Below are 57,671 nucleotides of genomic sequence, written 5' to 3'. Positions count from 1 at the left end.
ACCCAGCCGGCCAGCCGAGCGTTGACGGCCGCCGTGAGCTCGGCCAGCGGTAGATCTGCACTGTCGAAACCCTTCTTGCGCAACGACTTCCCGAGGCGGTAGACGTCAGTGGCACCGTCCGGTCGGATCCGGGAGTTGGCCAGCGCCAGCTGGTCGAAGTTCGGATGCCCCAACCCGTCGACCGGTACCGGCTTCCGCCAGCGATCGGCCAGAGCGGCGTTCAGGGCCAGGGCCGCGATGTGGCACGCGGTGTGGCCGCGACCGAGGGCATCCCGGTGGGCGGCGTCGACCGCCAGCTGGACCCGCTCGCCGACCTCCGGCCGGACCTGGTCGGCCCCGATGACGTGCACGACGACGAACGCCCAGCCGGGCTCTCCGCGACGGACCGGAATATTAGTTGCAATCAGCAAGTTGTGACCGTCTGTGGCTCCCAGGACGACGTCGACCACCTCGACCGTGACACCGCTGATCGAGACGACGCCGCGGTCGGGTCCCTGGTCGGGCCATCCGTGGTCGACCGGATGGAACGGCGACACATCGGTGACGAATCCGAGCAGTCCACCCGGCCCAAGATCGTCCAGTGGCACCACGGCCAGAACTTCGCCGTCGGCGGTCAGGCCACCGGCCGGGAAGGTCACACGGGTGTCTTCGAGTGGGAGCACTCGCCCATCCAACCGCACCCCGGAAGTCTCGATCACCACGAGTCGGTCGGTCACAGGGGACACACAGTGGCCGGACAGCCGGTCCATTCTTGAGCAGCGCAAAGTAATCCGGGTGAACGCATCGACCCTCCCGCCTCCGGCCCCCACCGCGGCCCGGGACCTCGCGACTCCCCCGGTGGCGAGCGGCTCCGTCGGCGGCCAGGGTCTGAAGTTCGTCCTGATCGGCAGCGCCGGGACCCTGGTCCAGCTCGGCCTCTACGGCTCCGCCGCCGACCTGATCGGTGCGCAGATCGCGTCCGCGCTCGCCTGGTTGATCTCGACGCTGGTGACCAATGCCGCGCACCGGGCGGTGACCTTCGGCGTTCGGGGCCACACCCGCAACCGCGCCGATCAGGTCGTCGCGTTCCTGACGTGTCTGGTCGGCCTGTTGATCACCTCACTGGTGCTGACCCGGATCTCCGACGCGGACGGGCCGTCCGGCATCATGGCCATCCTGGTCGTCAACTCCGTCGTCGGAGCGGCCCGGTTCGGCGGGATGCGGTGGTGGCTCAGCGCAGCGGGCCAGCGCTTCGGCACGCACGTGGCGGCCGCCGTGAACGCGGCCCGCGGCAGCTGGGATCAGCACCGTCGGCTGGGCGGCCAGCCCCACTGATGTGAGGGGCGGCCGATGACCCTTCCGTCACCCCGCGTCACCAATGCCACGGGTTCGGCCGTCCGATTCATCCCGTATCTCTGCCCGACGTGACGATCCGTGAATCGATACGGAACCGCTTGACTCTTGCCCACCGTCCCGCTGGTGCGGTACACCATGCAGCACACGATGGTTTCTTCTCGCAGACATCGTCGGCAGCGCCGCCGAGGGTGCCGACCGCCAGATTCCTGAGTGAACCGGAAGTTGCGAGCAGGACGAACGGTGACGGGTACCCGGGCACAACGCGCAGGGCCCCCGCCGCTACCCCCGGAGTAGTGACACCGGATGTGGGTCCTGGACATCGCGCCTCCGGTTGCGGTGAGCGGCTGCGGTGGCCGGATCGGATGCCTCCTCCCAGGGGGCCTCTGAATCCGAACGTCACGGCAGGTCCAGGTCGTCACCCTGGCATCCGCGGGCTGGGTGCAACGTTGCGTCCCCCGTGGGTCCGGCGCCGCGCAGAGGGCCCCGGCCGACCTTGAGGGTGGCCGGGGCCCTCTGCTGTACGCCGACCAGCGCCCGGTTCTTTCGATCCTCGGCGGAGCCGATCGGCGGCCGGTAGCGTCACACCAACGCGGCCGGAGGGTTCCGGCCGGGCCGGTGCGTCGCCGGCGACGAAGAGAAAGCCCGGGCCAACATGTCGTCCGTCCCTGCCTTCCGGACCCGTACCCTGCTCCGCCGGCTCGCCGGGCTGGCCTGCTCGGCCGTACTGCTCGCCGGGTGCGCGACCGCCATCTCCGGACAGGCGGTGAAGGTCGGCGCCGCATCGGATCTCAACCCCCCGGCATCCGGCCCATCCGGCCCAAAGGCCGGCGTCACCCCCGCCGACATCAACGTCAAGAACGACGGCCACACCCAATCCGACACCCTGGCCAAGGACACCATCGCGGATCTCTACGTCTACTACGGGCAGATCTTCCAGAAGGACTTCGGGAAGACGTTCACCCCGGCCAAGGCCCTGGTCTCCTACGACTCGAAGGTCAAGAACGGTCCGACGGTCTGTGGCCGCTCGCTCTACCAGGACGTGAACGCCTCCTACAACCCCTGCGCCGACACCATCGTCTGGGACCGGGGGGTGTTGCTGCCCGACCTGACCAAGGAGGTCGGAGTGCTGGCTGCGCCCACCGTGCTCTCTCACGAGATGGGGCACCTGGTGCAGGACCGCCTGGAGACCAACACCGACAACGTGCTCCTGCTGGAGGAGCAGGCCGACTGCTATGCCGGCGGCTACTGGCGCTGGGTGGCCGACGGCAACTCCCGGTACTTCGATCTGAACCAGACGGCCGGGATCCGCCAGGTACTGTCGGCCATGATGTCGACCGGGGACCCGGTCGGGACCACGACGTCGACCGAGGGCGCGCACGGCAGCGGCTTCGACCGGTCGTACTCGTTCACCCTCGGCTACACCAACGGCGCGAAGCGGTGCAGCCAGATCACGGCGGCCGAGGTGCAGGCGCGGATCACCGAGACCGGCTTCGGGAAGCTCCCGGTCAAGTTCGGCAATGTGGCCATCACCGACAAGTTCATCGGGCAGGTCGCCACCGTCGTCAACAGCTACTTCGCCCAGACTCTCAAGGGCTACCAGGCGCCGAAGCTGGTGCCGTTCGACGGCGCGACCGGACCGGCCTGCAACGGGACCGCGACGCCGTTCCCGGTCGGCTACTGCCAGTCCACGAACACCATCACGTACAACCTGAAGGAACTCGCCCGGATCGGCACCCCGACCGCCGGTTTCAAGTCGATCAACGGCGACTTCTCGGCCGTGCTGATCCTAGTCAGCCGGTATGGGCTGGCCGCGCAGGCGACCACGGGCGGTACTCCGCTGGGCAATCAGTCCGGCCTTCGGGGACTCTGCTACGCCGGGAGCTGGGCGTCCTGGATGCGCACCGCCCGGGGTCCGGACAAGCTGCAGCTCTCGCCGAACGATCTGAACAAGGCCGTCTACGAGGTGTTGAACTCTCCGCTTCCCGCCTCGGATGCGGCCGGCTCGTCGGCCACGTCCGTGCTGGACCAGGTCCAGGCTCTGTACGTCGGCGTCGTGTTCGGCGCGACCCAGTGCTACGACTTCTATTCCAGTTGAACCCCGAGGGAGACTCCCGGGCCTCCTGACCCCCGACCGGGCCCATGACCGCCCGGACGGGGCCGGCGGTCGAATGAGCGGATGACCCGTCCTCGGCTGTGCCACGCTGGGGGGATGCGGACGCACCGGACGGTGGCGACGGCGATGGGCCTGCTCCTGTCGCTGATGCTCACCGGGTGCACGGGGTCGGCCCCGTCCAGCCCGCCGCGCCCGTCGGCTTCGGTGCCGGTCCTCGGCGCTGCCGCGCTCAGCGCTCAGCACCCAGGCGCCACCCTGTCGTCGACCGCGTCGGTCCCATCCCGGGCGTCAGGTCGCCGAGCCTCGACCTCCGCAGTGGCCCACCGACGCCCGGCCCGGCGGAGTCCGATCGCCCAGCCCATCGGGCCGACCGGCCCGAGCCCGACATCCCGGACGGTGACCGGTGCCGCGACTCGGAGGAGCACCGCCGGATCGGCCGGGCCGACCGGGTTCGTGGGCACCATGACGCCGATCGACCCGGGGCTGGCCCGACGTCTGACCTACACCTGGCACGAGGGCTGCCCGGTGCCACGGTCGGCGCTGAGCTACCTACGGATGACCTACGTCGACTTCGACGGGCGGGACCACCAGGGCGAGATGGTCGTCGCCACCGCAGTGGCGCCCCAGGTGATCACGGCCTTCCGCCAGCTGTACGACGCTCGCTGGCCGATCCGCCGCATGCGGCTGGTCGACGACTTCCGGGGCAGCGACGACGCGTCGATGGCGGCCGACAACACCTCCGGTTTCAACTGCCGTCGAAGTACCGGCGGCACGCGGTTCTCCCAGCACTCCTACGGACGGGCGGTCGACCTCGACCCGCTGGAGAACCCGTACGTCGGCAACGGGCAGGTCCTACCGCCCGCCGGCACGGCGTTCGTCGGCCGCCCCGATGTACCGGGCGTCATCCACGACGGCGACGCCGCGACCACCGCGTTCGGGTCGATCGGCTGGGCCTGGGGCGGGAACTGGTCCGCACCCCAGGATTTCCAGCACTTCTCGGCCAACGGGCACTGACCGCTCCGGCGCCTTTGTACGATCGAGCATGTCGGGCTGAGAGCCAGCTGCCGGCAGGGGTGCGGGAGGCTGCTGTGGGGAACGACCCGGCGATCGAGGCCATCCGTCGCGCACTGATCGCGGTCCCGACCGATGGCCCGCTCCGGTTGCATCTCGCCGAGTTGCTGATCGGCGCCGGTCGGCCGTCGGAGGCCGTGGCCGAACTGGCCACCCTGCTGGCCGCCGAACCCGACCATCCCGGCGCCCGAGAGCTGATGTTCACCGCACTCACTCCGGACCGGCCAGCCGTGCCACCGGTCGTCATCGAGCCCGAGCCGACGCCTCCGGTCGACCCCGGCCCGGTCACCCCGGCCGGCGAGAGCGCACCGGACGGACCGCCGGTCTTCGACTGGCACGCCGCGGAGTCACAGCTCGGCGACATCGCCGCTCCGATGTTCCTCACCTCCGGCGACGTCGAGGACCAGGCCGGGGCGGAACCGGTCGAGGCCTTCGAGACGCAGCGTCCGACCCTGACCCTGGCCGACGTCGGAGGGATGCAGCAGGTCAAGGATCGCCTCGAGGCAGCTTTCCTGGCCCCCCTGCGGAATCCGGAACTGCGTCGCCTGTACGGCAAGAACCTGCGGGGCGGGCTGTTGCTGTACGGACCACCCGGGTGCGGCAAGACCTACCTGGCCAAGGCCCTGGCCGGCGAGCTGGGCGCCGCGTTCATCTCGGCCGGCCTGTCGGAGATCCTCGACATGTGGATGGGCTCGAGCGAGCGCAACGTGCACGAGCTGTTCACCCAGGCCCGGCAGTCCGCGCCCTGCGTGTTGTTCCTCGACGAGATCGACGCGCTCGGTCAGAAGCGGACCCAGACCCGCAACTCGTCGATGCGCAGCGTGGTCAACCAGCTCCTGACCGAACTCGATGGCGTGACCTCCGACAACGAGGGCGTCTACGTGCTGGCCGCGACCAACCAGCCGTGGGACGTCGACCCGGCCCTTCGCCGGCCGGGTCGGCTGGACCGGACGGTGCTCGTGCTGCCTCCGGACGGTCTGGCCCGGGAGTCGATCTTCCGGTCGAATCTGGCCCACCGTCCGGTGGAGGGGGTCGACCTTCGTCGCCTCGCCGCCGGGTCGGACGGGTTGTCCGGGGCCGACATCGCCTACGTCTGCGAATTGGCCACCGAGCGGGCGATGATGCACGGCGTCCGGTCGGGAACGGTTCGGATGATCGGGATGGCCGACCTATTGGATGCGTTGAACCAAGTGCGGCCGTCGACCCACGCCTGGCTGGACACGGCACGAACCGTTGTCCAGTACGGCGAGGACGACGGGACGCACGCCGAGTTGAAGGCATTCCTGAAGAAGAGCAAACGCTGGTGATCAGCGGGTGAGCAAGTCCAGGCTGTCCACGAACTCGGTGTGCGCCTGGAAGCCGAGTACCCGCGCCCGGGCGGTGAACGCAGCTGACTCCGACAGGAGCGTGTGCTGGTGGATCACCCAGATGCGCGCGGCTGGGCCTGCTTTCGCGGCCGCCTGATCCATCACCGCGTCGACCGCTTCGACGGTTCGATCCGTGGCGACCAGGATCTCCGGCTGGTCGGGGAACACCGTGACGAACCGCTGCAGGTTCGACTCGACGTGTTCGGAGGCCGGCTGCCCGCCGCCACCGGGGGCGCTGCTCCAGTAGTAGGCGAAGCCCCAGCTGCTGAGCATCGCCACCACCACGACGTCCCCTGGTCGGCGGTGTTCGGCGATGAATCGGGTCGGCGTCCGCAGGTCCTCGACCGGGATCGAATGCGACCTGATCCCCGACCGGACTCCATCGCCGGTGACGAACAGCACCGCGGCCATCGCCGCCGCGACGACGGCCGCCGACCAGTGCAGGCGCCAGAGAAACGTGCACATCCCACCGGCGCCGATGGCCGCGGTGACGGCGAGGACGACGGTCAGGAAGTGCGACGTCCGTTCGTCGAACAACGGGTACTGCTTCACCGCCGCGAGAAGGATCATCTCGACCAGCAGGGCCGGGACCAGCAGGGCCAGGGCCGGTCGCTGCATCCGCGCCAGGGTGACAACGCCGACGGCCACCAGGAGCAGGGCCACCACCAGTGGCCCCATGCCCAGGTAGGTCGCCATCTGTTCTCCCTGGGACCGCAGGAACGACCAGCACGCGGACCACCCTCGGTCGATCGGCACGTAGTAGGCAGACCAGTACGTCTTCAGCCCGGGCGGGATACCCGGCCGGTAGAGGACGAGGAAGATCAGGCCGAACATCGCCGCCGCTCCCGCAGCGATGATCCCGGCCTGGCGGAACTCGGTCCAGCGGCGCCCGATCAGGGCCGCCAGCAACACACTGCCGAACGCGGCCGCGCCGACGAACACACCGACCGCACTGAACAGGAAACCGGAGACCGAAACGGCCCCCAACGTGAGCAATCGGCGACGACTCGCGTCCTCCTGGACGCGCCCGACGAACCACAGCACGACCAGCGCGAGGAAGGCGTCAGCCGTGTACTGCTTGAGGTCGTCGCGGGCCAGTGCGGACGGCGTCAGCAGTCCGGCCAGGCCGGCCAGGACAGCGGCCAGACGGCTGATGGTGAGCCGGGGCCACGGCAGCGACCGGACGTAGACGTAGGCCGCCACCACCACGGCCGCGCTGAACAACAGCGGGACGAGACGGAGCCGCTCGTCACCGCCGCCAGGGACCAATCGGAGCAGCAACGACCAGCCGACGGGCGTGCTCGCCGAGACGGATGCGATGTCCGCCAGTGGGAGTTTGGTGGAGATGGCTACCCACGCCTCGTCGGTCCAGAAAGGCGTCGTGAACATGTAGCCGACGTCATGGACGGCGAACGTCCCCAGCATCAGCAGCCCGGCCAGCACCACATCGGGCCCCAGGTCGCGACGGAAATGCAAGCGCGGCCAGGTGATAGCTCTGGCTCGAGCGACGGCCCCCGATGCTGTCATCTCAGGCGATGGGCTTACGGATGCGTTCCTTCAGCAGGATCCAGATGGCTTCGACGCCGTCCTTCCAGGTGAGCTTCTTGCCCTCCTCGCGCGAACGGGCCTTGTAGCTGATCGGCACCTCGTAGGGCCGGACGCCCGTGCGCAGCAGCTTGCCGGTGACCTCGGCCTCCATGCCGAACCCGGCCGCCCGCACGTCCAACTTGCGGTAGAGCGCGAGGGGCATCAGCTTGAAGCAGGTCTCGAGGTCGCTGATGTAGCAGTTGAACAGGATGTTGGCCGTCATCGTGACACCCTTGTTCCCGAGGACGTACAGGAACGAGTAGGCGTTGTGGCTGCCGAAGGTCCGCGTGCCATAGACCACGGTCGACTCCCCGGACAGGATCGGGGCCAGCAGGGCCGGGATCTCCTCCGGGGCGTATTCAAGATCGGCGTCACACATGATGACGTAGTCGCCGGTCGCCAGTTCGGCGCCCTTCTTGATGGCCGAGCCCTTGCCGCCGTTGGTGGCCTTCTCGTGGATGACGACGCGCGGCTCGTCCCGCCACTGCGGGTACAGGTCGCGGGTGCCGTCCTTGCTACCGTCGTCGACGATGACCAGCTCGATCTCGACCGGGTAGTCGACATCGAGCACGCGCTTGACCGCAGACTCCAGGGTCTTGGCCTCGTTGTAGACCGGCATCAGAATCGAGAGTTTCACCGGAGCATCATAGACAGGCGATACGGCCCGATCGGGCCCGTCGCCGGGGAGGGGACGGCTCGCGCCGTTCCGGGATACCGTCTGTTCTTCTCCGCCGACCGACCGTCGACTGACCACCAAGGGGCCACACATGTCCGATCAGAGGATCCTCGTCACCGGGGGATCGGGTTTCATCGGTTCGCACCTGGTGCGTCGTCTCCTGAACGAGGGCAACGAGGTTCTCGTGGTGGACAACTTCTACTCGGGCGCCCGGTCGAATCTCGCCGACGTGGCAGGCAATCCCCGGCTGGAAATCGTCCGTCACGACGTGACCTTCCCGTTGTACGTCGAGGTCGACGAGATCTATCACCTGGCCTGCCCGGCCTCGCCGGTGTTCTACCAGCGCGATCCGGTGGCGACCACGAAGACCTCCGTGGTGGGGTCGATCAACATGCTGGGCCTGGCCAAACGCACGAAGGCGAAGGTGCTGCTGGCGTCGACGTCCGAGGTGTACGGCGACCCCGAGGTGCACCCGCAGGAGGAGAGCTATTGGGGCCACGTCAATCCCATCGGCATCCGGTCCTGCTACGACGAGGGCAAGCGTTGCGCCGAAACGCTTTTCTTCGACTACCGACGTCAGCACGACCTGCCGATCAAGGTGGCCCGGATCTTCAACACCTACGGCCCCCGGATGCGCCCGGACGACGGCCGGGTGGTCTCCAACTTCATCGTGTCCGCACTCAAGGGTGCCCCCCTGACCATCTACGGCGACGGCACGCAGACCCGGTCGTTCTGCTACGTCGACGACCTTGTCGATGGGCTCATGCGATTGATGGCCACTCCGCACGAGGTGACCGGTCCGATCAACATCGGAAATCCCCACGAGTTCACCATGGCCGAATTGGCCGAGAAGGTCATCGCCATGGTGGACAACGGCACAGCGGTCGAGTACCACCCCCTCCCGTCGGACGACCCGACGCAGCGCCAGCCCAACATCACGCAGGCTCGCGAGGTACTCGGCTGGAGCCCGAAGGTGGAGTTGGCCGAGGGGCTCGGCCGGACCATCGAGTACTTCCGCCAGCACCTGGCGGCTGCGGTCTGATCTGCCCGGTCGCGCCGCCTGTGATGTGATCGACGCCATGAGACTGCCCGTCATGCCGCCCGTCGCGCCCATGCTCGCCAAGGCTGTCCCGACCATCCCACCCGGGGCGTCGTACGAGCCCAAATGGGACGGGTTCCGTTCGGTGGTGTTCCGCGACGGCGACGAGATCGAGATCGGCAGCCGCAACGAGAAGGCGATGACCCGCTACTTCCCCGAGCTCGCCCGGGCCTTCCTGGCCGAGCTGCCCGAGCGGTGCGTGGTCGACGGCGAGATCGTCATCGCCACCGCCGGCGGGCTCGACTTCGAGGCCCTGCAGCAGCGGATCCACCCGGCCGTGTCCCGGGTGAACATGCTGGCCGAGGCCACTCCGGCCTCGTTCATCGCGTTCGACCTGCTGGCTCTGGGCGACGAGGATCTCACCGGGCGGCCGTTCGCCGAACGGCGCGCCCGCCTGGAGGAGGCGCTGGGCTCGGCCCGTCCTCCGGTGCACGTCACGCCGGCCACCCTGGATGTCGATCTGGCCCGGCAATGGTTCGCCGAGTTCGAGGGCGCCGGGTTGGACGGCGTCGTCGCCAAACCCCTCGCCGGCACCTACCAGCCCGACAAGCGGGTGATGTTCAAGATCAAGCACACCCGGACCGCCGACTGCGTCGTGGCGGGCTATCGCGTGCACAAGTCCGGCCCGGACGCGATCGGCTCCCTGCTGCTCGGGCTGTACAACGACCAGGGCACGCTCGCCTCCGTCGGGGTGATCGGCGCCTTCCCGATGGCCCGTCGCAAGGAGTTGTTCACCGAGCTCCAGCCGCTGGTGACCGACTTCGAAGGGCATCCGTGGAACTGGGCGGCGTCGCCCGAGGCGTCGGCCGGCGGCCGGACACCGCGATCCGGTGAGGGTTCCCGCTGGAACGCGGGCAAGGACCTGTCGTTCACCCCGCTGCGTCCGGAGCGGGTGGTGGAAGTGCGCTACGAGCACATGGAAGGTGACCGGTTCCGTCACATGGGCCAGTTCGTGCGCTGGCGACCGGATCGCACCCCGGAGTCCTGCACCTACGAGCAGCTCGAGGTGCCGATCTCGTTCGACCTGGACGACATAGTTCCCGGCCTGCGCCGCTAGTCGCCGGCGGGTTCAGGCCTCGCGGGGGCGATCGGTGTCCCGGCTCGGCTGCACCCGCTTGGGCTCCCCGGGCATCTTGGGATACTCGGGCGGGTAGGGCAGGTCGCCGAGCCCGCGGTCGCGCTCGTCGCGGGCCGACATCTCGAGCAGCGGTGCGATGTCGTAGCGGATGCTGTCCAGACCGGCGTGCCGATCCCCCACCTCGGCGAACCGCGCGGGCATGGTCAGCACGTCGAAGTCCTCGGGGCGGGCGTCGGGCACTTCGTCCCAGGTGAGCGGGGCCGAGACGGTGGCCCGGGCGTTCGGCCGCACCGAGTAGGCGCTGGCCATGGTGCGATCCCGGGCCATCTGGTTGAAGTCGACGAAGATCCGCTCACCCCGTTCCTCCTTCCACCAGCTGGTGGTCACCTGATCGGGCAGCCGGCGCTCGAGCTCGCGACCCAACGCGATCACCGCCCGGCGGGCCTCGACGAACGTCGCCGTGGGCCGGATCGGCACGTAGACGTGCAGGCCCCGCCCCCCTGAAGTCTTCGGGAAGCCGTCCAGCCCGAGCTCCTGCAGGATCGCGCGCAGCGTCGGAGCAACCTCCGCGGCATGGCGAAAGTCCGTCCCCGGCTGCGGGTCCAGGTCGATCCGGAGTTGATCCGGACGGTCGACGTCGGCCGAGGTGACCGGCCACGGGTGGAACCGCAGGGTGCCGAGATTGGCCGCCCAGGCGACGACGGCCAACTCGGCCGGGCAGACCTCATCGGCCGGCCGGCCGCTGGGGAAGGTGATCGAGACCGACTCCACCCAGTCCGGCGCACCCTGCGGCACACGTTTGGAGTAGAAGGCGTCACCGCGGTTGTCTGCCCTGGTCGACAGCTTGGCACCGTCGAAGTATCCGCTCGGCCACCGTTCGAGGGTGGTCGGGCGGTCCTTCAGCGCGCGCATGATGCCGTCCCCGACCGCAAGGAAGTACTGCACCACATCGAGTTTCGTCAATCCGACGTCGGCGAAGTAGATCTTGCCGGGGTTGCTGATCCGCACCGAGCGGCCGGCAACGTCGAGCTCAACTGCGGGGGTGGTCGCTCGTGCCATGGCAGGAACGTACCGGGCCGGCCCGACAACGGCCCGTTTTCGCACCGGTCAGTCTGGCAGGGTGGGAGCCATGGATGATTCGGACGGGGTTCTGCACCGCGCGGCGCTGCTCAAGGACTCCGGCCGTAGCGCCCAGGCTCTCGCCCTGCTCGCTCCCCACCTGGCGCGGAATCCGGATGACCCGATCGCCCTCCGGCTGGCCGGGTGGGCGCACGTCGACCTGAACGAGTACGACGCCGCCCTGGCTTGCGCCGTCCGCCTCGTCACCGTTGCCCCGGACCAGCCGTACGCGCATCTCCTGATGGCCGTGGTGCAGGGGGGCCGGAAGGACGCCGGGGCATCGGTGCAGGCGATCGACACCGCCATCCGGCTGGCCCCGCAGCGTTCGGAGCCGTACCGGATCGGGGCGGCACTGGACCTTCAGGGCCACCGGGTGTCACCCCGGACGGAGCACCTGGCCCGGCAGGCCGTGTTCCTGGCCCCCAACGACGCGGTGGCCCATCGGGTGCTGGGCAGCACGTTGATCGAGTTGCGACGGTACGACGAGGCCGCAGCCGCGCTCGGACAGGCCGCGGCGCTGAATCCCGCGGATGCGGCCGTCTCCAACGAACTGGCCCGGATCGACATCGCCAAGGGGCGGTCGGCCAGCGCTGCGGCCGGGTTCGCGGCCGCGGTGCGGGCCGACCCGACGGATCGGGTGGCACGGCACAACCTGCAGGCCGCGGCCTGGAATGCCTTCCGGATCGCTCACCTGATGCTGTGGCTCTCGTTCTTGGTGCTGGGCCGCCTCACCCTGCTCGGTGCGACCGATTCCACGGCCACCCTGGCCCACGTCGTCGGGCCGCTCGCGGTGCTGGCCACCCTCGGCGCCTGGGCCTACCAACTTCGCAAGCGACCGAGTGGATTCGCGTTCCTGCTGGTCGCCATCCGTTCGGACCGGATGTTGACCGTCGCCATGGTTTCGCACGCGCTGTCTCTGGTCTGCCTGCTGGCCGCCGCGTTCGCCACGGGATCGGCCGACGAGGCACTCGTGATCGCAGTCAGCGTACTTCTGCTGCTGGCCACGGTGGTCAGCTGGACTCGGGTGTCACAACTGCGGAGGAAGTCCGCTCGGGCCCGGTGACGGCCGCACCCTCACCGATCTCGGCGATAGCCGGTGGCTGGCCGGGACGGGTTGGAGCCCAGCGGACGGCGCGCGCGGCCGCCGTCGGTCGGAGCCGGCCCCGGTTGGCACACGGGACAGTAGAACGCCGTGCGCTCTTTTGTCGGGTCCCCGACCATGGCCACGCGGACGATGGCGCCGCAGCGGCGGCACGGCTTGCCCGAACGTCCGTGCACGAAGGTGTTCTGGCCGGCCCGTGGGATACCGGTGGTGGACGGCACGGCCGTCGTGACCCCGCGCAGCAGCAGCTTGCGCGCGACGTCCAACGCCGCCGGCACATCGACCTCCGCGACCGGCGTCCAGGGCGAGATCCCCTGCAGAAAGAGGGTTTCCGCCATGTACATGGTGCCGATCCCGGCAACGTTCGTCTGATCCAGCAGGGCCGACCCGACGGTCCGATCGGGACGTCGCAACAGTCGGACCACCGCCTCCGCCCGACCACTCGAGGGGAACGCGTCGACCATGATGTCCGGCCCGAGATGCCCGATCAGGCTCGACTCGTCGTCGGTGGGCACCAGATCGAGCAGCCCCAGCCAGGTACCGATGGCCGTCCATTCCAGGTTGGCCAGCACGGCCCGCACCCGCACCCCGCCGGCGGCCGGCCAATGCTGCGGCCCGGCGGGAACGATCGACCACTGCCCCTCCATCCGCAGATGCGACCGCAGCGTCAACGATGTCCGGCCGTCGTCGGCGAAACGGGTCAGGATCTGCTTGCCGTATGCCGTCACCTGTGACACGGTGCGGCCGGCCAGGTCCACGTCGCCCAGCGTGGGCCACCGCAGTTCGGCCCGGACCAGCGTCCGGCCGGCCAGCGCGGCATCGAGCCGCCGAGCCGTCCGCAGCACGGTGTCACCCTCGGGCATGGGGCTCCCCCGGTCCCGTCGGCTCCGGCCCGGTCGGTTCAGACACGGCGGGCTCCGGTCCGCTCGGTTCAGACACGGCGGGCTCCGGTCCGCTCGGTTCAGACACGATCGGCTCAGGCACCGTCGGCTCAGGCACGACGACCACTGGCCGAACGAAGCCGCAACCCCTGAGGAGTCAGGGCAAACCCGTTGGCCAGCAATGCTTCGACCGTCACGCCGGAGCTGACCAACGCATCCACGCCGTCGATGCGGGTCACCGTCAACGAGCCGACGGCCCCGCCGGTGACCTTCTCGGCCAGCGCCCGCGCCGCCTCGTGCAGGTCCCCGGGAACATCGGTGAAGGAGATCAGGGTCCGTCCGCCGCGTTCGGCGTACAGCACCGGTAGGCCGTCGACCAGCACCACCAGCGCACCGGCCCGCCGGGCCGGACGATGCCGATCCTCGACCTGGCGGTCGGCCCCTCGCTCCGGCCAGGGCAACGCCGCCCCGTACGGGTTGGCCGGGTCGGCGGCGGCGAGCACCAACCCGCCGCCCGGGATCCGGTCGGCATCGGTACTGACGAACGCGCGGACGCGGTCCACCGCTCCGGCCGTCGCGAACTGCGCCGCGCCCAAACCTTCGACGAAGTACCCGCGCCGAACCCGTCCGGCCTCCTCGAACACGGACATCACCCGATACACGGCCGCGAACCCGCCCGGCGTGCCCTCGGCCACCACCGCCCCCGGGTGACGATCCCGTAGCGGTCGAGCAACACTTCCGCGGCCGCGTGGGCGCGCACCGTCGGGTCGATCTCCACGTCCGGCACCAGCGACCACCGGCCGGCCACGGCCGGCGGACCGCCCCGCCGCACCGCCGGCCCGACCCGGGTCTGCCGCCCCGCCGACAGCAGGGCCAGACCCGAGGTTCCGCGCTGCCGCAGCCGCGGGACCGGTGGCTTCGCCTTGTGCGTGGTCCGCCCGCCGGTGAGCCGGGCGCGCAACGGGGCCAGGGTGTCGCCGGTGACCAGACCGGCGAACACCAGATCCCACAACACATCGGCCAGGACGTCGTCTGAATGCGCAGCCCCGGTCTCCTGCGTCACGGCGTCGGTCAGGGCCCGGAAGAAGAACGCCCCACCGCGGGACAACACGTCCAGCACCGCCCGGTGCAACAGGCCACCAGGCTCACCGTCGGGCGCTGAGAGACCACCGAGCAGTTGCTCGTCGGGGATCGGCATGGTCAACGGGGCCGAGTCGGCCAGGTGCAGCGATATCCAGCCGTCGTCGCCACCGAGGGCGCCGTGCCCGGTCCAGAGCACCTCGCCGGACGAGGTCAGTTCGTCCAGCATGGCCGGCGCGTACCCCCGGACCCGGGCCGGAAGGACCAGAGTCTCCACCGCCGAGGCCGGCAGAATGGCCCCGGCCAACTGCTCGACCGCCCGGAGCAAGGCGTCGATTCCGCTCGGCGTCCGCCCCCGGGTGGGCTCGGCCGCGTACGTCCCGGTGCGGGAGAATCCGTTGGCCGGCTGGGCCTTCGCGGCGGTCGGGGCGGCGATGCCGTTCCAGGCCGGGAGGAAGCGGCCGAGCGCCTCGGCCGGCACCGGCTCGACCTCGGCCCGCAACGCGGCCAGCGATCGGCGGCGCAGCAGCCGGAGCACCTCGGCGTCGACGAACTCCCGGGTTCCGTCGGCCGCCGGCTCGCCACCGGGCGCCCCTAGCGGCCGGAATTCCCCCTCGGCCACCCGGCCCGACCCGGCCAGTCGACGCAGCGCGTCGGTGACGACCGCCACGCCGAGCCCGAACACCCCGGCCGGCTCGTGCGCAACGAACGGCCCGCGGGTCCGCGCGAATCGACCGAGCAAGCGCCCCAACGGATCGGGGACCGCCTCCAGGAGTGACGGGGCGATCCCCGGCGGCAGAGCGACGCCCAGCGCATCCCGGAGCAGCGGCGCGTCGGCCGGGTCGGCCCAGCGCGGCACGCCGGCCACCCGAACCACCACCGCCCGGCGCGAGGCCTCCAACTGCTCCAACGCGGCTGCCGCGTCAACGTCCTTCGATCTGGCCGCCACCTCGTCCCCGGTCAGAGGACCGAGAATCCTGAGCAGGTCAGCGATCTCGTCCACGGTCCGGGCTCGCCGGTTCTCACTCAGGCGCTGCAGGTCGGCCTCGGTGGTGAGCACCGCCTGCGGATCGAGCAGGTCCCGCAGGGACAGGCCGTCGCCGCCGCCGAGCAGTTCGGCCAGCAGGGCCGGATCGACGGTCAGGGCGGCGGCCCGCCGCTCGGCCAGCGGGGAATCCCCTTCGTACAGGAATTGCGCGACATAACCGAACAGCAACGATCGGGCGAATGGCGACGGCGACAAGGTCGTCACCTCGACGACTTTCACCGAGCGGGCGGCGATGTCGCGCATCAGGGACACCAGCGCCGGCACGTCGAACACGTCCGACAGACATTCACGGACCGCCTCGGCGACGATCGGGAACGTCGGGTACTGCGCGGCCACCTCGAGCAGTTGGCTGGCCCGCTGACGTTGCTGCCAGAGTGGCTGTCGCTTACCGATCTGCCGGCGCGGCAACAACAACGCCCGCGCCGCGCACTCCCGGAACCGGGACGCGAACACCGCGGATCCGCCGATCTCCGAGGTGACCTCCGCCTCCAGGGTCTCGGCGTCCAGGGCGATCATGTCCAGGATGTCCGGGCCGTCACCCTCGTACTCGACGTCCGGCAGCCGCAGCACGATGCCGTCGTCGGCGTGCATGGCCTGCACGTCGACCCCGAACCGTTCCCGCATCCGGGCGGCAACGACCAACGCCCACGGGGCGTGGACGGCGGCGCCGTACGGCGAGTGCACGACCAGCCGCCAGTCGCCCAGCTCGTCCCGGAACCGTTCCACCACAATGGTTCTCTCGTCCGGCACCAACCCGACGGCCTCCCGCTGATCGGCCAGATAGGCGATCAGGTTGGCGGAGGCGAAGGCATCGAGGCCGTCGGACGCCAATCGCGCGGACGCGGCATCGACCGGCGCAGAGCTGATCTCCCGGACGAATTCACCGTGGGCCCGGCCGAGTTCGGCCGGGCGGCCCAGGCTGTCGCCCTTCCAGAACGGCAACCGGCCAGGGACTCCCGGCGCCGGCAGCACCAGGACCTTGTCGTGGGTGATCTCCATGATCCGCCAGCTGCTGGAGCCGAGGGCGAACACGTCTCCGACGCGGGACTCGTAGACCATCTCCTCGTCGAGTTCACCGACCCGCCGCCCTGGTCCTTCACCGGACGCGAGGAAGACCCCGAACATTCCCCGATCCGGGATGGTCCCGCCGGAGGTGACGGCGAGCCGTTGGGCCCCCGGACGGCCGGTCAGCTCGCCGGTGACCCGGTCCCAGGTCAGCCGCGGGCGGAGTTCGGCGAACTGCTCGCTCGGGTAGCGACCGGACAGCATGTCCAGCACGGCCTCCAGTGCCCCGCGGCCCAGCGCGGCGAACGGGGCCGACCGGCGCAGTAGTTCGTGCAGGCCGTCGACGGTGATGCTGTCCATCGCGCAGATCGCCACGATCTGCTGCGCCGCGATGTCGAGCGGATTCGACAGCACCCGCAGCGCTTCGATCGACCCCGACTTCATCCTCGACGCCACCACGGCCGACGAGATCAGGTCCCCTCGGTACTTAGGGAACATCACCCCGTGACTGGGCGCGCCGACCTGGTGACCGGCTCGGCCGATGCGTTGCAGCCCGCTGGCCACCGAAGGCGGCGACTCGACCTGGATCACCAGATCGACCGCCCCCATGTCCACCCCGAGTTCGAGCGAGGAGGTGGCCACCACGGCGGGTAGCACCCCCGTCTTGAGCTGATCCTCGATCAGCGCCCGCTGCTCCCGCGAGACCGATCCGTGGTGAGCGCGGGCCAGGACCGCCGGGGCGCCGGCGGACGCCCCCGACTGGGCCATGACCTGCGCCGGAGGGCCTTGCGGAACGTCCGCGACAACCTGCTCCGACGGGTGACGTTCGGCGTGGATCTCGTTCAGACGCGCCGTCAGACGTTCGGCCAGGCGTCTCGAGTTCGCGAAGACGATGGTCGAGTGGTGGGACTCGATGAGGTCGACCACGGCCTCCTCGACATGCGGCCAGATCGACGATCGCGGCGGCTCGCCGGCCGCGGCACCGGACAGGTCACCGGTCGGTTCGCCGAGGGTGGACATGTCCGGAACGGGCACCACCACGTCCACGATGACCTGCTTCGTCGACACCGGCCGGACGAAGGTGACGGGTCTCCCGCCGGTGAGGAAGCGCCCGACCTCCTCGATGGGGCGGACCGTGGCCGAGAGCCCGATCCGCTGGGCCGGGCGGTCGAGCAGGGCGTCCAGCCGATCGAGCGAGACGGCCAGATGGGCGCCGCGTTTGGTCCCGGCCACGGCGTGCACCTCGTCCAGGATCACGGTGGTGACCCCGGTCAGCATCTCCCGGGCCCGGCTGGTCAGCAGCAGGAACAGCGATTCCGGGGTGGTGATCAGGATGTCCGCGCCATCCTTGGCGAAGGCGCGGCGATCACCCGACGGCGTGTCTCCCGACCGGACGGCAACCGATATCTCGGGCACCGCGACCCCGTTGCGCGCGGCCAGGGACCCGATCCCGATCAACGGCGAGCGCAGGTTGCGTTCCACGTCCACCGCCAGGGCCTTCAAGGGCGACAGGTACAGGACGGTGCACTTGCGCGCCCCGGCCGCGGCCGGCGGCGCTGTGACCAATGTGTCGATGGCCGACAGGAACGCGGCCAGGGTCTTGCCCGACCCGGTCGGCGCCACGACCAGCGTGTTCTCGCCTCGGCCGATGGCGTCCCAGGCGCCGGCCTGGGCCGGCGTCGGCTCCGCGAAGCTGGCCCGGAACCAGTCGCGGACCAGCGGCGAGAAGCGGTCGAGCGACGCGGCGGCCGGGCGCGCGGACGCGCCGTCCGACGCCGCCGACTTCCGCTTGCCGCTCATGGGAGTCATTGTGCCCAGACTCACCGACAGCCGCGCGGAGGCCGGTCCCCGATCGACCGGCCATCGACGAGCCCGTTCGGTCGGGCTGGTGGGGCTCCCGCGTCGGCGCCGTGCGTGCCATAGTGACGCTGGCGTTGGTGCGTGTCGACGGGGGCCCGCGAGATCAGGAGCCTTGACGATGCCGAACGATCCCGGCCTCCCCGATCTGGCCGAGCAGCTCAACCACCTGTTCACCTCGGTGCGAACAGCGCAGGGCCAGCCGCGGTGGAACAACGAGACGGCCTCGCTGGAGATCGCCCGGACCGGACTGACGATGTCGTCGGCCTACCTGAGCCAGCTCCGCAACGGGAAGCGGCTCAACCCGTCGGCGCGTCATCTCGCGGCCCTGGCCGATCTGTTCGGCGTGCCGATGGAGTACTTCTTCGATCCCGGGCGCCGGTCCGTCATCGACGACGACCTCCAGTTGCTCACCGCACTGCGCGACACCGGCGCCCGCCGGCTCGCCCTGCACGCTCAGGGCCTGTCACCGGCCAGCGTCGAGAACGTGCTGGGCATCATCGATCAGTTGCGGCGGCTGGAGAACCTGCCGGCCACGCCGGCCTGACCCCAGCCGGTCCGGCGATCGCCTCCAAGACGGTCATCAGCCGGAGCACACCGGTCGGCGACGGGTACTCGGATTCGGCATCCGGCTCGGTGTAACCGGCACGGCCCGACGGGTGAGCGTGGAACGGCACGGTTAGCAACCCCCGAGGCAGGACGCGAGGACGATCAGCACCAGGTGGTCGATCTCGTGTCGGGCCCTGCCCGCAACGCATCGGTTCATCGCCGTCTCCCTTTCGGCCAACTTCGGTGATGACGAGACGTTCGGCAACCGGGCCGAGTTGCGGCACGAACCCGGACTCTTTTCGCTTCGGGCCGAACCGGAACCGAGAAATTCACTTGTGAGTGAGCACTCACTCAGTTAAGTTGGGCGCCGTGAGAACCCCCGGCACACGAGCCGCGCCCATGCCTCCGGAGCAGCGCCGGGCCGCCATCATCGATGCGGCCCTCCCCCTGCTCCGCACCCATGGCGCCGATGTGACGACCAAGCAGATCGCCGAACGGGCCGGGATCGCCGAAGGCACCCTGTTCCGGGTGTTCCCGGACAAGGAGGCCCTTCTGGTGGCCGCCGTCCAGCAGGTGTTCGATCCGAGACCGGCCCTGCTGGAGATGGACCGGATCGACCTCACCTTGCCGTTGCGCGAACGGATGCGGGCCGCCGTCGAGATCATCGCCCGTCGCCTCGACTCGGTGTGGGAACTGATGTCCGCCCTGCGGATGATGGGCCCACCCGACCAGAACCCGCGGTTCCGGGAGGCCCTGCCGCCCAGTCATCTCAACGACCTGCTGCAGGACGCCCTGTCCCGCCTGCTGGAACCGGACCGCGACCAACTCCGGGTCGAGTCGGCCCAGGCCGCCCGGCTGCTGCGGCTGGTCACCTTCGCCTGCACCCATCCCCGGATCACCGACGACAGTCCACTCAAACCGGACGAGGTGGTCGACCTGCTGTTGGACGGACTCCTGGCCCACCACCCGATCTAGACCCGCGACCGAACCTCACCCCCCAGCCCTTCCACCACCGGGACCGCACATGCTCATCCGATTGCTTCGTCACTACCTGAGCGTCTACCGAATGCCGCTGACCATGGTCGTCATCTTCCAGCTGATCGGCACGATCGCCTCCCTGTACCTGCCGCGACTCAACGCCGACATCATCGACAACGGAGTGGCCAAGGGCGACACCCACTACATCTTCACGGCCGGCAGCTACATGCTGGCGGTGACGGTGCTGCAGATCGTGTGCTCGGTCGCCGCCGTGTATTTCGGCGCACGCGCGGCCATGGGATTCGGTCGCGATGTGCGATCCGGGCTGTTCCACCGCGTCGGCCAGTTCTCCGATCGCGAGGTGAACCAGTTCGGCGCTCCCTCGCTGATCACCCGCACCACCAACGACGTGCAGCAGGTACAGATGCTGGTGCTGATGAGTTGCACGCTGCTCGTGGCCGCACCGATCATGTGCGTCGGCGGCATCATCATGGCGCTGTCCGAGGACGTCGGGCTGTCGTGGCTGCTGCTGGTCGCGGTGCCGGTCCTGGTCCTGGCCATCGGCGCGATCGTCATCCGGATGGTGCCCCAGTTCCGCAAGATGCAGTCCCGTATCGACACGATCAACCGGGTCCTGCGGGAGCAGATCTCCGGGATCCGGGTCGTTCGCGCGTTCGTCCGTGAGCCGCAGGAGAAGGCGCGATTCGCCGACGCCAACACCGCCGTCACGCAGACGGCCATGCGAGCCGGTCGGTTGATGGCCCTGATGTTCCCGACCGTCATGCTCGTCATGAACGTCTCGTCGGTCGGGGTGCTGTGGTTCGGCGGCCATCGCGTCGACTCCGGGCAGATCCAGGTCGGACAGTTGACGGCGTTCCTGAGCTATCTCATCCAGATCCTGATGTCGGTGATGATGGCGACCTTCATGGCGGTCATGGTGCCCCGCGCCGCCGTCTGTGCGGAACGGATCACCGAGGTGCTCGACACGGACAGTTCGGTGGTACCACCGCTTTCGCCGACGATGCCGGCCCAGCGCACCGGGGCGCTGGAATTCGATCACGTGGAGTTCGGCTACCCGGGGGCGACCGAGCCCGTCCTGCGTGACCTGACGTTCCGGGCCGAACCGGGACGGACGACGGCCGTCATCGGGTCGACCGGTGCGGGCAAGACGACGCTGATATCGCTGATCCCACGGCTGTTCGATGTGACCGGCGGCGTGGTGCGGATGGACGGGGTCGACCTCCGCGAGCTGGCTCCGCAAACCCTCTGGGAGCGGATCGGTCTGGTGCCGCAGAAGCCGTACCTGTTCTCCGGCACGGTGGCCAGCAACCTGCGCTACGGAAATCCGGACGCGACCGACGCCGACCTGTGGCACGCACTGGAGATCGCCCAGGCCCGTGACTTTGTGGAGAAGATGCCGGACGGCCTCGACTCGAGGATCGCGCAGGGCGGCACCAACGTCTCCGGCGGGCAGCGGCAGCGCCTGGCCATCGCCCGGGCCCTGGTCCGGAAGCCGTCGATCTATCTGTTCGACGACTCGTTCTCGGCGCTGGACCTGGCCACCGACGCTCGGTTGCGGGCGGCCCTGAAACCCGAGACCACCGACGCCACCGTGATCATCGTGGCCCAGCGCGTGTCGACCATCATCGACGCGGACCAGATCATCGTGCTGGAGGACGGCCGGATCGTCGGGCGGGGCCGCCACGAAGATCTGCTCGAAACGTGCGAGACGTACCGGGAGATTGTCACCTCCCAGATGGAAGCCGAGGTAGCGGCATGAGCGAGCACACGAGCGAGGAACGAGCGAGGCGCGGAGCGAATGTCGCGACGACCATGGAAGCCGAGGTAGCGGCATGACCACGACCCAGGCCGGAAAGGGCCCGCAGTCCGAGGCGGACCGCGAGATCATCCGCAAGGCCGCCCCGCGGCGTGGCCCCGGCGGCGGAGGCGGACCGTTCGGCGGGATGGGCATGCCGGCCGAGAAGTCACTGAACTTCGGGCCGTCGGCCAAGCGTCTGTTCGGCCGGTTGAAGCCGGAGAGTCTGGGCGTGGCATTGGTTCTCCTGCTCGCCGTGGTCAGCGTCACGTTCTCGGTGATCGGCCCCAAGATCCTCGGCAAGGCCACCGACACCATCTTCACGGGCATCATCGGCAAGCAGCTGCCGCTGGGCCTGACCAAGGAGCAGGCCATCGACGCCGCCCGGGCCCGCGGGCAGGGCACGTTCGCCGACCTGCTGTCCGGGATGAACGTGGTTCCGGGCCATGGCGTCGATTTCACCGCGCTCGGGCACGTGCTGCTGGTGGTCATCAGCCTGTACATCGCGGCCTCGGTCTTCTCCTGGCTGCAGGGCTACCTGCTCAACGGGATGGTGCAGCGCACCGTGTTCCGGCTGCGCCGCGACGTCGAGGACAAGTTGAACCGGCTGCCCCTGGTCTACTTCGACCGGCAACAGCGTGGAGAAGTGTTGAGCCGCGTCACCAATGACATCGACAACATCTCGCAGTCCTTGCAGCAGAGCATGAGTCAGCTGCTCACCTCGCTGCTGACCGTGGTCGGCGTACTGGTCATGATGATCGTCGTCTCGCCGTTGCTGGCGGTGATCGCCGTCGTCGCCATCCCGCTGTCCCTGGTGGTGACCACCGTCATCGCGAAGCGGTCGCAGAAGCTGTTCGTGGCCCAGTGGCGACACACGGGGGCCCTGAACGGCCAGATCGAGGAGGCGTTCACCGGTCACAGCCTGGTGAAGGTGTTCGGCCGGCAGCCCGAGGTGGAGAAGACGTTCGAGGACAAGAACGACGAGCTGTACAACGCCTCGTTCGGCGCGCAGTTCGTGTCCGGCCTGATCATGCCGGCGATGATGTTCATCGGGAACCTGACCTACGTGGCCGTCGCGGTGGTGGGCGGTCTGCGGGTGGCCAGCGGCGCGATGTCGCTCGGCGACGTGCAGGCGTTCATCCAGTACTCCCGCCAGTTCACCCAGCCCCTGACCCAGGTGGCGTCGATGGCGAACGTGCTGCAGTCGGGGGTGGCCTCGGCCGAACGCGTCTTCGAGTTGCTGGACGAGCAGGAGCAGACCGCCGAGGTGGAGCGGGCCGTACCGATCGCCTCGACCGCGGGTCGGGTCGAGTTCGAGCACGTGTCGTTCCGGTACCTGCCGGACACTCCGCTGATCGAGGATCTGTCCCTGGTCGCCGCGCCGGGGCAGACGGTGGCCATCGTTGGCCCGACCGGGGCGGGCAAGACGACGCTGGTCAACCTGATCCTGAGGTTCTACGAGATCGATTCCGGCCGAATCACTCTCGATGGCGTCGACATCCGGGAGATGACCCGCGGCGACCTGCGGTCCCGGATCGGCATGGTGCTGCAGGACACCTGGCTGTTCGGCGGCACGATCCGGGAGAACATCGCCTACGGACGGCCCGGGGCCACCGAGGAGGAGATCCTGGATGCCGCGCGGGCGACCTACGTCGACCGGTTCGTACATTCCCTGCCGGACGGGTACGACACCGTGATCGACGCCGAGGGCAGCAACGTCAGCGCCGGCGAGAAGCAGTTGCTGACCATCGCCCGGGCGTTCCTGGCCGACCCGTCCCTGCTGATCCTCGACGAGGCGACCTCGTCGGTCGACACCCGCACCGAGCTGCTGGTGCAGCACGCGATGGCGGCTCTACGCACCGACCGGACGAGTTTCGTGATCGCGCACCGGCTTTCGACCATCCGTGACGCGGACCTGATCCTCGTCATGGAGTCCGGCCGCATCGTGGAGCAGGGCACCCACGAGCAGCTTCTGCAGGCGCAGGGCGCCTACTTCCGGCTCTACAACGCCCAGTTCGCCGGGGCCGTGGTCGACGAGGAACCAGTGGCGCCGGCCGGGCCGGTTCAACGCTGATCCGGCGCCGCCGCATCACCCCGTGGGCCACGTCTCAGTGGGGGGTGCGGCGGCGTGGCCGAAGCAGCAGGTAGTGTGAAGAGGTCGAGACGCACCACCGGTGCGCTCGGGTCGTTGCTGCGGGCACCAATGAAGGTGCCTTCTTGTCCGCCGGTGCATTGCCGGGTTGGCCAGCATTACGGCCAACCATCAGCGCGGCCGCTGGCTCCCCCTCCCGGGAACATGGTCGCGTGCCACCGTGCCCATGGCACAGCAAGGACCGTCTACGCACATGTCATCCCCCAACACTTCCGGCCGTTCCACCTCGGGCCAGGGCCGCTCCGGCGGCTCGTCGGGTCGCCGGTCGGGCGGCGCCGGCGCGGCGCGCTCCGGCGCCCCTCGCGGCGACCGTCGTGGTGCCGGCTCGGCCCCGTTCTACTCGAGCACCTCGGCCGGCGCGAGCACCGGCAGCGTGTTCTCCACCGGCGCCTTCGCGGCCAGCATCCCGGCCACCGGCACCGATCGTCCGCGCAGCGCCGACGGCGACCGTCGCGGCCGCTCCGAGGCTCCGCGCACCGACCGTCCGGCCCGTGGTGACCGTTCGGCCCGCCCGGCCCGCACCGGTGACGCGCCGCGCACCGAGCGGCCCGCCCGCGGCGAGCGTCCGGCCCGCACCGAGGGCGGCCAGCGGCCGGCCCGTCAGGGCGGACAGGTCAACTCGCGCGGCCGCGGCGGACGCCGCAACGCCGCCGTCGACGACCGCACTCCGGTCACCTTCGCCGCCGGAACCCCGCACGCCAGCCAGCGGCCGGCCACGGAACCGGTGACCGCCGGCTCCCTGTTCGCCGCCGCGAAGACGATCAAGGCCGACGCGGCTCCGGTCAGCGACGTGACGTTCGCCGAGTTGGGCGTTCCGGAGAAGCTGATCAAGCCGCTCGCCGCCCTGGGTGCGCTGTCCCCGTTCCCGATCCAGGCGGCCACTCTTCCGGTGTCGCTGACCGGGCGGGACGTCCTCGGACGCGGCCGCACCGGCTCGGGCAAGACCATCGCCTTCGCGGTGCCCCTGGTCGCCCGCCTCACCGGTGGTCGCCGCACCCCGAACCGCCCGCGCGGTCTGGTGCTGCTGCCCACTCGTGAGCTGGCCCTGCAGGTCGCCCGCACTATCGAACCGTTGGCCACCGCGGCCGGTCTGAAGACGGTCACCATCTTCGGCGGCGTCGGCTTCGGACCGCAGACCACCGCGTTGCGCGCCGGGGTCGACATCGTGATCGCCTGCCCGGGCCGTCTCGAGGACCTGATCAAACAAGGCGTCTGCAACCTGGGCGATGTCGACGTCACCGTGCTGGACGAGGCCGACCACATGGCCGACCTCGGTTTCCTGCCGGGCGTCCGCCGGCTGCTGCGGGCCACCCGTCCGAACGGCCAGCGCCTGCTCTTCTCGGCCACCCTGGACAACGGGATCTCGGTGCTGGTCAACGATTTCCTGACCGATCCGGCCGTGCACGCCGTCGATGACGCCACCTCGCACGTCGAGACCATGACGCACCACGTGTTCGCGGTCAGCAAGGACGACCGCAACGAGGTCATCCGTCAGCTCGCCCTGGGCGGCGGACGGCGGATGTTGTTCACCCGCACCAAGTTCGGCGCCAAGAAGTGGGCGGCCGCGCTGTCCAAGAACGGCATCCCGGCGGTCGATCTGCACGGCAACCTGTCGCAGAACGCGCGTGAGCGCAACCTGGCGGCGTTCTCCACCGGCTCGGCCAAGGTGCTGGTGGCCACCGACATCGCGGCCCGCGGCATCCACGTCGACGACGTCGAGCTGGTGGTCCACCTTGACCCGCCGACCGAGCACAAGGCCTACCTGCACCGCTCGGGCCGCACCGCCCGGGCCGGTGCCGGCGGGACCGTCATCACGGTGATGCTCCCCGAGCAGGGCGAGGACGTCCGCAAGCTGATGAAGCTGGCCGGTATCTCGGCCACCACCACCGCCGTGCGCCCGGGTCACCCGGCGATCGTCGAGCTCGCCGGCTGATCTCACCGCCCAGACCAGAACTGCCCCGCACCCAACCGTGCGGGGCAGTTCTGCGTCAGGGGTGGTTCGGTCTCCGGGACCTCGCTACAGGGCGTTGAGCACCCGCGTCATCTGCTCGGCAGTCCGGTCGCCGAGCCGGTTGAACTCGCCCTGGACCGCCCACCCGACGAGCCTGAGCACGCCGTGGAAGGCGATGTTGGCCTCGTAGGTGATCAGCGTTCCGCCGCCGACCGGGCTGAGGTTGATGTCGTCGGTCGACGTAGCTCGTTTGTTGCGTCCCTCGAAGACCAGCCGGCGTGGCTGCCGCTTCAGCAGCCGGTAGTCCAGGGTGGTCTCCTTGCCCCGGAACTGCGACACGTTCGTCCAACTCGACCCCTCATGGACGGGGCCGGTGTCGACGCGCTTGCAGGTCTTGGTTCCTGGATCCCATTGCTCGGCATGGCCGAAATCGGAGAGGTACTCGACGACCTTCTCGATCGGCGTCGAGACCGTGAACGTGCGCGTGACCCTGACCATGGCGATGACATCCTCTGGGCTGGTTGCGGGGTGGCTCTGCGGTTGCGTGTACCCACTGCTCCCGGGGTCAAACGGCAGCTACCGGTTCGAAGAAGGCCAGCACGGCGGCCCGGTCGACCGCACCGAGCTCCTTCGGACTCCACTGCGGGTTCCGGTCCTTGTCGATCACCTGCGCCCTGATCCCCTCGGCGAAGTCCGGGTGAGAGAGGAAGTGACTGCAGACCCGCAGATCCTGGCCCAGAACCTCGTCGACCGTCATGTTCCGGGCGCGCCGCACCGCCTCCAGGGCCACCTTCAAGGCGGTCGGGGACATCGCGGCGATGACGTCGGCCGCCTGCCCGGCGGCCGGGTCGCGATCCCGCCGCAGATTGTCCAGGATCCCCTCGACGGTGTCGGCGACGTAGGCCGTGTCCATCCAGCCGGGATGAGTACCGGGCGCGGGCGCGGGCAGCTCGGGCACCACCCCGGACCGCAGGGACAGCGCCAGGCCAGGCAGGTCCGCGGAATCCACGAGATGATCGGCCAGGCCGGCATGGATCGCGGCCGGCCCGTCGAGGCGGGCACCGGTGAGCGTGCAGTGCACGCCAAGGCCCCCTGGCGCCCGGGCCAGCAGATACAGGGCCCCGACGTCCGGCGACAACCCGATCGCCGTCTCCGGCATGGCGACCTGGGAGCGTTCGGTCACGACGCGGATCCCCGCGTGCGCCGAGATGCCCACTCCTCCACCGAGAACCAGACCGTCCATGAACGCGACCACCGGTTTGCGGTAGTGGGCGATGAGGGCGTTCATCTCGTACTCGCGGGCCCAGAACCGGCCCGGCGCGACCCCGTGGCCGTGCATCCCGTTGTAGACCTCACGGATGTCGCCGCCGGCACACAGACCGCGGGGGCCGGCGCCGTCGATCAGTACCACGTCGACCTCCGGGTCGTCCTGCCACGCGGCCAGCGCGTCCGAGGCCAGCCCGATCATCTCCGGGCTCAGCGCGTTGATGCGCTCCGGTCGGTTCAGGGTGAGATGCCCGAGGCGACCCTCGGTCCGGGTGAGCACGTGCGGGGCGGTGGCCGACATGCCAGCACGTTATCTCCCACGATGCCGGGAAACGCCATCGCGGGGTGGGCCGGGCTGGCAGAATGCCGAGCATGTCGCTCGCACCGGGCGAGGTCTTTGCCGGTTTCACCATCGAGCGCGAACTGGGCGCCGGCGGCATGGGCGTCGTCTACCTGGCTCGGCATCCCCGGCTGCCCCGGCACGTCGCGCTGAAGCTGCTGCGCACGGATCTCGGCGCCGACACCTCGTTCGTCAGCCGCTTCCGGCGGGAAGCCGAGACGGTGGCCCGCCTGGATCATCCGAACATCGTCTCGATCGACGACAGCGGCGCCGACGGCGGGCAGCTGTGGATCAGCATGCGATTCATCGACGGCACCACCGCCTCGGAGGCCCTGGCCGGCCATCCGAACGGGCTGGACCCGGCCCGTGTCGTCCACATCGTCGAGCGGGTCGCGTCCGCGCTCGACTTCGCCCACCGGCACCGCGTGGTCCACCGCGACGTGAAACCGGCCAACATCCTGCTCACCGCGGATCCCGACGACGGTGACGAACGGGTCTACCTCACCGATTTCGGCGTGGCCAAGGCGATGGACGAGATCGAGGCCCAGGCCACCGCACTGACCACGGCCGGCGGCGTGGTGGCCACCCTCGACTACGCCGCCCCGGAGCAGATCGAGGGCAAACCACTCGACGGTCGATGCGACGTGTACGCCCTGGGCTGCGTCCTCTACAAATTGCTGACCGGGGTCATCCCGTTCCCGGGAGAGACGTTGGCGGCCAAGGTCTACGCCCGCCTGCACAACGCGCCGCCGGTACCGAGCGATCGGGTGCCGGACCTGCCCGCCGGCTTCGATGAGGTGGTGTCGAAGGCCCTGGCCCTGGATCCCGACGACCGATACCAGACCGGCAAAGCGCTGGCCGTCGCGGCCCGGGCGGCGTTGAACACGGCCCCCCGTGGCAGCACGTCGACCGTCCGGATCGACCCCACCGATCCGGACCGGACCCAGTCCCTGATGCCCGGACCCGGGCACCCCGCCAATCCGCCCACCCGTCAGATCAGCCCGTCCGACCCCGGCACCCCGCCGCCGGGATCCGCGACCGGCCCGTCCGCCGGCTACTCGACGTCCGACAGCCTGCCGTCGGACGTGGCCCATCTGCTCGGCCACGGGCCGTACCGGGCCGGCCCCGGGCCATCCGGTATCAGCCGGACTCGGACGATCCGGCGCCGTTCCTGGCTCGCCGTCGGCGGCGTCGCCCTGGTGGCCGCGGTGGTTGTCGGGGTGGTCATGCTGCAACCTGCTCCGGTCGCCGGTACCGCCGGGGTCGGGCCGTCCGGCCACTCGACTCCGGCGTCGTCAGGCGGTTCGTCGAGCTCGGCGGCGTCCAGCGGCCCGAGCCGGGCGTCGTCGGGCAGTTCCTCCAGCTCGGTGGCCGCCAGCACGCCACCCGTGGCCGGCCTGTCCGGATCGACGCCGCTGGGGCCCGGCGTCATCGTCGCTTCCCGTCAGTACCAAGGCAAGTGGGCGCTGTACCCAATCGACGCGACCACCGGCAAGGTCGGCCCGGCGATCACCCGGAAGCCGGCCGAATCACCGCAGAATCCGCTCATCTCGACCCAACGCGGTTCCCTGATCTACCTTCAGGGCGGCGGTACCAGCGGCGACCGGAACACCATCCGCACGTCGGCTGTCAACGGCGACGGAGATCGGCAGTTGTTCGCCACGCCGACCGCGTGTGTGTCGATCAGCCGACCGGCCTGGGACCAGGCCGACCCACAGAGGCTGGCGATCAACTGCTCGACGGCGGACGGGCCGACGTTGCTGGAGATCGTCACTCTGGACGGCAAGCTGGTCACCACCCTGGACACCCACCTCCGCACGGTCGATGATCTGTCGTTCTCGCCCGACGGAACCCAACTCGTCTACTGGGGTTCGACCGGCGCCAGGGCCGGCGACGGCGGCCTCTACATCCAGGCCACCGACGGCAAGTCGAAGCCGAGGTCCCTCACACCGGCCGACGGTCACGATGCGGACTGCGACTTCTCGCCGGACGGAAAGCAGGTGGTGTTCCGCCGGGTCGACGCGAGCGACCCGACGCATCCGCACATCGCAGTCGTCGGCGCCGACGGCACGGGGCTCCGCACTCTGGCCGCCGTCGGTCAGGGTCCGGTCTGGTCGCCCGACGGCAAGCAGATCGCCTACAAGAACGACGCGACACGGCCGGACGGCACCAAGAAGGCGGAGATCTTCGTCGTGAACGCGACCGGCACGTCCACGCCGCGTGAACTCGCCACCGACGACGCCGGCACCGTGGGCGGGTCACCGATCTGGGGTCCGCGGTGACACCGATTCATCCCGAAGGGCAGCCAGCGCAGCGAGGATCAACCGGGCATTGGCATTGACGTAGGTCTCCACTGCCCCGGTCAGATTCGGGAACTCGCTCTCCGACAACAACAGTGACGGGGCGGCCAACACGGCGCCGAGTTCGCCCAGCACCGGACGCAGTTGCCAGTCGGCCAGATGCCGGTGGGCCGGGCCGGCCGAAATCGTCAGCGGTAACACCACGGCACGGTCCAACGACCCGGCCGGCAGTGTGTCGAGCAACAGCTTGAGCAACCCGGTGAACGAGGCCTTGTAGGTCGGGGTGGCCAGGATCAGGATGTCGGCTCCCCTCACCGCCGCAACGGTGGCGGCCGCCTCCGGCGACAGAGCCCAGGGAGCGAGCAGACCGGTGCCGATGTCGGCCAGATCGATCACCTGACCGCAGGGCGCCGGGACCAGTGCGGCGACGGCATCGGCGAGCGCAGTGGCGGCGGCAAGGGTGCGGGACCCGGATTTCGGGTTGCCGACGACGGTGACGACGGACGTCATCGGGCCACCGGCTTGCGCTCTCCGGCCGTCACCGCGAGCGACAGCGCGTTACCGGCCGGCGGCGCCGGGCAGGTGCCGAAGTCGGAGAACGCGAACGGGAAGTTGACCGCACGATTGAAGTCGACCTGCACTCGCCCGTCGGAATCCGGTGCGGCGGTGGTGACGGTGCGCCACGAGGCAGTGATGGCACCGTTCGTAAGGTCGTGGAACGGGATGTTCAGGGTGCCGCCAGCGCCGGCCGTGGCGATCAGGGTTACGGGTGCTCCACCCGGCCGGATGGTCACCGTACCGACACCGACCACGTCCTGGACGAGGTCGGCCCGCGCGGTGCTCACCCGGATCGTCCGCGGTTCGGTGAACGGATCGAAATGGCCCGAGATCCGCCACGCCTCGTCGAGCGGAAACGTCGGGACCCCGGCAAACCCACGAAGCGCCGGGGCCTGCGGATCACGGGTCCGGACGGCGTAGCGGCCGCCTCGCAGCGCGAGTTCGATCGCGACGTCGCCGAGCGTCAGCCACTCGAGCGAGCCGGCCTCGGCCACCTCCGCCTTGACCACACCGTCGACCGGGACATCCTCGTCCTCGCCGCGGACCCGGTAGCCGTCGTCGGCCGACGCCTGCAGCACGGCGTGCCCGTGGGCGGAGTGGAAACGGCCGGGCAGACCGTCGAGGGCCGACGGTACGTCCGGCAGCCAGTGAAAGGAGGTCAGGCTCAGCCAGCCATGCGGCGTCGCCAACGCCCGCTCCCGGGCCGAATGCCATTCCTGCCAGTTGGTTTCGTACGGCTCCACAGCTGAATTCATGTTTGGTCTCCTCGGTGCGGTCAGGCGGCGGTGGAACGGGCGTCCCGGCGGGCCACCTCATCGCGGACGATCGGAATGACGTAGCGACCGAAATCAATGGCGTCATCGAGAATGTCATAGCCGCGAGCCGACAGGATCCGTACCCCGAGGTCGTAGTAGTCCAGCAGGGCGGCCGCCACGGTTTCCGGGGTCCCGACCAACGCGGTCGAGTTACCCCCACCGCCGGTCAGGCCGGTCGGGGCCGTCCACAACGCCCGATCGTGCCGCTCACCCGCCTCGACAGCAGCCAGAAGCCTCTGCGAGCCCGCGTTCTCCGGGGTTCCGGACCGCCGGAAGGTCAGGCGTCCGGCGGCGTGGTCCTTGATGCGGCCCAGGATCGTCTCGGCCTTGGCCCAGGCCAATTCCTCGGTGGGGGCGATGATCGGGCGGAACGCGACCTGCAGGGTTGGGCGATCCTTCCCGGCCGCGGCCGCCGCGGCGTCGATCGAGGCGATCTGCTCGCGGGTTCCGGCCAGCGGCTCGCCCCACAGCGCATAGACATCGGACTCGGCCGCTCCGACGGCATAGGCAGCGGCCGACGACCCGCCGAAGGAGACCCGGGGACGGGGCTGCTGAACCGGGAAGATGTCGGAGACGAAATCCTCGATCTGGTAATACTTCCCGTCGAAGTCGAACCGCTCGGTGGAGGTCCAGGCTTGTTTGACGATCTGGATGTACTCCCGGGTGCGGTCGTATCGCGAGTCCTTGTCCAGATGGTCACCCTCGGCGGCCTGGTCGGCGGTCGATCCGCCGGTGATGAAGTGCACCTCGAAGCGACCGTGCGAAATGTGGTCGAGCGTGGCGAACGTCTTCGCCGCGTAGGTCGGGACGGAGACATTGGGACGCTGGGCCAGTACCAGCTTGATGCGCTCGGTCTGGCCGGCCACGTAGGCGGCCACGGCGGCCGGGTCCGGTGAGCCGGAGTGATACGCGAAAAGGACACGGTCCCAGCCGTTGTCCTCGTGGGCGCGGGCCAGGCGCCTGGTGTAGTCGAGGTCGAGGCTGCCACCACTGCGGCTGGTCACCTCGCTGGCGTCATTGGTACCGGCAATCCCCAGGAATTCAACGGGCATGACTGATCTCGATTCTGGACGGGTGCGGATTCGGATGGGAAGAAGGAGTTCGGTTGGCCGGACGGGCCGGCGCGGGACGGGCCGAGCGACCGGGTTCGGGTAGCCGGATGGACCCGCTGACATGTGGACGGGAAGCCGCTGCCGCGAGCTGAAGGATCTCGCGGGCCACGGCATCGTTCTGCCGGAACCCGGCGCCGTTGAATCCGGGGCGGGCGAATCCCGCCGACCCGGCCGAGCCGGAAACGGAGGGCCCCAACAGGAATCGGCTCGGATGGACCGTCCGGTCGGCCCGTACGGCGTGACACCCGGCATCGGCCAGTAACTGTCCGCCACCGAGGTCGGTGCCATCGTCGGCGCGGAGATCCTCCACCGCCAGCTCACCGTCGGCCAGCAGGGCGGAGATCACTGGATCGGAGGCGGCCCGCACGTCCGGCTTCGGCAGTCGGGCATCGACCAGAGCATCGGCGACGATCTCACCCGGCACCGCCGGCGAGGTACCGACGAAACGGCCGTCCCGCACCGTGACTGACAGATCCGGCCCTGCGAACTGCACAAGACCGGCCCGGTGCAGGGCCAACAACTCGGCCAGCCGGCGCGGGGGCGGTCCGCTGGCCAGGAAGGAGAACAGGCCGTGGAACTCGCCTTCCAGGTACCGCACCCGATCCGGCGCGCTGATCCGGCCGGCCACGACGGCGCCGGCCAGGACGAAGTACACCGTCAGCAGCGCATTGAAGACGGCGTGGTCGGCCGATTGACGCGGGTCGGTGCGCCGGGCCAGATCTCCCTGTACGTAGTCGACCAGCGCCGCCGAGAGATCGTCACGGTCGTGGAATGTGCGGCCGCGCAACGGCCGGTCGATCAGGTCCATGTCGAACCGATCGGCCGGATCCGGAACGGCGTGCGTGACGATGGCGGCGAACTCGGGTCCACTGGCATCGAGCCGGCCCAGTTCGCTCTCGAACCGCGCCCAGGAGCCGATCGTTCGGTCAGCGTGGGCAGCGAAGAGCCGCCGGTAGTGGGCGGCCGTGAGCTCCTTGACGATCAGCGGCCAGATCTCGGTGGCGAAACTCGCCGTCCCGTCCTCGGCCAGAGCGGCCACTGCGGCCGGCGTGAAATACGTGGGAGGGATCGGCATGGATGACTCCAGGCGGTAGCCCAACTTCGCGTGGTACGGCACTCCGCGGCGGGAGCCGACGTACAGCACCGGCTCTGCTCCGCCGGCGCGGTAGTCGAGGGTGCCGTCTCCTCGCTCGACGAATTCACCACCCCGGCCCTGGAACACCAGCACCATCAGATCGACGAAGGCCAGTCCGAATCCGCGAACCAGCACGGATTGGCCGGGGCGGAGGCCGGCGAGGTCGATGTCAGCCGTGTAACCCGGAGGCAGATAGGCCAGGCCGCCGGCCTCGGCCGCCACGGTCAGCGCGGTCTCCTCTGCGGTGGGTCGCCGATCGAGGTAACCCTGGGCCAGCACGACGAGATCAGCCACGAGTTCGCGGCCGTCTTCGAGTTGGACCCGTTGCGTTGCATCGTCGGTGGCCACATCTTCGACGATGACCGCTCGTTGTCGATGGGTGGTCACGTTCACCGAATCGGGGAAGGAGGCGACGACCCGGTCGAAGGTCCAAGACAGATACAGGGACGCCATCTCGCGGCTGGCGAAGTCGTTCGCAGTGAACGTGTCCGCCACCTCGCCCAAGCCGGCGTCGCCCAGAATGGCGCCCCCCGGCCCGGCCACCCATTCGTCCAGCGGCGGTCCGGGCACGATCGGCCCTTCGCACTCCACCGACTCGTCGGTGAACATGGTGACGTCCTTGGCCACCGAGTTCATCCACAGCAAAGGCGATTGACTGCGCCGCCAGATGCGGCCGCCGCCGACCGGGAACGGATCCACGATGTGGATGTCCAAACCGGAGGCCGGCAACAACGAACCGGCATTGGCGGCCAGGCGCTCCAGCAGCGACACTGTCCTCGGACCGCCCCCGACGAACACCAGCACCCGTGCTCCCGCCGTCACCCGGACACCCCGACTCGACGCCCGTGACGCGCGCCGGGCCGATCCCAGGCCGGCTCCTCCCACTCGGTGAATCCGGCGCCGGGCACCAGTTCCTTGGCGAAGGCCAACGGCCCGATCGTCTCCGGGTCGGCGTTGACGTCGAACCGCGGGTGATATCCGGCAGCCAGGTACAGCGAGCGAGCCTCTGGTTGGCGGGGGCCGGTGGTGAGGTGGATCCGCCGGTAGCCGAGGTCGGCCGCAGCCTTCTCCAACTCGGCCATCAACCGCCGGGCCACCCCTCGGCGACGGTGGCGGGACGAGGTCCACACCCGCTTGACCTCCGCGGTCTGGTCGTCGTAGCGCCGGATCGCACCGCCGGCGATGGTCTCGCCGTTCTGGGTCAGCACCAGGAACACGCCGTGTGGCGCGTCGAAGTCGGTCACCGGCACCTCGGTGAGCTGCGAGTGCGGGGTGACTGCCCCGTACCGCGTGCCGTACTCGATCACCAGGTCGTCCAGCAGCGGTTGTAGTTCCGGATCACCGACGTTCACCCGCGCCACCGTCAGGTCAGGATCACCCGGGACCGGGGAGACGCGCCCTGCACCGACCGGCACGGACGACGCCGAAACATGGTGGGTCAGACCGGCCAGGAAGTGGTCGGTGACCTGGGCCACCGGAACGGCGGACGCCGGGTCGATCAGCACACCGCCATCCGGGAACACGCGCAAATGCGAGGCCAGGACGAACCAGCCCTGCCCGATGTGGGCCGATCCGAGGCTGTTGAGTACCGGGCGCAGCGCATAGTCGACGGCCAGAACGTGGGCCGGGGTGCCGCCGGTCACCAGAGGCAGCACCGACTTCCCCCGAAACCCGAACTGCGGCAACAGGTCCAGAAACACCTTCAGCAGACCGGAATAGGCCGCCTTGTAGACCGGCGAGACGATGACGACGGCGTCGGCTTCGTCGACGGCCTGGACCGCGCCCGCAATGGCCGGATCCGTCGCGTCGGCAGCCAGCAACGCAGCGGCCGGGAGGTCCCGCAACACCAGCGGCGTGACCTGGTGTCCGGCGCGCAGTATCCGACGCGTGACGTGGGACAGCAGCGCGTCCGAACTCGAAATGGCGGACGGGCTGCCCGCGATGGTGACGATCTTGGACATCTCACTCCTGATGGGTCGGTCTGGACTTGGCGGTGATGTCGTCATGCTGACCGTGCCGGAACGGGCTTGTCCCCGGAGAATCTGTTCAGGGAGAACAAATCCGGCGTCCGGATGTTTCCCGATACCAGTCCCGAGATCAGATCGCCGATGGCCGGGGTGAATTTGAAGCCGTGACCGGAGAATCCGGCGGCCACCGTGATCGGGCCCACTCGGTCGACGATGAAATTGCCGTCCGGCGTGGTGGTGTAGAGGCAGGTAACCGGAGCCGGAAGAGTCGGATTTACTCCCGGCAGCCATTCGGCGGCGTAGCCAATCAGCCGGTCGGTGACGATCGGGTCGGGATCGAACGTCCTGGTGTCCGGATGGACCACCGGTCCGGTGCCATGCTCACCGATCTTGATGCCGTCAGCCGATCCGAGTCCGTAGATGCCCTCGGCCCGGAGGTCGGAGCCGGGGTGGTGAATGAAGCTGGGCCAGACCAGGTTCGGATCGATCGGCGGGAAGTGGGCCGGCTGCTCCCGAGTGGTGCGCAGTGGGGGTAGAGCGATCAGCTCGCCCAGGAGATCGCTGGTCCACGCACCTGCGGCCACCACCACCTGGTCGGCCTTGATCGTCGCGCTGTCCAGCACGACCTCGGCGCCGAGCCGGCCCACGGTCAACCGGCGCGCGGTACTGCGATGGATGACGTGGGCTCCGGCCGCGGCCGCCCGTCGCTGCAGGACCGCGACGGCGCGGTCAGCGTCCACCCGCCCGGCTGCGGCGTGATGCAGCACGACGGTGTCGAACCGCAGGCCCGGCCAGTGTTGCGCCGCCGCCTGCGGAGAGAGGATCTGGTACGCAAGGCCGGCGTCGCCCAGCACCTTGGCCAAGCCCTGGACCGCGGCCGGGTCCCCGTGGTCGACGGCACCGGTCCAGCTGAGCAACCGGGTGCCGTCAGCCTCCTCGAGTTCGGCCCACAAGGCGGCGGCCCGCGCCGCCAGCTCGACATAGCGACGGTCCGCATACGCGTGCCGGAAGATCCGCGAACTTCCGTGGCTGGCTCCGCGCACGTGTCCCGGTTCGAACTGCTCCAGCAACGTCACCCGGTATCCGTCAACCGCGAGCCGCCAGGCGGCGGCCGAGCCCATGGCCCCACCACCCACCACCACGATGTGTTGCCGTGTCGACCGCGTGGCCATCGTCCTGTTCCTCTCTGGTTGTCGATCCGCCTTGGCGCGGTGGATCAGCTGTTGGTCTTCGGCAGTCCGGGCGGGTTCACGAGTGAGGTCGGGACCGCTTCGTTCGACAGGTTGTAGGCGGCCAGCCACTTCGCATACTGGCCGTTCTTGATCAGGTAGTTGATCGCGTCGGCCAGCGGCCGCGCCAGGCCGTTGCCCTTCTTCGTGGTCGCGGCGATCAGGCCCTGCAGAGTGGCGCCGGCGCCGGAGTGCGTTCCGGCGTTGCGGGTCGGGTTCGGGCCGCTCGCATCACCCTTGACGTGATAGGCGATACCCGGGTTGGGGCCGAAGTAGATGTCGATCTTGCCGGAGGAGAGGGCCAGGTTCACCGCCGCCTGCGTCGGGTAGTACTTCACGTCCAGCGATTTCCCCTCGGCCTTGAGCTCGGCCTGCCATTCGAGCAGGATCTTCTCCTGGTTGGTGCCCGAGGCGACGGCCACTGTCTTTCCGGCCAGGTTCTGGTAATTGCCGTTGAAATTCCAGGTGCTGCTCTTGTTCACCTCGAACCCCAGGTTGTCCTGACGATAGGAGGCGAAGTCGTACTTCTGCTTGCGGGTCTCGGTATCGGTGATGTTGGAGATGCCGACGTCGGTCTTCCCACTGTCGATTCCGACGAACAGGTTGTCCCAGGTGGCGTTGACGATCTCCGGTTGTAGGCCGTACACCGCGGCGATCAGCCGGCCGAGGTCGGGTTCCGACCCGGTCAGCGTCTTCTGATCGTCACCGATGAAGGACAGCGGCGGGAAGCCGGCCGGCAAGGCCCCCTGGCCGATGACCAGCTTGCCGCTCTCCCGAATGGAGGCTGGAAGCTCGGCGCGGATCGAAGCGACGGTCGGAACGGTGATGGTGGTCGCCGTGCCGGCGCCATTGGTGTGCTGCGCGATGGCGACGTCGGTGGATTCGGAGGCCGCGGTGACCACACTCTGGCCGGCCGCGGCGCTCACGGACCCGGAGCTGGCGCCGGGGGCGGCGCTGCTGCTCGACGAGCCGCACGCGGCAGCGGCCAACAGGGAAGCCAGCACGGCGCCGACTCCGAGCGATGGGAGGAGGCGGGAACGGGTGAACGACATGATGCTCCTTGTACAGGTTGCCCGAACGGGCATCGAAATGGTGCGGCGCAGGCGCCGCGGAAGGGTGATCGAGGAAGTGACCAGATTCAGGAAGAAAGCAACCGGATTTCAGGACGTCAGGAAAGGACCTTGTCCAGGAAATCACGGCAACGCGGGGTCGAAGGATTGTCGAGTACCCCGGCCGGCGTGCCCTGCTCCACGATCTTCCCGCGGTCGAGGAATATCACCCGGTCGGCCACCTCACGGGCGAAGCCGATCTCGTGGGTCACGACGACGAGCGTGGTTCCGGTGCTGGCGAGATCCTTGATGACGGAGAGCACTTCGCCCACCAGCTCCGGGTCCAGGGCCGACGTCGGCTCGTCGAACAGGATCAACTCCGGCTCCAGCGCCAGGGCCCGGGCGATGGCCACCCGCTGCTGCTGGCCGCCGGACAGCTGCCGCGGGTAGGCCTCGGCCTTGTCGGCCAGACCGACCCTGGCCAGCAGATTCTCGGCGCTCCTCCTGGCCTCGGACACCGACTTCAACCTGTGCGCCACCGGCGCCTCGGTGATGTTCTCCAGCACGGTCAGATGCGGGAAGAGGTTGAAGTTCTGGAACACGAAACCGATCTTGGCCCGCTGCTTCAGGATGGCTCGCTCGGGCAGTTCCTTCAGGCGCTGCCCGTGGCGCTTCACCCCGATCGGTTCACCGTGCACGGCGACGTACCCGACGTCGAGCCGCTCCAGATGGTTGATCGCGCGGAGCAAGGTCGACTTGCCCGAACCGGACGGGCCGAGGATGACCGTGACGGTCCCCTTGGCGATCGCCAGATCGATGCCGTCCAACACCTGATTGGCGCCGTACGCCTTGTGCGCGTTGACGATCTCGACCACCGGTGGATGTTCGGTGACGGCCGTTGCATTCAGCACAGCGTCGGCCCGCGTCACTGGGTCACGCCGAATCGGGAGGCGTCGGACGAATCGCGGAATCGGGCCCGCAGGTCGGTCACGCTCTTTCGGGCCTTCTGCAGCGGCGTCAGCGGCATGGTGCGGAGGGCACCCTTGGAGTAGGCCCGTTCCACGTAGTACTGCACGACCGACAGGACCGTGGTCAGGACGAGATACCAGACGGTGGCCACCATCAGCAGCGGGATGATGTCCTCCGGGTAGGTACTCCCCATGGTCTCGACCTGCCCGAACAGATCGAGCAGGGACACGTAGAACACGATCGAGGTGCCCTTGATCAGACCGATCAGCTGATTGACATAGGACGGCACGATGGTGCGCAGGGCCTGCGGGAGTTGGACGCGCCGGAAGGTCCGCCCCTTGGACATACCGAGCGCGGTGGCTGCCTCGAGCTGTCCCTGGTCCACCGAGAGCAGCCCCGACCGGACTACCTCGGCCGCGTAGGCCGCTTCGTTCAGACTGAGCCCGATGACCGCGATCGCCATGTAGGAGAACAGCTTCGACTCGTCGACGGAGAAGAACGCCGGCCCGAACGGGACACCGAACGACAACCGCGGATAGAGCGCGCTGAAGTTGTACACGAAGATCAACACGACGATCAGCGGAATGGATCGGAACACCCAGATGTACAGCCAGGACAGGCCGGACAGCAGCGGATTCCTCGACGATCGCCCGACGGCCAGGATGATGCCGCCGATCAGCCCGAGGACGGCACTGTAGGCGGCCACCTGCAGGGTGACCACCAGCCCGTCGAGGATGACCGGCCGGAGGAACCAGTAGCGGAAGCGGGACCACTGGTAGAACGGGTTGGTGATGAGCCCGTGACCGAACTGGGCGAAGATCACCACGACAACGGCGATGGCGATCCACCGGCCCGGATGGCGCAGCGGAATCACTCGCTGCAGAGCCGTTTTCGGTCTCGCAGCTGACGTGGCGAGCGTCGGCGGGGCGCTCGTCACATTCTTTTCGAGCGGAGTGGTGGACAAGAGATATCTCCATCAATGGCGTCGACGGCAGCAATGATCGCTGGGACGTCGATCGAAAGGACTGAACGGTTGCACAAATCGCCCTGGCGCGCTGATGGCGCAGGACTGCGGTTTGTGGGGTGCCGCCGTGGGTACGGACGGCCTGTCGGTCAGGCCTTACAGAGCGCGCTGGAGACCCGCTGGAGATCGACGTGACGACGTGAGACGCCCAACAGTGACCGCAACCGCGCCACGACGTGGGCGATTGCCGCAAGACCGGTACTGGCCTGGGCTTTCATGTTGATCGTCTCGTCCGTTCGTCCGGCCACAGCAGTGGCCCCACGCTTGCGGGGCTCGGGGTCGAGCACCGCCTGGTCGTCATCCGGAGCACCCCACCGTGTTCGGCACTTGATGTGCACCGAGGGTTGCCGCCCAGCGAGCCGGAGCTTGTCGCTGAATCTCATGACCGTGGAACGAAGCTAACACCGGGAAGCACGCCGGTCAACTCGCGAATGGTCGCCCCCGCGCAGCCATTTCCCCTGAAGCGATTAACGGTCGGGAACGCCGGCCGGCGGTCGGGCCCTCGAACTGGGCATTTTTCGCGGTGTTATGTTGTTCGGCAGGTAATGAGTGTCAGCGTGCAGCCCTGGCTTGCTGGCCGGCAACCCTCCTTCGCGGCGGGGTGCTCCAGGTGACGACCTGGTGATCGCCGATCGGCGGTCGCAAGCGCGAGTCGGCCCGCCGGCCGCCTCCTGACAAGCCCGAACCCATCCCATCCCCCTTGTGAAGGTCTACTCATGTCATCACCTCTCCATCTGGCCATCGCCCTCGAGGGAGCCGGATGGCATCCGGCTGCCTGGCGTGAACCGTCGGCCCGTCCGGCTGACCTGTTCGGAGCCGACTACTGGCTCGATCTGGTCGCTCTGGCCGAGCGTGGTCTGGCCGACTTCCTCACCATCGAGGACTCTTTCTCCCTGGATGCCACCGGCCTGTCGACCGACGAGGACGACACCAATCAGGTCCGCGGTCGGCTGGATGCCGTGTTGATCGCGGACCGGGTGGCCCCGACGACACGACACATCGGCCTGGTGCCGACGGTGCTGGCCACACACACCGAGCCGTTCCACATCTCCAAGGCCATCGCCACCCTCGACCACGTCAGTACCGGCCGAGGGGGCGTGCGGGTGCAGGTATCGGCCCGAGCGGCCGAGGCCGCGCACGTCGGCCGCCGGCAGCTCCCCCTGATCACCCAGGAGAACTATTTCGAACCGGCGGCCCAGCAGGCTCTCTCGGTTCTGCTCGACGAGGCGACGGACTTCGTCGAGGTGATCCGCCGGCTGTGGGACAGCTGGGAGGACAACGCCGAGATCCGTGACGTCACCACCGGACGGTTCATCGACCGCGACAAGATCCACTACATCGATTTCCAGGGTCAGTTCTTCTCGGTCAAGGGACCGTCGATCGTGCCGCGCCCGCCTCAGGGCCAACCGCTGGTGACCGCGTTGGCCCACTCACCGATCGTCTACCGGTTCGCCGCCCGCAGCGCCGATGTCGTCTTCGTCACCCCGGCCGACACCCAGAGCGCGCGCCGGATCCTGGACGAGGTCCGGACGGAGCTCAGGGGCGTCGGCCGCCCGGAGGGCGAACTAGCCGTCTACGCCGATGTCGTGGTCTTCCTGGATTCGCCGACCGAGACCGGCGAGGCGAGAAGAGCTCGATTGGACGCCCTCTCGGGTGCGCCCTACGTTTCCGACGCGTACATCTTCGCCGGTTCGGCCGGTGATTTAGCGGATCTGCTCCTGGCCTGGCAGTCGATCGGCTACACCGGCTTCCGGCTGCGTCCCGGAACTCTCCCGGACGACCTGACCGCCATCACCGAGGACCTGGTTCCCGAACTCCAGTCTCGTGGCGCCTTCCGCACCGAGTACGAATCCGACACCCTCCGCGGGCTGCTGGGTCTGGGCCGCCCGACAAACCGCTACGCCGTTCCGGCTCCGATCACAGGAAGGGTCTGAATCCACGATGACCAAGCCCCGCAAGCAGATCCATCTCGCCGCACACTTCCCGGGCGTGAACAACACCACGGTGTGGAGTGACCCACGATCGGGTAGCCACATCGAATTCGAGTCGTTCCGCCGGTTCGCACAGATCGCCGAGCGGGCAAGATTCGACTTCATCTTTCTGGCCGAGGGCCTGCGACTGCGCGAGCAGAACGGGAAGATCTATGACCTCGACGTCGTCGGTCGCCCGGACACGTTCGGCATCCTCACCGCCCTGGCTGCCGTCACCGACCACATCGGCCTCACCGGCACCATCAACTCCACCTTCAACGAGCCGTACGACGTGGCGCGGCAGTTCGCCAGCCTGGACCACCTGTCCAACGGCCGGGCGGCCTGGAACGTGGTCACCTCCTGGGACGCCTTCACCGGCGAGAACTTCCGCCGTGGCGGGTTTCTGGCCCAGGAGCAGCGGTACGAGCGGGCCCAGCGGTTCCTGAACGCCACCGTCGAGCTGTTCGACTCTTGGGTGGGTGATGAGATCCTTGCCGACAAGGTCTCGGGTCAATTCCTCACCCACGGCCACCCGGGCGGATTCTCCGTGCGCGACAACCACTTCGATATCCACGGCAATTTCAACGTGCCGCGCAGTCCGCAGGGCCGGCCAGTCATCTTCCAGGCCGGCGATTCCGACGCCGGCCGGGAGTTCGCCGCCGAGTCCGCGGACGCCATCTTCACTCGGCACGGCACCCTGGGGGCCGGGCAGGCGTTCTACGCGGACATCAAGGGTCGGCTGGCCAAGTTCAATCGGCGTCACGAGGAGCTGCTGGTGCTACCCGCGGCGACCTTCATCCTGGGCGACACCGATGCCGAGGCCCAGGAGTACGCCGCGCAGGTTCGTCGACAGCAGGTCAGCGGACAGACGGCCATCAAGTTCGCCGAGCAGCTCTGGAACCGCGACCTGAGCGCCTACGACCCCGACGGCCCGCTGCCCGAGGTCGACCCCTTGGTCGGCGAGAACACCATCGCCAAGGGGCGAGCCAGCGTCCGCATGAACGCCGACCCAATCGCAGTGGCCCACGAGTGGCGCGAACTCGCAGTGGCCAAGGCCCTTTCGCTCCGGGACGTCGTGGTCGAGAAGACCGCCCGGCAGAACTTCATCGGAACCCCGGCGACCGTGGCCGCCGCCATCGACCAGTACGTCCAGGCGGACGCCAGCGACGGGTTCATTCTGGTCCCGCACATCACCCCGGACGGGCTGAGCGAATTCGCCGACAAAGTCGTCCCGATCCTGCAGGAACGCGGGGTGTTCCGCACTGACTACGCCGGGTCTACCCTTCGTGAGCACCTCGGTCTGGCCGCTCGGACGCCCCGGGCGCGGGTCTCTGCAGAGTCTGAGGCAGCATCGTGGGCGTGACTGCGGATCTGACTGCTCATCCTGGCCTGGACGATCTCCTGGCCCGACAAGACCCGAGTATCGGCGATCCGATACTGGACAACGCGGTCTGGGCCGCTCTCACCGGACCGCAGGCCCGCTTCGCGGAGCGCCGGGGCCTGGCCAGCCGGTATGACCCCGACGTGTCGGTGTTCGTTGCTCTGGCCGACCCGGCGAACCCGCAGGCCTGGGCCGATGCGGCGCAACTGATCGGGCCGGGCGAGAGCTTCGCGCTGGCCGGGTCCGCGGCCACCGTCCCGGCCGGATGGACCTGGATGTCGGTCGGCGGCGGCGTCCAACTGGTGGACGTGGCGCTGGAGAAGGGACCTGATCCCGAGACATCGTTCCTGGGGCCCGAGGACGTTCCGGAGATGCTCGCCCTGGTGGCGCGCAACCGTCCCGGCCCGTTCCGGCCACGCACCATCGAACTGGGCACCTACCTGGGGATCCGCCGCGGCGGGGAGTTGATCGCGATGGCCGGTGAGCGGTTGCACCCGCCGGGTTGGACCGAGATCAGCGCCGTGTGCACGGATCCGGCCTACCGCGGGCAGGGGCTCGGCACACGACTCGTCCGGGCCGTGGCCCACGGCATCGCCGAACGCGGTGACCGCCCGTTCATGCATGCCGCGGCGAGCAACACCAACGCGATCCGCCTGTACGAGTCGATCGGATTTCGGCTTCGCCGGGTGACCGATTTCCTGTCCGTGACGGTGCCGGAAGCCTGACCGGCGGGCGGGTTACAGCCGGGCCGACCAGCGCACGGTCGCCCGGGAGTGATCAGTCGTCCCCGATGCCCCGGGCGATCAGCGCGTCACCGGTCTGCCGCGCCCGGGCCACCACCCGGATGACCGTGGGCGTCAACAGGGCCCGCGGATCCCGCTGCACGCCACGGGCGATGGCCGCGGCGCGGGTCTGGCTCGCGATCAACAGGATCTCCGGCACGCTGCGGATCATCAGGGCGAAGGCCAGGCCGATCCGCTCCGGGTCGACGCCGAATCGGCGCAACGGGCGCAGTCCGCCGGCGATGGCGTCCAGCATCCCGTCGAGCGGCGTGGTCGCGGTCAACACCGTCGCGGCCAGCGCCAGAGTGAGCAGGTCCAGGCTCAGCTCGACCGCGTTCCGCCAGTCGTCCTGCCACAGGTGATAGGCGGCCAACAGCGCCGCGGCCACCAGGACCGGCAACAAGGACCGGAGGGCCCGACCGACCCCGATCCGCGCGGAGGCGGCAACGGCGAGCATCGCGAGGAATCCGCCCGTTGCGGCGACCGGACCGGTCAACAGCACGGTGGCCACCCCGACCCCGAGCAGACCGGCCAGCTTCGGCCCCGCCGCCCAGCGGTGCAGCGGCGTGCTTCCCGGCCGGTAGAGCCCGAGCAGCGCGCCGCTCACGCCGGGTCCTGCACCGGGATGCCCTCCACCGACCGGATGTAGGACTCCACCGCCGGCCCGGCGTCCCCGTCGAACACCACCCGGCCGTCGGCCACCACGAGCACCCGATCACACCGGCGGGCCAGATCGAGGTCGTGGGTCAGCAGGATCAGTTGCTGGGGCAACGAGAACAGCAGATCGCCGATCATGCGGGTGTTGCCCAGATCGAGCAACGTGGTGGGTTCGTCGGCCACCAGGATCGCTGGGTCGGTGGCCAGCACCCCGGCCATGGCCAGCAATTGGCGTTGCCCACCGGAGAGGGTGTGGACACTGCGATGGGCCAGGGCGGCCAAGCCGTACCGGTCGAGCACGGCCAGAGCGGCGCGTTGCCGTTCCGAGCGGCGACTGTGACTGCGCCGCAGGGACAGTTGCACGTCCTCGACCACGGTCGGCATCACCAACTGCGCCGCCGGGTCGGTGAAGACGAAGCCGACTCGGCGCCGGACGGCGGCGGCATCCCGGGAGGTGCTGAGCCCGTCCACCGCGACCGTGCCACGAGTCGGTTCCACCAGGGAGTTGATCAGGCGAGCCAGGGTGGACTTGCCCGATCCGTTCGCCCCGATCACGCCGATCCGGTGCTCGCTGAGCACCAAGGATGTCCGTCGCAGGATCTCGAGGTCACCGTCCTCGATCGGGACGGTCACCTCGACGTCGACGAACTCGATGCGCGGCATAGTCAACGGCGCTTTCGCAGCAGGTCGGGAAATGCGCGGTGCACGGCCGTCGCGACCAGGGCCATCAGCACGTTCTTCAGGATGTCGCCGACCCAGAAGACCCGGTCGACGTCGAAAGCGGCCCCGAACGAGAGGTGCGCCCGCCACATCAGGCCGAGCACACCGAAGGTGTGGATGAAGACCGCGCTGCCGACCAGGCCGGCCAGGAACACCAGCGGTACGCTGCGCGCGGCGGAACGACGCGGCAACCGTTCGACGATGAGGCCGCACAACGCCGCGGCCAGCGGAAAGGCGACCAGGTAGCCGACGGTGGGGCCGCTGAACACGCTGAGCCCGGATCGGCCGCCGGAGAACACCGGGAGCCCGGCCGCGCCGACGGCCAGGTACAGCAGCACGGCCAGGAACCCTCTCCGGGCGCCGAGCACCGCGCCGGTGAGCAATACACCGAACGTCTGCAAGGTGATCGGCACCAGAGCACTCACGTTGATCGCCGGCATGAGCGCGCAGCCGGCGATCAGTGCGGCGAAGACCGCGACCAGGGCGAGATCGGTCGTGGCGGACCGGGAATGGGGCTCGGTGGCGGTACGGGCTTCGGCCATGGTGTCATTGCTCCTGGATGTGCGACCTGACTTGAACGGTGTTCAGGTTAGCTGGTCGCCGGACCGGCGAGGACCAGCGACCCCCCGCCACACACAGGGAGGACGACGACGTGCGGTACCACCGGGCCGACGTAGTGCGAAGGGCCCTCGCCGTGCTCGATCAGCACGGACTGGCCGATCTGTCGATGAGACGGCTGGGCGCCGAACTGGGTGTCGCACCGAGTGCGCTCTACTGGCACTTCCCGAACAAGCAGTCGCTACTGGCGGCCGTGGCAGACCAGATCCTCGAGCAGGCGGACCTGCCGGACAGCACCGGGAAGCCCTGGCGCGACGCCGTTCTCGCGGAGACGCGGGCACTTCGGGGAGCGATGCTGGGCCACCGCGACGGCGCCGAACTCATCGCCACGATCCATGCCTTCGAGTTGGGCACCATCTCGCCCGCCCAGCGGTTGACGGTGATCATGGCGCACGCCACCGACGATCCGTCGTTGGCTCGGGTCGCGGCGAACACCCTGGTGCACTTCGTGTTCGGTGCCGTGGTGGACGAGCAGACGCAGCATCAGGCCAGCAGCGTAGGTGTCCTCAAGTCCGAGCCGGAGGACCGGTCGGCCGAGTTCGAGCTGGGCCTGTCCCTGATCCTGGACGGGTTCGGTGCGCGCCGGCACGGCTCCGGAGCCTGATCGACCACCCCGACGTCGGCGGCATGTGGTCTCCTGTAGGGAGATCCCCGCCAGGAAAGGCCATCCGTGTCCCTGCCCACCACACCGTCGAACCCCGCACCCGCGGTCCCTCCGAGCCGCCCGGTCACCGCCGTGTTGTGGGACATCGACGGCACCCTGTCCACCACCGGCGGCTTCTCCAGCGGCGCCTTCCTGGACGCGGTCCGTGACGTCGCCGGAACGCGCCCGGACGGCCGCGACCTCGATCTGGGCGGCCGGATCGACGCCGAGATCGCCACCACCCTGCTGCTCTCGGTCGACGCCGACCCCTCCCTGGTGCCGGATGTACTGGACCGACTGCGCACCATCGTCATGTCACGAATCGACGAGTTCCGGACCAAGGTCGCTCCCCTGCCCGGCGTGCACGCGACGCTGGCCCGACTGGCCGACGCCGGTGTGCACCAGACCGTGGTGACCGGCAACATGGAAAGCATCGGGCGGCTGAAACTCCAGTTCGCCGGGCTGGTGCCGTTCATCGACCCAGACCTTGGCGGCTTCGGCGATCTGGGCGAGAACCGGGCCGCGGTGGCCGCACTGGCCGTCGACCGACTGGTGGCCGCTGGTTGGGTACACAACCTCGACCAGTGCTGGATCGTCGGCGATACCCCCCGAGATCTGGCCTGCGCCAGGGCGATCGGCGTGCGATGCGCCCTGGTCGCCACCGGCCGGCACTCACTGGCGTCGATGGCCGGCCTTGGCGCCGACATCGTCATCCCTGGCCTCGACCAGATCGACGCGCTTCTGCCCCTCTGGCAGCTCCCCCACGCCTGACCTACGGCGTCGGGGGGTTGAACTCCGGCTGGTCGATCAGACGGAGCCAGGTGCCATCGCTCTGCCGGCGAACCACCTGCGCCCTTGCCCCGCTGCCATCCTTGGGCGGGGTCGAGGTGAGAGCGATGTCACCACTGATCAGCGTGGGCAGCGGCGCCTCCGGCTCGAAGCGCGGGGCATGGGCCAACACCCGCTCCCACAGTTCTCGGATCGCCGCCCGTCCGACCGTCTGACTCCCGGCCGGATAGGCCATCACCGCATCCGGTTCGTACAGCGCGGCGATCCCGGCCGCATCCCTCGCGTTCGCTCGTTCGACGAACAGTCGAGTGAGATCCTCCGGCTTCTGCGCCTTTTCGTGGACCGACAAGGCAACCACCTTCCTTCGCAACAGTTGACAACCTCAGGATTGCGCTGCGCAAATCAGAAGTCCAACGAATAGTTCTTCTGTCCACTAGAATCCTGGCGTATGGAACTTCGCCAGCTCGAATACTTCGTCGCGGTGGCCGAGGAGGCCAACTTCACTCGGGCGGCCGAGCGGGTGCACATCAGCCAGTCCGGGGTCAGCGCGCAGATCCGGCAGCTCGAAGGACAGCTCGGTGCCGAGCTGATCGATCGGTCCGGCCGGACGGCCACGCTGACGTCGGCCGGGCGCGCTGCGCTCACCCCGGCCCGCGCCGCCCTGGCCTCGGCGGAGGCGGTCCGCCGGGCGGTCGACGAGGTCACCGGTGTCGTCCGTGGGCGTTTGACCGTCGGCATGGTGACCGCTTGCACGGTCACGCCCCTGTTCGACGCGCTGGCCGACTTCCACCGTGCCCATCCGACCATCGAACTGTCGCTCGTCGAGGACAACTCCGACGTCCTGGTCGACCGGATCCGCGATGGCCGATTGGACCTCGCCCTGGTCGGCCTGGCCGGTCAGGTACCGGACGACCTCGCATCACGCATCGTCATCCGGGAACGGCTCAGCGCCGTGGTCCCGTCCGGGCACCCCTTGGCGGGGCGACGCCGGATCGCCCTGGCCGAACTCGTCACGCACCCGACCATCTGCCTGCCGCGGGGCACCGGGGTCCGCGCCGTGTTCGATCGGGACTGCGAGGCGCAGGGGCTGCACGCGAACCTCACCCTGCAGGCCAGCGCCCCGGACGCAGTCGTGGACCTGGCCGGTCGAGGCCTGGGGGTGGCGGTGCTCACGGACACCATGGCTTCGTTCTACCGGGACCGGATGGAGATCCTTCCGATCACCGGCATCCGGACCCCGGCTCTGCTGGCATTGGTGTGGCGGCGCATGCCCAACGCGGCCCTGGACCGGCTGCTGGAGCACGCCGGACGAGCATTCGCACCCGGGGCGGCGTCAGCGCCGCGATCGATCAGATGAACCGGGTGCCGCGACCTGGAGACCGCTGGCCGATTCTCAGGCTGCGACCTTCTGTCGCAGCCGGATGTCGCTGCACGCCTCGCACACCGAGACCGGGATCAGGCCGATCGCCTGCAGGCGACCGAAGATGATGCAGCCCAGGCACAGTCCGAATACCGACTCCAGCGTGGCGGCGACCGTGATCAGGGCGACGAGCACCCACGACGCGGTCGGGGTCCAGGCGTAGTAGCTGACCGCGGCCGCGACCGACAGGACCGAGCCGATGCCCTGGGCGAAGCGCTTCGGCGGCCCCGGCACCAGCTTGGCCGGCCCGATGCGCGGGGCGATCACTCGCACCGACAGTTGCCCGAACGGCGAGAAACGCGGCCCGGCGGCCAGCCGCAGCAGGAAACCGACGGCCAGGATCCAGAGCAGCCAGGGACTGCGCACCGCGAGGGTGACGGCGGTCAGGAGCACCACCAACCCGGCGGTGGACCGGGCGGCGTATTCGTTCACCGGGTTCGGAAAGGTGAGAAGGCCTTTCAGACGCCGGGCAGGCGCGTACTCGTCGGTGACGGTCATGATGCGGGAGGCCTTGTCGGTGAGAGAGCCGAGCGGGTGGACGGCGGGAGGGCCGACGCCGGCACCAACACGGATCGGAACTCTCCGTGGGCGGCGTTCAGCCCCGTAGACACCAGCCGTCGAACGCGTCGCCACGCCGCCCTGGCCAGAACGGCTCGAGGACGGGTAGCCAACACATGCCGTCATTTGTACACCCACCAGCCCGGAAATGCCCAGCAGCATCCATCGAGGTCAGGCCGGTCCGTCGGACCGCGCAAGGAGCAGGGCCTCGATCCGCTCCAGCCGGGTGGTCAGTTCGCTGATATCGCCGTGGGTCGCGTCCTGTTCGGACGGTTTCAGGGTGAGCACCAGTTGACCCCCGGGTTCGAGGGTGCCCTTCCCGATCTCAGTGATGTCGTCGCCGTTCTGCGTGCGGATGGCGTGGTCGAGCTCGTCCCTCCGTATCCCGAGCCGGCGCAGCGCCGCCCGGTCGGCCACACCGTCGGTGATGACGTCGACCGCCGTGCCCTCGACCAGCCGGCGGAAGGCCGGCGAGACGAGGGCCAGCCGGGTGACCAGGGTGTTCGTGGCCACCAGGGTCACCGCGCCGATCGCACCCCCCAGGTAGGAGTTGTCGTTGCCGATGATGGCGTTCTGCACCACGTTCGAGAGCAGGAACATCACCACGAAGTCCATGGTGTTCAGCGAGGAGATCGACCGCTTACCGATGATCCGGAAGATCAGCACGATCAGCACGTACACCGCGACCGTCCGGATGATCTTCTCCAGCACCGGGATCTGTACGACGAACAGGCTGTGCCACATCACGCTCTCCTCGCTGGGGAACCATTGGAGCCCGCATCATGCTCCGGCCCGGCCCGGCCGGATCAGACCGGCACCATCTCCATGTCAGGGTCCGGATCATCGATGTCGCCGAAGTCGCTACGCACCAACGGGTCAGGACGACGGGGCTCCGGATCCTTGGAGCCGCCGTCACCCCGACCGACTCGCAGCGTCAACGCCTGTCCGGCTCGCCCCCTGGCTCCCGGCAGCGGATCCTGCTCGACCACCAGGCCCTCGGAGTCGACCGCCACGACGCTGCCGTCGGGGGTGCGGCCGACCACGGCGAACCCGGCCCGGCGACCGATCGCCACCGCGCCGCTGAACGTGAGACCCACTACGTCCGGCACCTCCACCGCACCCCTGGCCATACCGTCGATGGTAGGGACCCGACCGAGGCGGCGGTAGGACCAGGGAGCGAGCTTGTCCGACCGATTGGGGCGGCGGCGGACGGGGAACGGGTTCGGAAAACGACTGCGCATCGCCGGGCGGCGGCGCTCAGGATCACGCCGAGAGAGCAGGCAGCCATGGTCGAAGACATCGGATCGAGCGCGATCGCCGGGAGCGATCCGCGCCGCGCGGATCCCCGATACGCCGACCACGGCGAGCGCCACCCGGCCCGGGCCACCGCGATCTCCATCGCCGCCGCCGTCGGTGGCTTCCTGTTCGGCTTCGACACCTCGGTCATCAACGGGGCGGTCGACTCGATCGAGAGCCACTTCTCGCTGGGGTCCGGGATCACCGGCTTCGTCGTCGCGGTCGCCCTGATCGGATCGGCGGTCGGCGCCTGGTACGCCGGCATGCTGGCCGACCGATGGGGGCGTCCCAAGGTCATGATGGTCGGGGCCGTGCTGTTCCTGGTGTCCTCGCTCGGATCGGGACTGTCGTTCTCGGTCTGGGAGCTCGGCATCTGGCGCTTCATCGGCGGCCTGGGCATCGGTGTCGCGTCGGTGATCGGGCCCACCTACATCTCCGAGGTGGCCCCGGCGAGCCTGCGCGGGCGGTTGGCGTCCCTGCAGCAGATGGCGATCGTCCTGGGCATCTTCGTGGCTCTGCTGTCCGACGCATGGCTGGCCGGCGGCAACGGCGGCGCGCTCGGGACCAAGTGGTTCGGCCTCGAAGCGTGGCGGTGGATGTTCCTGGTCGGCGTGGTGCCGTCGGTGATCTACGGATTGCTGTCGCTCGGCATCCCGGAGTCCCCTCGGTTCCTGGTCGCCCGCGGCAAGGACGCGGCGGCCAAGAAGGTGCTGCGGCGGGTGCTCGGGGAGACCCCGGACCAGATCGACGAGCGCATCGAGGACATCCGGAAATCGGTGACCCGTGAGGACAAGCCGTCCTTCAATGACCTGCGCGGCAAGCGTTTCGGTCTGCATCCGTTGGTCTGGGTCGGCATCCTGCTCGCCGCGTTCCAGCAGTTGGTCGGGATCAATGTGATCTTCTACTACTCGACGTCGCTGTGGAAGTCGGTCGGATTCCAGGACTCGTTCTCCTACACGGCCTCCGTGATCACTTCCGTGACGAACGTGGTGGTCACCGTCATCGCGATCCTGCTGGTCGACCGGATCGGCCGACGGCGACTGCTGCTGGTCGGCTCGGCCGGGATGTTCGTCTCCCTGGCCGTGATGTCGCTGGGTTTCGCGCAGGCCACATTGGTGCCCGACGCGAAGGGGGTACTGGCCCCGCAGCTGTCCGGGTTCTGGGGGGTGGCCACCCTGATCTGCGCGAACCTGTTCGTCGTGTTCTTCGGCGCGTCCTGGGGCCCGGTGATGTGGGTGTTGCTGGGCGAGATGTTCCCCAACCGGGTCCGGGCCATGGCGATGGCGATCGCCACCGCCGCGAACTGGATCTTCAACTTCCTGATCACGGTGACGTTCCCGCCGTTGCGGGACTTCTCGCTCGGCTTCACCTACGGGCTGTACGCGCTGTTCGCACTGCTGTCGTACTTCTTCGTGCTGGCCAAGATCCGGGAGACCAAGGGTGTCGAACTCGAGGCCATGTCGATGGAGACGATGAACCGGAAGCGCCGCCCGGCGCCGACGGTCGAGGCGCATCGCTAGCGCACGGTGACCGCCCGGCAGACGATGTTGCGGGCCACGCCGGTGGCGGCGATGATCTCGGCCACGCAGACCTGGTTCGTTCCAGCGCCCATCGACGGGACGACGATCCGGTAGCCGGTTCGCGGGCCGGCCCAGTAGTACGTCTTGGACACGTCAGGGCGCGGCACCCCGGTCGTCGTGGAGAAGAAGGCGGAGCCCTTGGGCCCGGCGACCTTGACCCGGATGCGCATCCAGATCAGTGGTGTCGCTGGGTTCACGGCCCAGCCGGTGATGCTCAGCCGGCCACCGGCGATCGCGGTCAGGGTGTCCGTGCGGCCGACCGGCGTCGGCGGGATCGGAGGCCGCCAGGCCGCGCCGACCTTGATGTAGATGTACGGGTGTTGGGACGGATCGAGCCAACGCAGGATCTGCACCATCGATGCGCTGGGTACCGATACACACCCGGCGGTCGGCGTGCCGTCCGAGACGTGGAGGAAGAATGCCGATCCGGCTCCGGGGACACGGGCCAGGTTGTAGTCCATGTTGACCACGTAGTCGTACACGCTGCCCGAGTAGTACAGGTTCTCGCTGGCCCCGCCGGGGCTGGTGGCGCGCCGGACGTGGAGGTTGTAGGTCGGCGACGACGGGTTCTCGTCCCACCAGTCGAGCGGAGTGCTGCGGAAGTACGGCACCTTCGTACCCGGGTTGGGCTGCCGCCCGAAGGCCTGCGTCAGCGCGAAGGCGCCGGCCGGGGTGCGTCCGCTGCCCTCGGACGCCTTTCCGACGCCGTCCTGCCCGACGTGAGCCGAGACCGGCCCGATGACCAGGTGCCAGATCCCGTCGCCACCCTTCTGGTACGCGCGCAGGACCGCGGTGGTGGAACCGGAGGTCGGGGCGGTCACGGAGATGATCTGCCGGCTGTTCGCCGGAGCCGGGCTGGCGTCGGCCGAAGCGGCCGGAGCCGTCACCACCGACACCACGACCAGGCCGGCGGCGGCCAGGGCCACGGTCGTGACCATCGACGCGAATCTGCGACCGAACGCTGCTGCACCCACGAGAAGAAACCGCCCATCTGCGACGGTCACCGAGCACGGACCGATCGGCCCGCCGCGCCGCTCGGGGTCCAGTGTGGCCTGCCCGGACCGCATTTGTCGCTGCGAGGGGACACGGCCACTCGCATGCGCACGCGGGTGTCCACCGCCTCACCGAGGGTGATCAAGGCACCGGCCGGCCGAGCCGCCGCGACGTAAATGGGTGGAGCGGCGGGGTGGCAGCGCGGAGACTGCGAGAGGAACCCGATTCCACCGCTCGGCCCGACGCTACGGCTGACCTGGTGCGATCCGTCAGGAGCGGAAGGCAATGGACACGATCACGGTCGAAGAGCTAGCAATTCCAGCCGCTCTGGACGGCCCCGACGCGGCTGACTTCATCGAGAGCGTGGCGGTGAGCAGTGCGGTCGAAGTGGATGCGTACGGCACGCCCGAGATGGCGATCACGGCAGACGAGTTGCTGCCCAGCTACCGGAACCAGCAGTACGAACCGAAGCGGCTGTTCGTCATCCGGCAGGACGGCCGGATCGTCGCCCGCGGCGTCTACCACTGGGTCACCGGCGAGCCCGACGTTGCCTGGACCGACGTCCGGGTGCTGCCCGAACACCGCGGACGAGGCCTGGGCTCGGCGATGGCCGCGCATCTGGTGAGCCTGGGCCGGGCGCAGGGCCGAGCCCGTCTCGCTACCTACGTCCCTTCCCCCGACCGTCAGGGGCGCCTCGATCGCCTGTGGTCGCCCACCGGGTTCGGGTCGCTCCCGGCCGACAACCCGGAGGTCCGGTTCCTGCTCGTCCGGGGATGGACGCTCGAGCAGGTGGTCCGGGGCAGTCGGCTCGCGCTACCGATCCCGGAAGCGGATCTGCGCCGACGGCTGGACGCGGCGGTCCTGCGGTCGGGTCCGCGGTTCGTCCGGCATCACTGGGCCGACCACACACCGGAGCGCTGGCTGGACGACATGGCCAATCTCTACACGAACATGAGCGTCGAGGAACCGTCGGCGGGACTCGACGAACCGCGTGACGAATGGTCCGCGCAGCGGGTGCTGGACACCGAGGCGAACAACGCCGACCGCCCCGACGTGCGTCTGCTGGCCGCCGTGGAGGACGCCGTCACCGGGCATCTGGTCGGCTACACCGAACTGGCGGTCCCCCGAGACCTGTCTGCGCCGGTCAGTCAGCGCGACACCCTGGTGCTGCCCGGGTCGCGCGGACACGGCCTCGGTCTCCTGCTCAAGCTGGCCAACCTGGTCACGCTGCAGCGGGATCACCCGGGCCACCCGGCGGTCCTGACGTTCAACGCCGAGGAGAACCGGCCGATGCTCGACGTCAACGAGGCGCTCGGCTTCGTCCCGATCGGCTACGAAGGCGCGTGGAAGAAGGTGCTGTCCTACCCGGCGTCGGAGTAGCTGATCTCCGGCCACAGGTTCAGGATCGCGTCGACCTTGTGCTGCATCATGTACGCGTGGTCGAACGAGGGACGTTCGCCCAGTTCAGCCAGCAGGTCGCGCAGGATCCGGTAGGCCATGGTGCGCCCGGCGGTGTTGGTCTGCAGGTAGTAGTACGTGCGGGCCGGGTGGGCCGAGTAGTCGGTGTAGGACTGCAGCACCTTCCCGGGCGAACTGAGCTGGGACGTCGTCGTCGGGCGCACGGTGCCCATCATCTGGATCGGCACGACGTGCCAACCCTCCCGGTACACCACACCCGGCTTGGCACCCGGCTTGGTGACCTCCTCGCGCCAGAACATCTCCACCTCGAGGACCGGACGTCCGTCGTCCTCGCTGCGCACCCTGAACTCCCGGCGCAGGTGCTTGAGGCGCTCCAGCGCGGACAGCGACGCGCGGCCCTCGCGGCTCAGCGGTGCGAGGTAGATGTACTTCGGCCGGTCCCAGACGATGGGCCCGATCGCGCCGATCTCGTCATCGTCCTCGCTGAGCCAGTTCTGCGGCTCCGGCGCGGCCGTCCGGGCGGCGGTCGCCGGGGCCGCAGCTGGGCCGGCGACCGTGGGCGGGGTTGATGGTGCGGCAGACTGCGTCACGGCGTCGGGGGTCCCTACTGGTTGAGCCGAGCGGGTCTCAGGTTCGGGACGGGCCGGACTGGTTGGCCGCGGCGGGGTGGGCCGCCGATCGGGAATGCGCTCCACCACACGGTCGGCCGGATGAGCCGGGGCAGCGGGCCGGTACTTCTCCACGGCAGCCTGCAGGAAGTCGTCGGTCAGCGGTTCGCCGGCCAGCGCCTTCCATTCGGCCATCGCGGAACGTACTTCTTCGACGGTATCGGGTTCGTCGGCCAGCAGCACGGCCTCGGCCCGCTTCGGCAGCGGTCTGACCGCGTCGGCCGAGCCGACGAGCACGAACGACGGGTCGCCCTCGGCCAGGATGACCTTGGCGTGCAACATCGGGAGCGAGTACACCCGGACGCCACGCCGGGTCCAGCCCAGGAGCACTTCGGGATCGGTCTGTCCTGATTCGAACGCCTTGACGCCGGCGTCGACCACGATGGTGGCCGGTCCGCGGAGGGGCAGGAACGCGTCGGCGTCGCGTCCCACGACGGTGAGCGCCGCCTGGATGTTGGTGTACGCGTACAGCAGATCACTGATCTCGGACCAGACGTCGGTCCCGTGGATCAGTCGGGCGGACCTGTCGTCCAGGTCCAAGGTGCGTTTCCCCATGCTCAGCAGTATGTCTCAGGCGAGCACACCGCGCAGACCACCCAGGGCCCGCTGGGGCGAGCATCACGGCCCTCGCCGACGCACAACACCGCCCTGGCCGGGCCGGCGGCTCGGGTGGGTAGCCCGGCATCCACCCAGGCTCCCTCGGCCGCCCCGTACAGTGGCCGCGTGCCGCCGACCTCGCGCCGCCGGACCAGCAGGCGGCGGACCACCGGAACCGCCGGGCGGACGACCCGACCGGATCCGATCCCCGTTCCGTCCGAGGGGCGGCTGTGGCTGCTGGACGTGCCGTTCGGCATCAAGGTCCCGGGCACCACCTACGACGCCGCCCGCAAGGTCTACGTCCACGCCGGTGCCGAGCTACCGCCGGATCTCGTCCCGTATCGCTCGCAACCGCTGACCTGGCTGCGCTGGTTGGAGGACGACGCCAACTCCACCGACGGCCGGATCACCGCCGAACCGGCCGGGATGACCCCGCGAGCCCTGCAGACCGAAGGCGCGGCAATGATTCTGGCCGCCGCGACCAGCGAGATCGGTGGTGCCCCGGCGCGTGGGGTACTGCTCACCGACGACGTCGGCACGGGCAAGACGTTGACCGCCTGGCTCGGCCTGCTGGCCGTCGCGCGCGAGCGCGGGGCGCGCAACGTACTCGTCCTGGTCGACCGGCCCAAGCAGATCACCATCCCGCACTGGAGACGCACCATCCTGGCCGCCGGGACCGACGGCTTGCGGGTGCTGATCTGTTCGCCCGACGAATTGGGCCGGCTTCTGGTGCGGGGGCGGCCCCGGTGGACGATGGACATCGTCATCGCTGACGAATCCCACCTCTACCGCAACGTGGAAACCCAGCGGGTGCAACGTTTCCGGCGCGTCACCCGATTCACCGACCCGCACCACAAGGCCCCGTTCGTCATCCACCTGACGGCCACGCCGGCCAACCATCCGGCCGAGCTGACCTATCTGGCGCCGCTGCTGGCCCAGGTGCACGGCGAGCCGGTGGCCCGCTGGACCGACTTCGGCAACCGCCTGCTCGAGGCCGAACTGCCGTTGGCCCGGGCCTATGGCAAGTGGACCTGGAACGACCGGGCCGGGGCCGACGGCGGGATCCGGGCGCAGGGGTCGGCGACGGTGCGTGGTTGGCTGGCCGACGCCCGCCCCCCGTTGACCCTGCATCGCCCGGCGCCGTGGGGTCCCGCCCCGCTGGAACTGCTCCCGGTGCAGCTCAGTCCGGACGAGACCCTGGCCTACCGGACCGCGTGGACCCAGTTCCAGCGGGCACTGGCCGATCTGGCTGCCGACCGTGAGGTGATGGCCCGGCCGGCCCGGCGGACCGCTTCCGGTCGCGCCGCCGTGTTGCGGTTGCGGCAGAAGGCGTCTCTGTTGCGGGTGGCTTCCACCGCACAGTGGGCCACCGCCGTGGTCAAGGCCGGGCGGCAGGCCGTCATCTCCTGCGAGTTCATCTCGGCCGCCGCCGAGCCCATCGCCGAGAACCTCGAGGCCGCAGGCATTCCCGTGGCCCGGCTGTACGGCACGCAGGATCTCGAGGAGCAGCGGTTGCGGTTCCAGCGCGGCGGCGCGCCGGTGGTCGTGTTCACCCCTTCCACCTCCCTGTCCCTGCACGCGGGCGAGCTACTGCCCGGCGGCCCCGCCAGCCCGGCCACCCGGGAAGGCCTGATGCACAACGTGCGGTATTCCGGCCTGCAGGGCCGCCAGATCCTCGGCCGGTCACATCGCGACGGTCAGGTCTGCCCGTGGTGGCTCGGGTACGCCGAAGGCACGGTCGAGGAGACCATCGCCCAGATCATGATCGGACGGTTCTTCGCCGCGGACCACACCGCCGGCGCGGACAGTGCGGCGCTGGGCGAGGTGGCGGCGGCCCTTGGGGTCTCGTGGCTCCCGACATCGGCCCTGGAGTCGGCCGGGGAATGACACCCGGGCGGGTCGACTCCTACGTCCGGGGCCGCAGCCGGAGCCCGGACATCCCGCCGTCGACC

49 protein-coding genes, 1 pseudogene and 2 riboswitches (2 of these 52 cut by a window edge) are annotated in these 57,671 nt (G+C 69.3%); of the genes and pseudogenes, 22 read left to right on the top strand and 28 right to left on the bottom strand.

Annotated elements, in window-relative coordinates; translation table 11 throughout:
* Positions 1–662, bottom strand: the 5' portion of a protein-coding gene (locus BLS97_RS11915; RefSeq protein WP_197676143.1) for an alanyl-tRNA editing protein. It extends 256 nt beyond the left edge of the window; 662 of the gene's 918 nt are visible here — the first part of the coding sequence; the start codon lies at positions 660–662; the stop codon falls past the left edge of the window.
* Positions 663–774: 112 nt separating this feature from the next.
* Between BLS97_RS11915 and BLS97_RS11910 the strand changes: the two genes are divergently transcribed.
* The 4 genes from BLS97_RS11910 to BLS97_RS11895 all read left to right on the top strand — a co-directional run bounded on the left by BLS97_RS11910 (position 775) and on the right by BLS97_RS11895 (position 5,826).
* Positions 775–1,314, top strand: a complete 540-nt coding sequence (locus tag BLS97_RS11910) for a GtrA family protein (RefSeq protein WP_157695376.1) — start codon at positions 775–777, stop codon at positions 1,312–1,314.
* 673 nt (positions 1,315–1,987) lie between these two features.
* A complete protein-coding gene (locus tag BLS97_RS11905) occupies positions 1,988–3,430 on the top strand; it encodes a neutral zinc metallopeptidase (protein WP_090476150.1) in 1,443 nt (480 codons plus the stop codon).
* A 114-nt stretch (positions 3,431–3,544) separates the two neighbouring features.
* Positions 3,545–4,462 carry a M15 family metallopeptidase gene (locus BLS97_RS11900; RefSeq protein ID WP_157695375.1) on the top strand — a complete coding sequence of 306 codons (918 nt, stop codon included), beginning with the start codon at positions 3,545–3,547 and terminating at the stop codon, positions 4,460–4,462.
* Between the two features lie 74 nt (positions 4,463–4,536).
* Positions 4,537–5,826, top strand: coding sequence for an AAA family ATPase (locus BLS97_RS11895; RefSeq protein ID WP_090476146.1), 1,290 nt, complete (start codon positions 4,537–4,539; stop codon positions 5,824–5,826).
* On the opposite strand, the gene BLS97_RS11890 is transcribed toward BLS97_RS11895, so the two are convergent.
* On the bottom strand, positions 5,827–7,362 hold the full coding sequence (locus BLS97_RS11890) for a hypothetical protein (RefSeq protein WP_157695374.1): 1,536 nt from the start codon (positions 7,360–7,362) through the stop codon (positions 5,827–5,829).
* A gap of 52 nt (positions 7,363–7,414) precedes the next feature.
* Positions 7,415–8,110 carry a glycosyltransferase family 2 protein gene (locus BLS97_RS11885; protein ID WP_090476144.1) on the bottom strand — a complete coding sequence of 232 codons (696 nt, stop codon included), beginning with the start codon at positions 8,108–8,110 and terminating at the stop codon, positions 7,415–7,417.
* A 130-nt stretch (positions 8,111–8,240) separates the two neighbouring features.
* On the opposite strand from BLS97_RS11885, the gene BLS97_RS11880 reads away from it, so the two are divergent.
* Both BLS97_RS11880 and BLS97_RS11875 read left to right on the top strand, forming a co-directional pair.
* Positions 8,241–9,191 carry a UDP-glucuronic acid decarboxylase family protein gene (locus tag BLS97_RS11880; protein ID WP_090476143.1) on the top strand — a complete coding sequence of 317 codons (951 nt, stop codon included), beginning with the start codon at positions 8,241–8,243 and terminating at the stop codon, positions 9,189–9,191.
* Positions 9,192–9,228: 37 nt separating this feature from the next.
* Positions 9,229–10,305 carry an ATP-dependent DNA ligase gene (locus tag BLS97_RS11875; RefSeq protein ID WP_090482006.1) on the top strand — a complete coding sequence of 359 codons (1,077 nt, stop codon included), beginning with the start codon at positions 9,229–9,231 and terminating at the stop codon, positions 10,303–10,305.
* A 12-nt stretch (positions 10,306–10,317) separates the two neighbouring features.
* On the opposite strand, the gene ligD is transcribed toward BLS97_RS11875, so the two are convergent.
* Complete coding sequence (ligD, locus tag BLS97_RS11870) at positions 10,318–11,385, bottom strand: non-homologous end-joining DNA ligase (RefSeq protein ID WP_090476142.1); 1,068 nt, start codon at positions 11,383–11,385, stop codon at positions 10,318–10,320.
* A 70-nt stretch (positions 11,386–11,455) separates the two neighbouring features.
* Here ligD and BLS97_RS11865 point away from each other — a divergent pair, with 70 nt between their 5' ends.
* Positions 11,456–12,508, top strand: coding sequence for a tetratricopeptide repeat protein (locus BLS97_RS11865; protein ID WP_172832265.1), 1,053 nt, complete (start codon positions 11,456–11,458; stop codon positions 12,506–12,508).
* 11 nt (positions 12,509–12,519) lie between these two features.
* On the opposite strand, the gene BLS97_RS11860 is transcribed toward BLS97_RS11865, so the two are convergent.
* Together BLS97_RS11860 and BLS97_RS11855 are read right to left on the bottom strand one after the other, a co-directional pair.
* Positions 12,520–13,410, bottom strand: coding sequence for an Fpg/Nei family DNA glycosylase (locus BLS97_RS11860; protein WP_090476140.1), 891 nt, complete (start codon positions 13,408–13,410; stop codon positions 12,520–12,522).
* A gap of 128 nt (positions 13,411–13,538) precedes the next feature.
* Positions 13,539–18,361: pseudogene (locus BLS97_RS11855) on the bottom strand (ATP-dependent helicase).
* A gap of 178 nt (positions 18,362–18,539) precedes the next feature.
* Here BLS97_RS11855 and BLS97_RS11850 point away from each other — a divergent pair.
* The 5 genes from BLS97_RS11850 (at position 18,540) to BLS97_RS11830 (ending at position 25,846) form a co-directional block, all read left to right on the top strand.
* Positions 18,540–18,965 (top strand): helix-turn-helix domain-containing protein, encoded by a 426-nt coding sequence (locus BLS97_RS11850; RefSeq protein ID WP_090476139.1) that lies wholly within the window; start codon positions 18,540–18,542, stop codon positions 18,963–18,965.
* 401 nt (positions 18,966–19,366) lie between these two features.
* Positions 19,367–19,942 (top strand): TetR/AcrR family transcriptional regulator, encoded by a 576-nt coding sequence (locus BLS97_RS11845; protein ID WP_090476138.1) that lies wholly within the window; start codon positions 19,367–19,369, stop codon positions 19,940–19,942.
* A 49-nt stretch (positions 19,943–19,991) separates the two neighbouring features.
* Complete coding sequence (locus BLS97_RS11840; RefSeq protein ID WP_090476137.1) at positions 19,992–21,725, top strand: ABC transporter ATP-binding protein; 1,734 nt, start codon at positions 19,992–19,994, stop codon at positions 21,723–21,725.
* A gap of 73 nt (positions 21,726–21,798) precedes the next feature.
* Positions 21,799–23,835, top strand: a complete 2,037-nt coding sequence (locus tag BLS97_RS11835) for an ABC transporter ATP-binding protein (RefSeq protein ID WP_090476136.1) — start codon at positions 21,799–21,801, stop codon at positions 23,833–23,835.
* Between the two features lie 271 nt (positions 23,836–24,106).
* Positions 24,107–25,846: a DEAD/DEAH box helicase gene (locus BLS97_RS11830; protein WP_231988064.1), complete on the top strand. Its 1,740-nt coding sequence runs from the start codon at positions 24,107–24,109 to the stop codon at positions 25,844–25,846.
* A gap of 84 nt (positions 25,847–25,930) precedes the next feature.
* Here the strand turns inward: BLS97_RS11830 and BLS97_RS11825 are convergent, their stop codons facing one another.
* On the bottom strand, positions 25,931–26,362 hold the full coding sequence (locus BLS97_RS11825) for an SRPBCC family protein (RefSeq protein ID WP_090476135.1): 432 nt from the start codon (positions 26,360–26,362) through the stop codon (positions 25,931–25,933).
* A gap of 67 nt (positions 26,363–26,429) precedes the next feature.
* Positions 26,430–27,431: an enoyl-CoA hydratase/isomerase family protein gene (locus tag BLS97_RS11820; RefSeq protein ID WP_090476134.1), complete on the bottom strand. Its 1,002-nt coding sequence runs from the start codon at positions 27,429–27,431 to the stop codon at positions 26,430–26,432.
* A 71-nt stretch (positions 27,432–27,502) separates the two neighbouring features.
* Between BLS97_RS11820 and BLS97_RS11815 the strand changes: the two genes are divergently transcribed.
* Positions 27,503–29,752, top strand: a complete 2,250-nt coding sequence (locus tag BLS97_RS11815) for a protein kinase domain-containing protein (RefSeq protein ID WP_172832264.1) — start codon at positions 27,503–27,505, stop codon at positions 29,750–29,752.
* On the opposite strand, the gene BLS97_RS11810 is transcribed toward BLS97_RS11815, so the two are convergent.
* From BLS97_RS11810 to BLS97_RS24500, 10 genes are all read right to left on the bottom strand, one after another.
* Positions 29,729–30,280: an NAD(P)H-dependent oxidoreductase gene (locus BLS97_RS11810; RefSeq protein ID WP_090476132.1), complete on the bottom strand. Its 552-nt coding sequence runs from the start codon at positions 30,278–30,280 to the stop codon at positions 29,729–29,731. The genes BLS97_RS11815 and BLS97_RS11810 overlap by 24 nt on opposite strands.
* Positions 30,277–31,083: a DUF1684 domain-containing protein gene (locus BLS97_RS11805; protein WP_090476131.1), complete on the bottom strand. Its 807-nt coding sequence runs from the start codon at positions 31,081–31,083 to the stop codon at positions 30,277–30,279. Before BLS97_RS11805 ends, BLS97_RS11810 begins: the two co-directional genes overlap by 4 nt.
* Positions 31,084–31,103: 20 nt before the next feature.
* Positions 31,104–32,195, bottom strand: a complete 1,092-nt coding sequence (locus BLS97_RS11800; protein ID WP_090476130.1) for an LLM class flavin-dependent oxidoreductase — start codon at positions 32,193–32,195, stop codon at positions 31,104–31,106.
* A complete protein-coding gene (locus tag BLS97_RS11795; RefSeq protein ID WP_197676142.1) occupies positions 32,185–34,212 on the bottom strand; it encodes an FAD/NAD(P)-binding protein in 2,028 nt (675 codons plus the stop codon). Before BLS97_RS11795 ends, BLS97_RS11800 begins: the two co-directional genes overlap by 11 nt.
* Positions 34,209–35,351 carry an NADPH-dependent FMN reductase gene (gene ssuE, locus BLS97_RS11790; RefSeq protein ID WP_090476129.1) on the bottom strand — a complete coding sequence of 381 codons (1,143 nt, stop codon included), beginning with the start codon at positions 35,349–35,351 and terminating at the stop codon, positions 34,209–34,211. Before ssuE ends, BLS97_RS11795 begins: the two co-directional genes overlap by 4 nt.
* Before the next feature lie 41 nt (positions 35,352–35,392).
* Positions 35,393–36,529 (bottom strand): FAD-dependent oxidoreductase, encoded by a 1,137-nt coding sequence (locus tag BLS97_RS11785; protein WP_090476128.1) that lies wholly within the window; start codon positions 36,527–36,529, stop codon positions 35,393–35,395.
* A 44-nt stretch (positions 36,530–36,573) separates the two neighbouring features.
* Positions 36,574–37,638, bottom strand: a complete 1,065-nt coding sequence (locus tag BLS97_RS11780) for an ABC transporter substrate-binding protein (protein ID WP_090476127.1) — start codon at positions 37,636–37,638, stop codon at positions 36,574–36,576.
* A 116-nt stretch (positions 37,639–37,754) separates the two neighbouring features.
* Positions 37,755–38,564 carry an amino acid ABC transporter ATP-binding protein gene (locus tag BLS97_RS23510; RefSeq protein ID WP_407938018.1) on the bottom strand — a complete coding sequence of 270 codons (810 nt, stop codon included), beginning with the start codon at positions 38,562–38,564 and terminating at the stop codon, positions 37,755–37,757.
* On the bottom strand, positions 38,561–39,568 hold the full coding sequence (locus BLS97_RS23505; protein ID WP_197676141.1) for an amino acid ABC transporter permease: 1,008 nt from the start codon (positions 39,566–39,568) through the stop codon (positions 38,561–38,563). The genes BLS97_RS23510 and BLS97_RS23505 overlap by 4 nt, the downstream gene beginning before the upstream one ends.
* Before the next feature lie 149 nt (positions 39,569–39,717).
* Positions 39,718–39,846, bottom strand: coding sequence for a putative leader peptide (locus BLS97_RS24500; RefSeq protein WP_407938053.1), 129 nt, complete (start codon positions 39,844–39,846; stop codon positions 39,718–39,720).
* A 37-nt stretch (positions 39,847–39,883) separates the two neighbouring features.
* A riboswitch (SAM riboswitch) is annotated at positions 39,884–40,015 on the bottom strand.
* A gap of 154 nt (positions 40,016–40,169) precedes the next feature.
* Positions 40,170–40,282, top strand: a riboswitch (SAM riboswitch).
* Between the two features lie 62 nt (positions 40,283–40,344).
* Here BLS97_RS24500 and BLS97_RS11765 point away from each other — a divergent pair.
* From BLS97_RS11765 to BLS97_RS11755, 3 genes are read left to right on the top strand one after another with little or no spacing between them, the layout of a single operon-like run.
* Positions 40,345–41,562, top strand: a complete 1,218-nt coding sequence (locus tag BLS97_RS11765; protein WP_090476126.1) for an LLM class flavin-dependent oxidoreductase — start codon at positions 40,345–40,347, stop codon at positions 41,560–41,562.
* 7 nt (positions 41,563–41,569) lie between these two features.
* On the top strand, positions 41,570–42,961 hold the full coding sequence (locus tag BLS97_RS11760) for an NtaA/DmoA family FMN-dependent monooxygenase (RefSeq protein ID WP_090476125.1): 1,392 nt from the start codon (positions 41,570–41,572) through the stop codon (positions 42,959–42,961).
* A 26-nt stretch (positions 42,962–42,987) separates the two neighbouring features.
* Complete coding sequence (locus BLS97_RS11755) at positions 42,988–43,704, top strand: GNAT family N-acetyltransferase (protein ID WP_090481990.1); 717 nt, start codon at positions 42,988–42,990, stop codon at positions 43,702–43,704.
* A gap of 52 nt (positions 43,705–43,756) precedes the next feature.
* Here the strand turns inward: BLS97_RS11755 and BLS97_RS11750 are convergent, their stop codons facing one another.
* Genes BLS97_RS11750 through BLS97_RS11740 form a run of 3 tightly spaced genes read right to left on the bottom strand, consistent with a single transcriptional unit; the run spans position 43,757 to position 45,680 of the window.
* Positions 43,757–44,368, bottom strand: a complete 612-nt coding sequence (locus BLS97_RS11750; protein WP_197676140.1) for a CbiQ family ECF transporter T component — start codon at positions 44,366–44,368, stop codon at positions 43,757–43,759.
* Positions 44,365–45,081: an energy-coupling factor ABC transporter ATP-binding protein gene (locus tag BLS97_RS11745; protein ID WP_090476124.1), complete on the bottom strand. Its 717-nt coding sequence runs from the start codon at positions 45,079–45,081 to the stop codon at positions 44,365–44,367. Before BLS97_RS11745 ends, BLS97_RS11750 begins: the two co-directional genes overlap by 4 nt.
* 2 nt (positions 45,082–45,083) lie before the next feature.
* On the bottom strand, positions 45,084–45,680 hold the full coding sequence (locus tag BLS97_RS11740; protein ID WP_090476123.1) for a biotin transporter BioY: 597 nt from the start codon (positions 45,678–45,680) through the stop codon (positions 45,084–45,086).
* 110 nt (positions 45,681–45,790) lie between these two features.
* On the opposite strand from BLS97_RS11740, the gene BLS97_RS11735 reads away from it, so the two are divergent.
* Complete coding sequence (locus tag BLS97_RS11735; RefSeq protein WP_090476122.1) at positions 45,791–46,360, top strand: TetR family transcriptional regulator; 570 nt, start codon at positions 45,791–45,793, stop codon at positions 46,358–46,360.
* Between the two features lie 66 nt (positions 46,361–46,426).
* Positions 46,427–47,170 carry an HAD family hydrolase gene (locus BLS97_RS11730; protein WP_090476121.1) on the top strand — a complete coding sequence of 248 codons (744 nt, stop codon included), beginning with the start codon at positions 46,427–46,429 and terminating at the stop codon, positions 47,168–47,170.
* 1 nt (position 47,171) lies between these two features.
* Here the strand turns inward: BLS97_RS11730 and BLS97_RS11725 are convergent, their stop codons facing one another.
* Positions 47,172–47,537: a YybH family protein gene (locus BLS97_RS11725; RefSeq protein ID WP_090476120.1), complete on the bottom strand. Its 366-nt coding sequence runs from the start codon at positions 47,535–47,537 to the stop codon at positions 47,172–47,174.
* A gap of 99 nt (positions 47,538–47,636) precedes the next feature.
* Here BLS97_RS11725 and BLS97_RS11720 point away from each other — a divergent pair, with 99 nt between their 5' ends.
* Complete coding sequence (locus tag BLS97_RS11720; protein WP_090476119.1) at positions 47,637–48,545, top strand: LysR family transcriptional regulator; 909 nt, start codon at positions 47,637–47,639, stop codon at positions 48,543–48,545.
* A 36-nt stretch (positions 48,546–48,581) separates the two neighbouring features.
* Here BLS97_RS11720 and BLS97_RS11715 read toward each other — a convergent pair whose 3' ends face one another.
* The 3 genes from BLS97_RS11715 to BLS97_RS11705 form a co-directional block, all read right to left on the bottom strand.
* Positions 48,582–49,106: a DUF4395 domain-containing protein gene (locus BLS97_RS11715; RefSeq protein WP_090476118.1), complete on the bottom strand. Its 525-nt coding sequence runs from the start codon at positions 49,104–49,106 to the stop codon at positions 48,582–48,584.
* A gap of 231 nt (positions 49,107–49,337) precedes the next feature.
* Positions 49,338–49,910 carry a DUF421 domain-containing protein gene (locus BLS97_RS11710; protein ID WP_090476117.1) on the bottom strand — a complete coding sequence of 191 codons (573 nt, stop codon included), beginning with the start codon at positions 49,908–49,910 and terminating at the stop codon, positions 49,338–49,340.
* A 62-nt stretch (positions 49,911–49,972) separates the two neighbouring features.
* Complete coding sequence (locus BLS97_RS11705) at positions 49,973–50,296, bottom strand: PASTA domain-containing protein (RefSeq protein WP_157695373.1); 324 nt, start codon at positions 50,294–50,296, stop codon at positions 49,973–49,975.
* Positions 50,297–50,452: 156 nt separating this feature from the next.
* On the opposite strand from BLS97_RS11705, the gene BLS97_RS11700 reads away from it, so the two are divergent.
* A complete protein-coding gene (locus tag BLS97_RS11700) occupies positions 50,453–51,982 on the top strand; it encodes a sugar porter family MFS transporter (protein WP_090476115.1) in 1,530 nt (509 codons plus the stop codon).
* On the opposite strand, the gene BLS97_RS23500 is transcribed toward BLS97_RS11700, so the two are convergent.
* Entirely contained in the window at positions 51,979–52,980 is a 1,002-nt protein-coding gene (locus BLS97_RS23500) for a L,D-transpeptidase family protein (RefSeq protein ID WP_197676139.1), read from the bottom strand. The two genes, BLS97_RS11700 and BLS97_RS23500, sit on opposite strands and share 4 nt — an antisense overlap.
* 340 nt (positions 52,981–53,320) lie before the next feature.
* Between BLS97_RS23500 and BLS97_RS11690 the strand changes: the two genes are divergently transcribed.
* Positions 53,321–54,415 (top strand): GNAT family N-acetyltransferase, encoded by a 1,095-nt coding sequence (locus BLS97_RS11690; protein ID WP_090476114.1) that lies wholly within the window; start codon positions 53,321–53,323, stop codon positions 54,413–54,415.
* Here BLS97_RS11690 and BLS97_RS11685 read toward each other — a convergent pair.
* Positions 54,397–55,677: a phospholipase D-like domain-containing protein gene (locus BLS97_RS11685; protein WP_090476113.1), complete on the bottom strand. Its 1,281-nt coding sequence runs from the start codon at positions 55,675–55,677 to the stop codon at positions 54,397–54,399. The two genes, BLS97_RS11690 and BLS97_RS11685, sit on opposite strands and share 19 nt — an antisense overlap.
* Before the next feature lie 168 nt (positions 55,678–55,845).
* On the opposite strand from BLS97_RS11685, the gene BLS97_RS11680 reads away from it, so the two are divergent.
* The gene (locus tag BLS97_RS11680) at positions 55,846–57,606 is read left to right on the top strand and encodes a DEAD/DEAH box helicase (protein WP_090476112.1); all 1,761 of its coding nucleotides are present in this window, start codon (positions 55,846–55,848) and stop codon (positions 57,604–57,606) included.
* A gap of 19 nt (positions 57,607–57,625) precedes the next feature.
* Here BLS97_RS11680 and BLS97_RS11675 read toward each other — a convergent pair whose 3' ends face one another.
* Positions 57,626–57,671: the end of an SDR family NAD(P)-dependent oxidoreductase gene (locus BLS97_RS11675; protein ID WP_090476111.1), read on the bottom strand. Its footprint extends 713 nt past the window's final position; only the last 46 of its 759 coding nucleotides appear in the window; its start codon lies beyond the right edge, outside the window; its stop codon occupies positions 57,626–57,628.

This window comes from Nakamurella panacisegetis, from assembly GCF_900104535.1.
Lineage (GTDB): Bacteria > Actinomycetota > Actinomycetes > Mycobacteriales > Nakamurellaceae > Nakamurella > Nakamurella panacisegetis.
The sequence above is the reverse complement of the archived record's forward strand: the minus strand, read 5'-3'. Positions and strand labels throughout refer to the sequence as shown.

Excerpts from the sequence above, each read along its gene's own strand:
- BLS97_RS11905 (WP_090476150.1), top strand. The coding sequence starts at position 1,988 with ATGTCGTCCGTCCCTGCCTTCCGGACCCGTACCCTGCTCCGCCGGCTC.
- BLS97_RS11900 (WP_157695375.1), top strand. The coding sequence starts at position 3,545 with ATGCGGACGCACCGGACGGTGGCGACGGCGATGGGCCTGCTCCTGTCG.
- BLS97_RS11880 (WP_090476143.1), top strand. The coding sequence starts at position 8,241 with ATGTCCGATCAGAGGATCCTCGTCACCGGGGGATCGGGTTTCATCGGT.
- BLS97_RS11875 (WP_090482006.1), top strand. The coding sequence starts at position 9,229 with ATGAGACTGCCCGTCATGCCGCCCGTCGCGCCCATGCTCGCCAAGGCT.
- ligD (WP_090476142.1), bottom strand. The coding sequence starts at position 11,385 with ATGGCACGAGCGACCACCCCCGCAGTTGAGCTCGACGTTGCCGGCCGC.
- BLS97_RS11865 (WP_172832265.1), top strand. The coding sequence starts at position 11,456 with ATGGATGATTCGGACGGGGTTCTGCACCGCGCGGCGCTGCTCAAGGAC.
- BLS97_RS11860 (WP_090476140.1), bottom strand. The coding sequence starts at position 13,410 with ATGCCCGAGGGTGACACCGTGCTGCGGACGGCTCGGCGGCTCGATGCC.
- BLS97_RS11850 (WP_090476139.1), top strand. The coding sequence starts at position 18,540 with ATGCCGAACGATCCCGGCCTCCCCGATCTGGCCGAGCAGCTCAACCAC.
- BLS97_RS11845 (WP_090476138.1), top strand. The coding sequence starts at position 19,367 with ATGCCTCCGGAGCAGCGCCGGGCCGCCATCATCGATGCGGCCCTCCCC.
- BLS97_RS11840 (WP_090476137.1), top strand. The coding sequence starts at position 19,992 with ATGCTCATCCGATTGCTTCGTCACTACCTGAGCGTCTACCGAATGCCG.
- BLS97_RS11835 (WP_090476136.1), top strand. The coding sequence starts at position 21,799 with ATGACCACGACCCAGGCCGGAAAGGGCCCGCAGTCCGAGGCGGACCGC.
- BLS97_RS11830 (WP_231988064.1), top strand. The coding sequence starts at position 24,107 with ATGTCATCCCCCAACACTTCCGGCCGTTCCACCTCGGGCCAGGGCCGC.
- BLS97_RS11825 (WP_090476135.1), bottom strand. The coding sequence starts at position 26,362 with ATGGTCAGGGTCACGCGCACGTTCACGGTCTCGACGCCGATCGAGAAG.
- BLS97_RS11820 (WP_090476134.1), bottom strand. The coding sequence starts at position 27,431 with ATGTCGGCCACCGCCCCGCACGTGCTCACCCGGACCGAGGGTCGCCTC.
- BLS97_RS11815 (WP_172832264.1), top strand. The coding sequence starts at position 27,503 with ATGTCGCTCGCACCGGGCGAGGTCTTTGCCGGTTTCACCATCGAGCGC.
- BLS97_RS11810 (WP_090476132.1), bottom strand. The coding sequence starts at position 30,280 with ATGACGTCCGTCGTCACCGTCGTCGGCAACCCGAAATCCGGGTCCCGC.
- BLS97_RS11805 (WP_090476131.1), bottom strand. The coding sequence starts at position 31,083 with ATGAATTCAGCTGTGGAGCCGTACGAAACCAACTGGCAGGAATGGCAT.
- BLS97_RS11800 (WP_090476130.1), bottom strand. The coding sequence starts at position 32,195 with ATGCCCGTTGAATTCCTGGGGATTGCCGGTACCAATGACGCCAGCGAG.
- ssuE (WP_090476129.1), bottom strand. The coding sequence starts at position 35,351 with ATGTCCAAGATCGTCACCATCGCGGGCAGCCCGTCCGCCATTTCGAGT.
- BLS97_RS11785 (WP_090476128.1), bottom strand. The coding sequence starts at position 36,529 with ATGGCCACGCGGTCGACACGGCAACACATCGTGGTGGTGGGTGGTGGG.
- BLS97_RS11780 (WP_090476127.1), bottom strand. The coding sequence starts at position 37,638 with ATGTCGTTCACCCGTTCCCGCCTCCTCCCATCGCTCGGAGTCGGCGCC.
- BLS97_RS24500 (WP_407938053.1), bottom strand. The coding sequence starts at position 39,846 with ATGAAAGCCCAGGCCAGTACCGGTCTTGCGGCAATCGCCCACGTCGTG.
- BLS97_RS11765 (WP_090476126.1), top strand. The coding sequence starts at position 40,345 with ATGTCATCACCTCTCCATCTGGCCATCGCCCTCGAGGGAGCCGGATGG.
- BLS97_RS11760 (WP_090476125.1), top strand. The coding sequence starts at position 41,570 with ATGACCAAGCCCCGCAAGCAGATCCATCTCGCCGCACACTTCCCGGGC.
- BLS97_RS11745 (WP_090476124.1), bottom strand. The coding sequence starts at position 45,081 with ATGCCGCGCATCGAGTTCGTCGACGTCGAGGTGACCGTCCCGATCGAG.
- BLS97_RS11740 (WP_090476123.1), bottom strand. The coding sequence starts at position 45,680 with ATGGCCGAAGCCCGTACCGCCACCGAGCCCCATTCCCGGTCCGCCACG.
- BLS97_RS11720 (WP_090476119.1), top strand. The coding sequence starts at position 47,637 with ATGGAACTTCGCCAGCTCGAATACTTCGTCGCGGTGGCCGAGGAGGCC.
- BLS97_RS11715 (WP_090476118.1), bottom strand. The coding sequence starts at position 49,106 with ATGACCGTCACCGACGAGTACGCGCCTGCCCGGCGTCTGAAAGGCCTT.
- BLS97_RS11710 (WP_090476117.1), bottom strand. The coding sequence starts at position 49,910 with ATGTGGCACAGCCTGTTCGTCGTACAGATCCCGGTGCTGGAGAAGATC.
- BLS97_RS11705 (WP_157695373.1), bottom strand. The coding sequence starts at position 50,296 with ATGGCCAGGGGTGCGGTGGAGGTGCCGGACGTAGTGGGTCTCACGTTC.
- BLS97_RS11700 (WP_090476115.1), top strand. The coding sequence starts at position 50,453 with ATGGTCGAAGACATCGGATCGAGCGCGATCGCCGGGAGCGATCCGCGC.
- BLS97_RS23500 (WP_197676139.1), bottom strand. The coding sequence starts at position 52,980 with ATGGTCACGACCGTGGCCCTGGCCGCCGCCGGCCTGGTCGTGGTGTCG.
- BLS97_RS11690 (WP_090476114.1), top strand. The coding sequence starts at position 53,321 with ATGGACACGATCACGGTCGAAGAGCTAGCAATTCCAGCCGCTCTGGAC.
- BLS97_RS11685 (WP_090476113.1), bottom strand. The coding sequence starts at position 55,677 with ATGGGGAAACGCACCTTGGACCTGGACGACAGGTCCGCCCGACTGATC.